This window comes from Capnocytophaga sp. oral taxon 335 str. F0486 (genome assembly GCF_000277665.1).
In the GTDB taxonomy this organism is placed as follows: Bacteria; Bacteroidota; Bacteroidia; order Flavobacteriales; family Flavobacteriaceae; genus Capnocytophaga; species Capnocytophaga ochracea.
Genome location: NZ_AKFR01000010.1, coordinates 57,672 through 107,685 on the forward strand (window position 1 = coordinate 57,672; position 50,014 = coordinate 107,685).

Sequence of the window (50,014 nt, forward strand, 5' to 3'; positions counted from 1 at the left end):
TATCTCGATGTGCTTTACTACACTCACGGCGAACTTTTAAAAGACGATGATAAGCGTTTGGCTACCGATTTTTATCGCAGTTCTCTTTCCAACAATAAGAATAACAATCCGTTAAAAGCAAAAGCTCATACACGTCTCTCTGAATTATTTTTTGACCAAAAAGACTACACGGGAGCTTATCAGCATTTGGATAGTACTCTTACTTATATCCCTGAACATACCTTTGAACATCTTTTTATTCGCAGAAAAAGAGATAACTTGTCCAAGATTGCTGAGTTAGAATATGTCGTTAAGAAAAATGATAGCGTTTTAAAAGTTATGCGCTTGCCAGAGACAGAACGTCGTGCGTATTACCAAAAACATATCGATTCTGTACAGAAAGCAATTGCTCTTCGCACACAAAAGCAACACAATAAAAAGGTTGCCAATACAGGTATGGGGGTAACTATGCCCGATGCTACTACTGAAAAAGGTGGCAAGTTTTATTTCTACAATCCGATGAGTGTAGCTTATGGGAAACAACAGTTTCAACAATATTGGGGAGACCGCAAATTGGAGGATAACTGGCGTTGGTCGAGTATGGGGAATGCTACTGTGGCGAACCTCACTGTCTCAGCTACTACACAACAAATAGCTGAAAAAGAAGTAGAAACTCCCGATACTTATCTTTCTCAACTTCCTAAGACCGAAGCCGAAATCGCTCAACTTAACATCGATAGAAATAAAGCCTTGTACCAGTTGGGCGTGCTCTATCGCTCTAAATTCAGTGAAAATGAATTGGCTATACAACGTTTAGAACGTGTTCTTGCCAACAATCCTTCTCCCGAATTAGAAGTAGTTACACTTTATGAGCTTCAAAAGAATTACACTGATGCTCATAACCCCAAAGCTGAAACCATCAAAGGGCGACTACTTGCTAATTATCCTAATACCGATTATGCAAAACTATTGCAAGGAAGCGAAACCTCACAACAAGAGCGCAATAAACAGGCACAAGTTTTTGTTGATACCCTTATGGCTCAATACAATCGCGGTGAAATTATCGAGACGGCTCACCAGTTGCAAACAGAAGGGGCGCAGTATCGTGAAACTTCAGTAGCACCTGCTATCGCACTGTTGCAAGCCAAAACAACGGCACGTTTAGAGGGGCTTGCTCCTTACCAAGCGCAGTTACAACAGATAGCGACTAACTATCCTGCCACTGCTGAAAGTGAAGAGGCTAAAAATCTATTAGATGAGCTTAAAGATGTAGAAACCGAAGATTTTGTTACTGACGATAAGGCTACGAAATGGAAAGTAGTCATTACAGGTACGGTTTCCGAGACACGTACAACTATAAAAGAACAACTTACCCAGAAATTAAAGGCAATTTCTGAGGTACTTACCCTTTCAGAAGACCTCTATAATGCCGATGAAACTTGGTTGGTAGTTCATAATATCCGCGATGCTTATTCAGCTCAGAGCATTGTTACTGATTTGAAAGAGTTCTTGGAGAAAAACAAACTATCTGCTTTTGTTATAGCCACTGAAAACTACCGATTGGTACAAATTCGCAAAGACAAAGAGAAATTCTTGGAGAAAGAAAAGAATGAAAACTAAGTCAGCTTATAGTATTTGTTGCTTTATGGCTTGTCATTCAGCTTTATTTTAGTATCTTTGCGCCTCATTTAGCAAAAAAACAATATGAAATTAAAACACGCATTCCTTATTATTCTGTTGGTACTTATCATCGACCAATGGAGCAAAATATACATCAAAACACACTTTATCCTCAACGAAGCCGTAACCGTTTTCAGTTGGTTTCAAATCTACTTTGTAGAAAACGAAGGCGCAGCTTGGGGCACTAAAATCCCCGGCGAATACGGCAAACTCATTCTTACCCTCTTTCGCATTGTAGCGGTAATAGGTATCGGTTATTGGCTGGTATCGGCAGTGAGAAAGCAACAACCTAAGATACTTATCATTTGCATTTCTTTGATATTGGCAGGAGCACTGGGCAATATCATCGATTCGGTGTTTTATGGCATAATTTTCGACCATAGTTATGGTAACATTGCTACCCTATTTGCCGAAAATCCTTACGGAACCCTCTTGCACGGCAAAGTGGTGGATATGTTCTACTTCCCTATTATCGATACTACACTTCCCAGCTGGGTACCCTTTTGGGGAGGCGAACGCTTTCGTTTCTTCGAGCCTGTGTTCAATGTGGCTGACTCTGCAATATGTATAGCAGTGGGGCTGATGATTTTATATCACAAAAAGATATTTCCTAAAAACTAAATGAATACAAAAACACTTGAAGACTTAGAGTTCCCCATTGTACTCTCTCATTTGTCTGACCTTTGCCTTACTGAACTCGGCAAGAAATACGCCTTACGTATCAAGCCTTTCGACAATCAGGAGAGCCTGTTATTGGCACTGAATCAAACCAATGAATACCTATCGTCTTTTGATAATAACAACACAATCCCTTCACACTATTGCGAATCTATCACTTCCGAAATTAAACTCCTATCTATTGAAAACGCCTTGTTAGAAGTGTCGAGCATTAGGAAGATTCATCGTATCAGCGAGGTTGTAAACACACAAATTCTCTTTTTTAAGAAGTTCAAAACGCTATACCCTACCCTTTTCGAAACGGCTGATAGTATCGAGTATACTACCGAACTGCTGAACGCTATCGATAAAGTGCTGGACAAGTACGGCGAGATAAAAAACGAAGCCTCTCCTACGCTTGGCAATATACGTCGCGAGCTGAGCGCCTTGAAAGGAAAACTCAACGAAAGTTTCAATCGTGCTCTCGCCGAGTATAACACTGCCGACTATCTCGATGATATCCGCGAGACCGTAATAGAAAACCGTCGCGTGCTGGCAGTGAAAGTAATGTACCGTCGAAAAGTACAAGGCACCGTATGGGGGAGCTCAAAAACGGGTAGCATAGTGTATATAGAACCGCGACAAACCGAAATCTACTCTCGCGAACTCTCCAATCTGCTTTATGACGAAAAAGAGGAAATCCAGCGTATATTAAGAGAACTTACCATCTTCATCAGTCAGTTTGCCGACCTGCTGAAAGGCTATCAGCGATACATCACAGCCGTTGATATTATTTGCGCCAAAGCCAAGTACGCTCACCAAATGAACGCACTTTTGCCAGAAATCACTCAGGAGCGCGAACTATTCCTCCGTGAAGCATATCACCCTTTGCTGTACCTGAACAATGCCAAAAAAGGTGTTACTACCTTCCCTCAAACCATAGAACTGAATGATGAAAATCGTATTATTGTCATCTCGGGACCTAATGCGGGCGGAAAAAGTATTACACTTAAAACCATTGGCTTATTGCAATTAATGTTACAAAGTGGAATGCTCGTTCCGGTACATCATCGTTCTAAAATGTGTTTGTTTGAACGCATTCTTACCGATATCGGCGATAACCAATCTATTGAAAACCACCTTAGCACATACAGCTACCGACTCAAAAATATGAATTACTTCCTCAAGAAGTGCAACCACCGCACCTTGTTTTTGATAGATGAGTTCGGGACAGGTAGTGACCCCGAATTAGGAGGTGCTTTGGCTGAAATATTCTTAGAAGAGTTCTACCACCGAAAGGCTTTTGGGGTGATTACCACCCATTACACCAATTTAAAAATGCTGGCAGATGAATTGCCTCACACCAGCAATGCCAATATGCTTTTCAACGATAAAACCTTAGAGCCCATCTATAAGCTGATAATAGGCGAAGCGGGAAGTTCTTTCACTTTTGAAGTAGCGCAGAAAAACGGTATTCCGTTTAGCCTCATCAATCGGGCTAAGAAAAAAATAGAGAAAGGAAAAGTGCGTTTTGATGCCACTATCGCCAAATTGCAGAAAGAACGCTCCAAAATGGAAAAAACTGCCGAAACCCTGAAAGATGAGGAAACCAAAGCCCGCGAAGAAGCCAAACGTTTAGAAGAACTCAATGATAAAATAAAAAGCAAACTCGTAAATTATCAAGAGCTCTATGACCAAAACCAACGTATGATTACCTTAGGTAGCAAGGTAGATCAGATAGCCGAACGTTATTTCTACGATGGTAAGCGTCGCCCTTTGGTATCCGAATTTCTTAAACTCATTGAAATAGAAAATGCCAAGCGCAAACAAATAAGCAAAGAGGAACGTACCAAGCAAAAAGAGGAGAAAAAAACTACTACCCAAGAAGTTCATAAGCAAATGGAGGCTATCCGCCAGCAACGCAAAGAAGAGAAGAAAGAGCGCATTGCCCAAGAACGCGCCGAAAAGGAAAAGCTACAACGCGCCCTTTCAGTAGGCGACCGTGTGCGCATTAAAGACAGCCGGAGCGTGGGAAGTATCGATAAGATTGAAAAAGGCAAAGCCATAGTAAATTACGGGGCGTTTACTACCTCTGTTTCTTTGGACGAATTGGAGCTCGTACAGAAAATCCGATAAAGTTCAACTTGCCGAAAAGGCACCTTATTAATATTTCAAAAAAGTGATTGTCCAAAAAACAATCACTTTTTAAGTTCTTTATCTTTTTAAAGTGAATAGAAAGTCACTTTTTGACTTGCCGAACTTTATAAAGTCAATAGCGAGCCACTTTTTGAGTAGTTTAACTTTGTAAAGTTACAAAAAAGTGTACTTTTGCGGATTTTTCCCTTCGAAAGGGGAACGGGGTAGGTCTTTTCTGCGTAAATTATTACAATTATAATGCAAACACCCCCCTTGCCCCCCTCAAGGGGGGAATGTTGCGACGAATATTACACTTGAATAGTAGTTTTTACAGTATTAACTTTGCCAAAGTTTGAAACTTTGGCAAAGTTGAATCAAATATAATACAAACACCATATAATAATATTGATTTTTCATATATCAATAAAAAACTTTGAAAATAATTTTGCATATAAAAAAAGAAATTCGTAATTTTGTCGCATAAAAACGAGGATTATCGTTATTAGGATAATCCCTAATTTATAATACTATATTATTTAACAACCTCAAAAAAATATTTTCTACTTATGAAAAAGGAGAAGTTAATCAATTTAGACCTTGCTCGCTTGCATAATGCCGAGTTTAAACAATTTTTAGTGCGATTTTTTGAAGATTTCGGCAAGACTGATTTAAAATTGGAAACAGATGCCGATTTTAAAGTGCTCTTCGAAAAGTTAAAAGGCAAATTCCTTCTTATGAAAAGGGATTGGAAAGAATCCGTTCTAGTGAAGAGACCAAAAAACTCGCCGAGCTTGACCACGCAAGAGATACCGATATGCGTGCCTTGCGTTTGAGTATTCGCCCCTATAAATATGCAAAAACGGACGATAAGAAAAAGGCTTTTGAAACGTTAAAAAGGCTTATAGACCCTTATAAAGATGTTTCAAAAGAAACGTATGAGGAAGAAACCAGCAACCTTACAACCCTTATTACTCAGCTCAAAGCTGAACCTTATGTAAGTGCAGTGAAAACCTTGCAAATTAAGGAGTTTGTAAGTGAGTTGGAAAAATCTAATAAGGCGTTTGATGAACTTTTTTCGCACAGGTCGTTCCAAACCTTGCAAAAAGAAGCCTATCATATACGTCCGCTACGAAAAGAGCTCTCAGATGATTACCGCAATATGGTAAATTACATTGTAACTCTATCGGGAGTGAAACAAGATGAGTTCTACAAAAAGACGTTGGAGGTCATCAATAACAGCAGGAAGTATTACGCCGATGTGATAGCGCGTAGAAAGCCGAATGCCCCTTCTGCTAAAAACAAAGAAAATACAAATGTTATCCCATAAACTATGGAAGTGAACATACACCCCAGCTGGAAGTCGGTATTACAAGAAGAATTTAATAAGCCATATTTCAGTCAGCTCACCGATTTTGTAAAGAAAGAATATGCCGAAAATATCTGTTATCCCAAAGGAAAGCAAATATTTTCGGCTTTCGACCATTGTCCGCTGGACAGGGTGAAAGTAGTTATCATCGGGCAAGACCCCTATCACGGCGAAGGGCAGGCAAACGGTTTGTGCTTTTCGGTACACGATGGCATTGCCCACCCACCTTCACTTATCAATATTTTTAGGGAAATAGGGCAAGATTTAGGTACCTCCTACCCTATCAGTGGCAATTTGGAGCGCTGGGCATCGCAAGGAGTTTTGCTGCTGAACGCCACTCTCACCGTAAGAGCCAACGAAGCTGGTAGCCACCAAAATAAAGGGTGGGAAACTTTTACTGACGCTGTTATTAAAGCAGTTTCAGCACATTGTAACAATATAGTGTTTATGTTGTGGGGTGGTTATGCCAAAAAGAAAACAAGCCTTATCGACCCGGCAAAACATTGCATTCTTACCTCAGGGCATCCCTCTCCTTTGAGTGCAAACAAAGGCTATTGGTTTGGCAACAAACATTTCAGCAAAGCTAATGCCTATCTTACATCCGTAGGGAAGGAAGCCATAAACTGGTAATTAAGATAGGAAAAGTTATGAGCGTTTATTATCTATCATTCAGCATTGAGCAATATTTAGGTTTTCTCCTTTTTGTAGTCATTTTCCTAATTGGTTTTTGGCTATTCTGCCTTTTATGTATGGTTATTCCTTATTGGTTTATCGGGGCGATAAAAGAGCGACTAAAAGAAAGAAAATCAACTAAAAACAATATGCTTTCCCCAAAAAACTAACTACTGATGACATTAAAAGAGAGAATACATAACCTTCCCATTATCAAGCAATTCGTAAGCTTTTTGAAAAGTATTCCTTTAGCTAAGAATGCTTTTTCATTGTATGATTTGCTCGAACTGTATACCGCAGGGATTATTAGAGGTGCACTCACCTATCGGGCGAGCGCTATCTCGTATAGTTTTTTCTTGGCAATCTTTCCCTTTTTGCTGTTCATTTTAAACTTAATCCCTTATATTCCTATCGAAAATTTCCAGGGAGACTTTTGGGCTTTTATTGAAGATATGCTTCCCCCAGGTACGCACGATTTCTTTTCGGATATTTTTTTCGATATCGCCGATAAAAAACGTGGTGGCTTGTTGTCTTCGGTATTTTTTCTCTCTATTTTCTTAATGACCAATGGTATTATGGCAATTTTTGGAGGGTTTGAGTATTCGTACCATCGGCAAATCACACGCACCTATATCAAGCAATATCTCTACGCCCTAATGGTAGCAATTATTTTGGCGCTTCTCGTTCTATTTGCTGTGGTTGTATTCATTTATTACGAAGTGTATTTAGTGCCTTACCTCGATAAAATCAATTTTATTACCGATTACGAAACGCTACTTAAAATATCGAAAATAGTTTTCGTCGCACTGATTACCTACTTTGGTACAGGACTACTGTTTTACTTCGGCACAGTTGAAGGCAAGGAAAGTAAGTTCTTTTCAGCAGGTTCGCTCTTTACAGTGTTATTGTTCGGCGTGACAACCTATTTGTTCGGTATTTATATTGAGAATTTTTCTCGCTACAACCAGCTGTATGGGTCTATCGGGGCATTGCTTATCTTCCTGCTTTATATATGGTTAAATGCCAACATATTGTTATTGGGGTTTGAACTAAATGCTTCGCTTCTGAAACTTAAAAAACACGACTGATGTATTTCGTAGATGTAATCTTGCCGCTTCCGCTTTCTAAACTTTTTACCTATCGTATTAATGAAGACGAAGCACATTTCCTACAAATGGGAATGCGCGTGGCTGTTCCATTTGGTAAATCGAAAGTATACACGGCTATAGTACATCATATACATACTGTTGAGCCTTCTTATGACACTAAAGATATTGAATATATCTTAGATGAAACGCCTATCGTTACTCCCCAGCAAATAGAACATTGGCAATGGATAGCCGATTTCTATATGTGCACTTTAGGGGAAGTGCTAAAATCAGCCTTGCCATCGGCTTTTTTATTAGAAAGTGAAACAATAATTGAAATTGCAGAAAAAGAACTAAGTTCAACACTCTTTACCGATGACGAGTGGCAGGTATACGAAGCCTTACATTACAAAACAGCCCTCAAAGGTAGTGAGGTGAGCAAGATAATCCCCAAAAACAAGGCTCTGAAAGTGATGAAGAGCTTGGTAGAGAAAGGAGCTGCTCGCATTTCCGAAAGAATATTTGAGAAATATGTACCAAAACTCATCAAATACATTCGTTTATCTTCTGAATATCAAACCGAAGAAGGCTTGCAAAGAGCCTTAGAATTTTTGAAGCGGTCGGAAAAGCAAAAGAAGTTGATAATGGCTTATTTTAATTATATCAACAGAGAAATATTGCCTTTAAAAGCAGAAAAATTATTAGAAGAAGCCAGTGTATCGACAACAGTACTAAAATCAGTAATAGAAAAAGGCATTTTTGAAGAATACTACTTACAGAAAGACCGCGTTAGCTTTGCTGATAGTGATGTTTCGACAAAAAAGATACTCAATAAGGTACAAGAAGAAGCTCTTCATCAAATTCAGAAACAGTTTCAGACTAAAAACACAGTTCTTTTACAAGGGGTTACCGCCTCTGGGAAGACTGAAATTTACATTGAACTTATCGACCAATATTTAAAGGCAGGGAAACAGGTACTCTATCTTCTTCCTGAAATCGGCTTGACGGTTCATCTTATCAACCGATTGAAGAATCATTTTGGCAAGAGCCTCTCAGTATATCATTCTAAATATAGTACAAACGAACGGGTGGAAGTTTGGAATAATGTACTAAATAATAATCCCAAAGCGCAATTGGTTGTAGGTGTTCGCTCATCAGTTTACTTGCCTTTCAGGCAATTAGGGCTTGTAATCATTGATGAGGAGCACGATAATTCTTACCGACAGTTTGAACCAGCTCCTCGAATGCAAGCACGGGATACTGCTATTATGTTAGCAAACATTTTCAAAGCTAAAACTTTGCTAGGTTCGGCAACGCCTTCGTTGGAGAGTATGCACAACGTGAAGACTGAAAAGTACGGATTTGTATACTTATCAAAACGCTACGCAGATTTCCTTCCTCCTATTATCGAGCTTATCGATATTAAGGATAAGCACCATCGCAAACGTATGAACGGGCATTTTTCCGACATTCTGATAAATGAGATTACAAATACTTTATCGCAAGGGAGACAGGTGCTTCTCTTTCAAAACAGAAGGGGTTATGCTCCTATCGTGCAGTGTATGCAATGTGGCACGGTGCCCCAATGTCCGCATTGCGATGTAAGTCTCACTTTTCATCAAAGCAGTAATCAGTTGCGATGCCATTATTGCGGTTATGCAATTCCTATGCCCAAAGCCTGTATAGCTTGCGGAAGTGTTGATTTAAGAACAAAAGGTTTCGGAACAGAGCAAATTAGTAAAGAATTAGAAGTGCTTTTTCCAAAAATAGCTATAGACAGAATGGATCAGGATACTACTAATGGTAAATACGGATATGAAAAAATATTATCCAAGTTCGAGCAGCAAGAAACGCAAATATTAGTAGGTACTCAAATGATCACGAAAGGATTAGATTTTGAAAATATAGGTCTAGTAGGCGTAATGAATGCCGATGCTCTTATTCATTCTCCTGACTACCGAGCTTACGAAAGAAGTTTTCAGCTATTATTGCAAGTATCAGGGCGTGCGGGAAGAAGTGCCCAACAGGGAAAAGTATTGATACAAACCTATAACCCACAGCACCCCGTAATTCAGCAAGTATTACAAAATGATTTCAGAGGAATGTATCAAAGTCAGATAGAGGAACGCCAATCCTTTTTATACCCCCCTTTTGTACAAATGATAAAAATAACTCTCAAACACAGTAATTTTAACCAAGTAAATGAAAGTGCTGAGTGGTTTGCTAATACACTTCGTGAAGTTTTTGCTTCTCAAAGAGGGATAGACGTCTTAGGTCCTGAATTCCCTCCTATTTCTCGTATTAGAAATGAATATCTGAAAGATATTTTGGTGAAAGTACACCCCTCCGAAGTCTCTTTACGTCACACTAAAGAGCATATCAGGCGTATTGAAACTAGTTTTCAAGCTATCAGCAACTTTCGTGCTATTCGGGTAAGTTATTTGGTGGAATAATTACTATTTATTTGAGATATGAATGTTCTTTCTAAAAATATCCACATAAAAATAAGAGGCTATCTGAATTGGATAGCCTCTTGTTCTTTTTAAAAATCTTTTTATTTGTTGTAAACGCTTTCTTTTTTGAAGTGTTTAGCTAACAAATAATAAACAACTGCACGGTGCTTATTTCTGTTTGATTTACCGTATTTTTCTAACACAGCTTCAATAGCTTTGTCTAACTCAGGACCGTCTTTCAAACCTAATTTTTTGATTAAGAAGTTTTGTTTTACACGGTCTAACTCTGCTTGGTCAGAGCCTGATACTTTAGAAGCATCAGCGTTGTAGATAGAAGGACCTAAGCCCACAGTTACTTTTGTTAAGAACGCTACATCTGGGTTCTTTTCACCACATTTTTCTTTCAAATCTTGGGTGTACACAGCAATTAATTCATCACGTTTGCTCATAATTTTTTATATTTAAAATTATTAATGCGGTAAAGGTAGTCATTTTTTCAATACCTCAAAATATTTTAACAAAACTTTATCATTTATTTTTCTTGGTGTATGGATTTCTAACAGCTTAGGTTTCTCTGATACTTCGAAGAAATTACTTAAATCTTTCTGTAAATCAGATAGATTAGTTGCTAACTGATAGCTAATGCCATACATTTTACAAAAATGTTCTGCGGTAAGCCTATGAGGTGTCTCAAAGAAGTATTCAAAGTTAGGGTCAGCTTTATCACCGGGTAGTATTCTGAAAATGCCTCCTCCTTGATTATTGAGGAGAATCACTCTAAAGTCTTGTGGAATATATTTGTTCCAAAGAGCATTGCTGTCGTAAAAGAAACTCAAATCACCTGTAATGAACACTGTGGGCGATGCGCTTCCTACAGCAGCCCCAATAGCAGTGCTCATACTACCGTCGATACCGCTAGTACCTCGGTTGCAAAACACCTTCCAAGAAGGGTGTGCTTTTATCAGTTGAGCATACCTAATTGCAGAACTATTGCTTATCTGTATAATATAATCATTAGGAATATTACTGAATACCTCACTGTACACTTTAAAATCGGAGAAAGGCGCTTGGCTGATATACTCTAAATGTATTTGTTGTATCTCGTTTTTCACCTCTAACCACTGCTGTTGATAAGTAGAAGAAACATTAACCAAATTAGGGGTTACTTCCCTCAAAAAAGTATTGATATCCGCTTTAAAATGAGCTGTTAAACAGAAATATGAATCATAACCTTTGTGCAAATCTACATTATAGTGATAAGTAGGTTTATAACTACGTAAGAACTGTTTTATCTTTTTGGAAACTACCAAGCCTCCAAAAGTAAGTAATAAATCAGGGCGTAAGGCTTCTTTTAGAGTAGGGTTTCTTTCGGTATAAGTGAGTAATTTATCTATATAAGGAATAAAATCGGAATGGTGCAAGTTAGATGTAGTTTCTGTCAATACCAATACCGAAGGGTCTTTAGCAAGCCATTCTACATATTGTGCTTCTACACTATTAGGAGCCAATACTCCTACTAATACCATTTTTTTAGCTGAATCGTTCCAATGTTTCACGAAATCAGAGGCTCTTCTCTCATTAATAATAGGTTTCTGTGGTTTTGTAGCTATATTCTTAAAAGAATAGTGCTCTTCCGTAGTGAGGTATAAGGGTTCTTCAAAAGGTACATTGATGTGCACCGGCAATTGCTCCTCTATAGCTGTATTCAGTGCCCTGTTTAGCTCGTAAAAATTGCTTTTATCGCTATGTGCTTCATCGGATAGATTGGCATTGTAGGCACTGTGGTTTGCCAGTACATTCACCTGACGTATGGTTTGCCCGTCGCCTATATCTATTTTGCTTGAGGGACGGTCGGATGAGATGACCACCAATGGTATATTGCTGTAAAAAGCCTCTGAAAAAGCGGGATAGTAATTCAGCAAGGCAGAGCCCGATGTACACACCACTGCCACAGGTTGCTGTAATTGCTGAGCAATGCCCAAGGCAAAAAAAGCAGCACAACGCTCATCTACGATGCTGTAACAGTTAAAATAAGGGTCGTTGGCAAAGCCAATAGTCAGAGGGGCATTACGCGACCCTGGTGAAATAACAATGTGCTTTACTTGTTTGGCTTTACAGGCTTCTATTACGTATTGTGCTAATTTTATTTGAGGTCTTTTCATCTATTTGGTGCGCTTATTTTTATGCTGATAATACTCGTATAAGGCTACCTGTGAGCGCAAAGCTGGGGTAGTATGAGGGCGGTAGGTATTGTCTTGTGCCTGGTTAATTATACGTGCCTTCACATTGTCTGCCCAACTTATTTCGAAGGTATCTATCAACTCTTGCTGTATTGCTTTGTCGTAAATAGGGCAACCTACTTCTACTCTGAATAAAATATTGCGCGTCATCCAGTCGGCTGAAGAAATATACACTTTAGGGTTACCTCCGTTACCAAAGATAAACAAACGTGGATGCTCCAAGAACTTATCAACTATACTTATTACCTCTATATTCTCACTCATTCCTTCAATACCAGGCACTAAACAGCAAATACCACGTACAATCATTTGTATTTTTACTCCTGCACGGCTGGCTTCGTATAGCTTGTCTATCATCTTGTAGCTAGTGATGTTATTCATCTTCAGCTTGATATACGCCTCTTTGCCTGCCTTAGCATTCTTGATTTCTTCGTCTATCAGGTGTTTGAGTTGCTTTTTAGTATAGTGTGGAGACACTATTAGATGCTTGAATTTTTGCACATTATAGTTGGTATCAAAGAAGTTGAACACTTTGTTCACTTCTTTGAGTATCTCCTGATTGGCAGTAAACAGCGTATAATCAGTATAGATTTTAGCAGTAGTTTCATTGAAATTACCAGTGCTGATAAATCCATAACGTTTTAGTTCTTTTCCTTCTTTACGTTCAATCACACATATTTTACTGTGTACTTTCAGTCCGCGTACGCCGAAGATGACTTTTACACCTTCTGCTTTTAGCTGTTCAGCATATCGTATATTCGATTCTTCATCAAAACGAGCTTGCAATTCTATCTGTACGGTTACTTGTTTGCCATTTTTCACCGCATTAATAAGTGAATTTACTACTTGTGAGTTCTTCGCCAAACGATAAATGGTTATTTTCACCGATTTTACTTTAGGGTCAAGGGCAGCTTCCCTCAAAAACCATATAATGTTAGAAAAAGTATGGTAAGGAGTGTATTGCAAATAGTCTTTTTCGGCAATTTTCTTTAGCAAACTCTCTTCTGAGGTGAGTCCTTGTACAGGTAGTGGCTGTATAGAGGCATATGTCAAATCCTTGCGTCCTAAGCTGGGGAAGTTCATAAAGTCGCGACGGTTATGGTAGCGCCCTCCTGGGATTACGCTGTCCGTTTTCATAATACCCATTTTCTCTAATAAAAATTGCAAGGTATCCTTGTCTATCATCTTGTCGTACACAAAGCGCACCGGCTCGCCTTTGCGTCTGTCTTCTATACTGGTCGAGAGTTTCTCGATAAAGCTCTTGCTCAAATCATCGTCTATGTCCAACTCGGCATCACGGGTGATTTTAATCATATTTGTCGTAAGCGATTCGTAATTGAAAATATTAAATATCTTGTGCAAGCAAAAGCGTATCACATCATCAAGCATAATAATATAATGCTTATCTCCTATTTGAGGCAACTCTATAAAACGGTCGAGGGTAGCAGGCAACTCAATAAGGGCGTACTGTATTTTTTCTTTATAAACACGTGATGAAAAGAACTTTTGTACTCCTGAGGCTTTTTCGTCTTCTTCTTTTAGGGTCATTTTTACTGCCAAATACGCCACATCGTCTTTCAGTTGTGGGAACTTCTCTAAATCGTTAAGGATAATAGTAAAGAGGGCGGGGCGTACTTTGTCGTAGAAATAGGTATTTACAAAGGCTTCGTGCTCGGGTAATAACGTCTTTTCATCTACTATAAATATCTGCTCTTTCTCCAATTCCTTGGTAATAGTGGAAATAATTTTCAAACTCTCATCTTGTAGCTGTATTACCTCTTTGGTAATTTCTTCCAAGAGCTCTTTGGCGTGTACCCCCAGTTCTTTATCTGAGGTTTCGTTCATCGCCACTCGTTTTACAGTAGCGTAACGCACTTTAAAGAACTCATCTAAGTTGTTCGAGAAGATACCCGCAAAACGCAAACGTTCCAATAGGGGCACTCGCTCATCGGCTGCCTCTTGAAGTACGCGTGCATTGAATTTTAGCCAACTCAATTCGCGGTTGATATATTGATTTTTCACCTTCATTTTACTTCATTTTGAGCCATTTCCACACCTCTCTATAGCTAGCTTTTTTGCCGTACATCAAGATACCAATACGGTATATCTTAGATGCTAATTTAATGACCGCAAAGAAAGTGAGATACAAAATAACGAGAGAAATCAGTACTTCCCACCACGCTACCCCAAACGGTATGCGCATCAACATTACTACGGGCGAAGTGAGAGGTATGTATGAAAATACTACCGAAATCGTACCGTGAGGCTCTTCAATTACCGAGAACATACCTACATAAAAGGCTAATATTAGCGGTAATAATATAGGCATTAGGAACTGTTGTGTGTCTGTTTCGTTGTCTACCATTGCGCCAATCATCGCATAAAGCGAACTGTATAGCAAATAACCTCCTATGAAGAACAATAGGAACACCACAAAGGTTTCCGCAAAAGGGAAATGGTACAAGGTAGCCACTATATTGTTGATTTCCGATACGTTACCCGCTCCTTGTACCGCTTGTGCAGAGGTATTTACTTCAAAAAAGGAGGGTGCTAATGCCAACAGTACACCTCCTATAACTATCCATATCGCAAACTGGGTAAGACCTGCTAATGAAGTACCCAATATCTTGCCTAACATTAGTTCAAAAGGCTTAACTGATGAGATAATGATTTCCACAATACGATTGGTTTTCTCCTCTATCACACTGCGCATTATCATATTACCATAGATGATGATAAACATAAAAATAAGATACCCCGCTATGCCTCCAATGGTTATTTTCATTACGTTATCCAACTCCGAGGTCTTCTCTCCCGTAAAATTCTCCATTTGTATGCTTATATGCGTTTTAGCAGCATCTATCTCTTTTTTGTCAATCCCTTTTTTAGTAAGGTTATGCTGAAAGAGTGTCCGCTCCATAGCATTAGTAAGCTCACTGGTAAGAGATAACGAAGGCGACTCTTCACTATAAAAAGCAATATTTTGGTCGCCTTTATCAGGGATATACAACAATCCGTATTTGCTTTTTGCCAACACTTCGGCTTTGGCATCTTTGAGTGAAACATTGCTGAGATATTCGTACTGAATAGTCTCGGTATTCTCAAAAGTGTTGGTATAGAGTCCACTTTCGTCTACAATCACAATATCCTTAGCCTTGCTCTTATTGTTTACGTTGGTCAAAAAACCAATCACAAGCGCAAAGATAACCACTATCAGCGGACTTACAAACGTCATTATTACAAACGACCTATTACGTATTTTATTCAAGTACTCTCTTCGAGTAATAATTCCTAAGTATTTCATCTTAATTTGTCAATTTATGTGCTATCTAAAAGTCTATTTTGTCGCTACAGCTCCTCCTCTTGGGGGGTAAAAATCTATATTCAATAAAGAACCTTCCCTCTCTTTATTCATTTACTCCGTTATAGCGGACAACCTTTCAGACATCTTATACTATTCTTTCAATTTATTAATGGTCGATATAAAAATCTCATCTACTGAGGGAATAGACTCTACAAAATGTGTTACTTCGGCACGTGTAGTGAGGTATTGCAACAAATCGTTAGCCGTTTGTCCCTCTTTCTTCTGGATATGTAATTTTAACTCGTCATATAGCGTTTTAAAATTTGTCTCACTCACTTCAAATTGGCTTTTAAGTTCAGCTAAGAGAGCTGTTTTCTGCTCTTCAGCAACTTTTAAACCTACTTCATACAAGTTGTTTTTATAAGCCCTCTTAATGTCGATGAGCTTACCATCTAATATCTTACGTGATTTATTGATTAGCGCAATATGGTCGCACAACTCTTCAACCGATTCCATTCGGTGAGTAGAGAAGATAATCGTTGCTCCTTGCTCCCGTAAGTATAGAATTTCGTCCTTGATAATATTCGCATTAATGGGGTCGAAACCGCTAAAAGGCTCGTCGAATATCAGCAGTTTAGGGTTGTGAAGTACAGTTACCAAAAATTGAATTTTCTGTGCCATACCTTTGGAGAGCTCTTGTACTTTTTTGTGCCACCAATCGCCAATATCAAGGCGGTTGAACCAAAATTTAAGTCGCTCCTTAGCTTCTTCCTTGCTCAATCCTTTCAGTTGTGCTAAATACAAAGCCTGCTCACCTACCTTCATCGTTTTGTACAAACCACGCTCTTCGGGTAAATAGCCTATTTGTGCCGTATGCTTAGGTTGTAACAGTTCTCCGTCGAAGAACACCTTACCCGCATCGGGCAATACAATTTGGTTGATAATACGTATCAGTGAGGTTTTTCCCGCCCCATTAGGTCCCAGCAGACCAAAGATACTCCCCTTAGGGATATGTAACGACACATCGTCTAAAGCCGTATAGTTGCCGTATTGTTTACTGATATTTTCTATTCTAAGCATTTATTTAATGGTTACTGATAAATGATTAACAGTTAATTCTAAAGTGCAAAGATATAGCAATTCAAACTCAAAAGCAAATATTTGTCATTGGTTTGTATTCAGTAACTTTGCTAATGGTTGTTCTATACTGCAAAGTTTTTTTGCGTTTTCCTCGCAATATACCCGATTTTAACACTTTTTTTTCAATAAAAAGAAGAGTGTTTTTTATGAGTTGATATACAGCATACTAAGGGCTTATCTTCGCCTTAGCTTCGGTTTAGGTTCGCCTTACCTTCGCTCTTCCTTCGGTTAAGATGGCTCAAAAGTAAAAGATAAAAATTAAACCAATATATTGTTTATCAATATTTTGTATTTTTGAGATTCAAAATAAGACCTTTTGGTATAAATTTAAAAAATCTGCGGTATTTAATATTCTTTAACAGAAAAATCTCAGCACATTTTAGCTCATTACCCCAAGCCCTAATCTGCCCTATTCTATTCACTCAATCATCATTATTAGTATTATTGGCATTTCTAGTATTAACTTCGGTATTATTGATATTATTGGCATTAACCGGGTATTAATTTTATAAATAACTTGCCGTTTTAAATAAAAATCGTACTTTTGCATCTCAAAAATAAATACTAATGATTGCTTTAAATTTTATATGGAATTCTAATGAGATTCTTGCCTCTTTAAACCTACCTTTTATAGGTACTTTTTCACTTCGCTATTACAGCTTGATGTTTATTGTGGCTTTTAGTTTGGGGTGGTTTCTCACTAAAAAAATATACCTCAACGAAGGCAAAACAGTACAACAGCTGGACACCTTGTTCGTTTATACTGCTATAGCTACCTTAGTAGGCGCACGTTTAGGCGATTGTTTATTTTACAATTGGGATTATTTCAAAGACCACTTGCTCGAAATCTTTTTACCTATTAAAGAGAAACCCGGTGGCGGTTGGGAACTTACAGGCTTTTCGGGTTTAGCAAGTCACGGAGCTGCCGTAGGTATTATTATCGCAATGATACTGTATGTGCGTAAGTATAAAGATATTAGTCTATCGTGGATATTAGACCGCGTGGTGATTCCTATCACTATCGGAGGTATGTTTGTGCGTTTTGGTAACTTTTTCAATTCCGAAATCAACGGAAAAATAGTAAGCAATACTTATCCGTTAGGGGTGAAATTTGTACAAGGCGGAGCTATCTCTCCCCGTCGAGCAATGGCTATTACTGAACAAACCGACCCTCAAACTGCTTATAAACTCATTGCTCACGACCCTCGTTATGCTGATATTTTAGCTTCTATTCCTTACCAACACCCTGCACAGTTATACGAAGCCTTTGGCTATTTTTGTTTGTTTTGGGTATTGTGGTACGTGTATTGGAAAACTGACAAAAAAGACCAACCTTACTTCATCTTTGGACTATTTTTAGTACTCTTGTGGAGTATTCGTTTTGCAGTGGAATTTGTAAAAGAAAGTCAAGGAGGTTTCGAAAGCTCTCTCGGCTTGCTCTCTACTGGTCAGTGGCTCAGTATTCCATTTATCTTAGCAGGTTTCTACTTGTTATTCAGAAATCGCATCGAAACACGTAAGTATTAATATTAATTTTGTGAACATTTTAGAACTTAATTAGAGTTAAAATTTAAATTTTATAATTAGAATGCAATTTTTTAGAAAACACTTTGTAACTGTAGCATTAGTATTGGTAGCCTTAGCAGCTATTGCCCTTATTTTACCTCGTTTCTTCTCTAATGAGAGTAATAGAGTGCAAGAAATAGAAATCACTCCTCAGGATATTGATTTTACTCGAGACGGTGAAGTCTCTATCTTTAAGAACGACTCTCTTATCCAAACTATTGAAGTTGAATTTGCTAAAAACGATGAGGAGCGTGCCTTAGGACTAATGTACCGCTCTTCAATGGACGAACATCAAGGAATGTGGTTTATTTTTCCAGAAGAAGCTCCTCGTTCTTTCTATATGAGAAATACTGAAATACCTTTGGATATCATCTATTTAGATAAAGATAAAAAAGTGGTAAGTATAGCTAAAAACGCTCGCCCTTACGACGAAACCTCTTTACCCTCAGAGAAACCTGCTATGTATGTATTAGAAATCAATGGAGGATTGTCCGATAAATGGGGAATTGAAAAAGGCGATAGAATGGAAGTAAAATAAGTATCCCTATTTGCAAATATGGAAGAACAAGTAATATTAGTGAACGAACACGATACTCCCATAGGCTTAATGGGGAAGCTTGAAGCACACCAAAAAGCGTTATTACATAGGGCTTTCTCGGTATTTATACTCAACGATAAAGGAGAGATTATGCTACAACAAAGAGCTGCGAGCAAATATCATTCGCCTAACTTGTGGACGAATACTTGTTGCAGTCACCCACGTCAGGGCGAGACAACTATTGAAGCAGGCAAGCGTCGGTTACGAGAAGAAATGGGTTTTGTTACTGAACTTACCGATATATTGAGTTTTATCTACAAAGCCCCTTTTGATAACGGGCTTACAGAGCACGAACTCGACCATATTCTCATAGGATACTATAACGCCTCCCCTACTATCAACCCTGAAGAAGTAGCCGATTGGCGTTGGGAACTTCCAGAAAAGATAAAAGAAGATATTGCTAAGCACCCGCATCGGTATACTGAATGGTTTAAGATTATTTTCGATAAATTCTTACATCAAGTACTAAAAGGATAAACAAAATAGGCTATTTGATTTTTCAAATAGCCTATTTTGTTATTTATAATCATTAATTTATCCCTTCTTTGCAAAAAACTCTTCTATACCTTTATCTCTTTTTTCTTACTTCTATATTTAAAATAATAAGCTAACATCTTGTAATAAAGTTTAGCTGCCAAGAAAGCTGTAGGCTTAGCCTGCGGACTATCCATTAGTTCTACAATGTCAAACGCTACCACATTACATTTTTTAAACACTTTACGTAAGAGTTTAAGAGTAGGATACCATTGCAATCCTCCTGGTTCAGGAGTGCCTGTTGAAGGTGCGATAGCAGGATCGAAAGCATCTAAATCTATCGTTATATATACATTCCCCGATACCTTGTCGAGTACATCTTCAACCCATTCTTTGTTTTTAGCTATTTCGTGAGCAAAAAATACTCGTCCTTTTGGTAAATATTGCTTTTCCTCTACATCCATCGAGCGAATACCTACTTGTACCAATTTGTGTTTTTGGTTAGCTTCAAATACGGCACAAGCGTGATTAGAGGTTGAACCGTGATACTCAGGACGCAAATCAGTATGGGCATCAAGTTGCAATACTGTGAGTTTTTCATACTTTTCACCTACGGCACGTATAGAACCAATAGACACTGAGTGTTCCCCACCAAAAAGAGTAAATAGCTTATCTTCGTGCTTCAATAGTTCTTGGGTCTTTTCATAAACCGCTTGTGTCATTGCCTCTGGCGAACTGTTTTCGCTTACTTCACCTGCTAAAAACACTCCGTTGAGATAAGGTTCGGTATCTGTTTCAATATCGTATAATTCCATATTTTCTGAGGCATCTAAAAACAATTCAGGTCCTTTATCGGCTCCTTTACCCCAAGTAGATGTACCATCATAAGGTACTGTTACCAGTATTACTTTCGAGTTTTCCAGCGTTGCATTTTCTGTTGGAATACCTGCATATGTTCTTTTCATTATCTGATTTATTTAATAAATAGGGCACAAAGATAATAAAAAAATCCTAAGTTTAAACACTTAGGATTTTTTTAACGCACAACACTACTAAGATTATAGGTCTATCGCAATCGGTCTGCTGATTTTACGAGCTTCTCGTCCCGTCTGATAGCCTTGTTGGCTAAAAACAAAAAAACGATAGAAAGCACGGGTACGAAAACCCCAACACCTTTCTCCGAAAGCAAGCCTTCTCCAGATGAGTTTAGCATTCGATATACAAATATTCCTAGTAAAGTAAAATTTATAAGGACGTTCAGCCAGTTAAGCCACTGCTGAACACTTCTTTTCTTATATTTAAATATGGTGTATAGAGCCAATATTGCTGTTATCCCTAATAAGATACTCCTAAGCCAATCTATACTGAAAAGCATCGGGACGGCTACGGTAGCTACAATCACTACCAACAGCATATAAATAGTTTGTATTCTCTGAATCATTCTTTTTTGTTTTGAACGTGCAAATATAGTACTTTTTCTAAAACCTGAAAAATATTTTACTTTAATTTATCAAAACCATTACCATAAACCCCCATTACGTTAGTCTTCGTTACAAAGGCAGCAGGATCTATTGTTCGCACCAAACGGAAGATAGAAGTAGCCTCTGTGCGGCGAGCTATTACAATCACTATTTTTTGTGAGGATTTAGAATACCAACCTATCCCATCGATAATAGTACAACCGCGTTTGAGTTCACTATTGATGTGGTTCGCTATCTCATCATAGTGTTTAGAGAAGATAAACAACTGCACCGACTGTCTTGCTCCATTGATAACAATTTCTACCATCTGCCACATCAGAGGTAAGAGGATAAGTCCATAAATAGTCTTTTCGAGTGAATTGTCTTGGCGTTCCAAAATGAAGAAAGACGATAGCACAATACACACGTCCACCACCAAAAGAATACGCGCTATACTGATGCTGTAATACTTAGTGATAACAAAGCCTATTATATCAGTGCCTCCTGTACTTCCGTTAGCTGAATAAACCAATCCTAAACCCGTACCGCATAGCAATCCTCCCATAATTACATTTAAGAAGTCGTCTCTCAAAGGAGGGTGTTCTATAAAGTAAGGCATTAAATACTCTTTCCCAGCCCAAATTAATCCCGATAGAATAGTTATAGAGATGAGTGTTCGGTAGGTGAATTGCTTACTCATTGCTTTAAAGCCTATCACCAAAAGTATAAAGTTGATAATCCAATAGGTAATAGCCAAGTCGGCTCCTAACTTATAATTTAGGATAAGACAGATACCTGCCAAACCTCCCGTTACTATCCCATTAGGCATTATAAAGCCTGTAATTCCTATCGCATATGATATAAGCCCTAAGATGATAATAAGATAATCCTTTATGTAAAAAGACTTTAAGTATTTAATAGTCTTGCTATCTGCTATTGCCATAACACTACTTTAATTTTACAATGATTCTTTAGTCGTTTATTTTTTTAGGCGCAAAAGTACTATTTTTAATTGAATGTGCAAACCAAAACCGAAAAAGTATTTTTATTATTGCAAACTCTCTTTTATACGTCTTATAGCTTCTCGCAAATCTTTCTCAGAAGCGGCATACGAAAAGCGAATACAATTAGCATCACCAAAAGCTTCACCTGTAACAGTAGCTACCATTGCTTCTTCTAACAGATACAAAGAGAAGTCGGTTGCGTTATGGATATTGCGACCTCTTAGGGTTTTGCCAAAGAAAGACGATACATCGGGGAACACATAAAAGGCACCTTCGGGGACGTTGAGTTTAAACCCATCAATCTCACTTAGGAGTTGTAATACTAAATCTCTACGCTTTTTAAACTCGTCTACCATATATTGTATTTTGCTTTTAGGTGTTTTCAGAGCAGCGATAGAAGCGCGTTGAGCTATGGCATTAGCACCGCTGGTTATTTGTCCTTGTACTTTGGTACAAGCTTTAGCAATCCATTCAGGGGCACCCATATAACCTATGCGCCAGCCGGTCATTGCAAAGGCTTTGGACATTCCATTTACGGTGATGGTACGTTCATAGAGTCCGTCGATTTCGGCTACACTAGTTACTCTCTCATTGGTGAAGTTGATATACTCATAAATCTCATCAGAGAGAATAAAGATGTTAGGGTGTTTTCTAAGCACTACGGCTAGAGCTTCTAATTCTTCTTTGCTGTATATAGAACCACTGGGGTTACAAGGGGTATTAAACCATACCATTTTAGTTTTAGGAGTAATAGCTGCTTCCAACTGAGCTGGAGTTATTTTGAAGTCGTTCTCAATGGTTGTGTGAACCTCTATGGGAACGCCTCCTGCCATTTTAGCTATTTCCTTATAACTTACCCAATAAGGAGCAGGAAATACCACCTCGTCACCAGGATTGAGCATCGCCAAGGCTACATTTGCCAAGCATTGTTTAGCTCCCGTAGATACTACTATTTGTGAAGGCTTGTAATGAAGGTTATTGTCGCGTCTGAACTTTTCGCAAATCGCCTCTCTCAATTCCAAATAACCATCGATAGGAGTATATTTGCTGTAGTTCTGTTGTACTGCCTTGATAGCTGCTTCTTTTATAAAATCAGGGATATCGAAATCGGGTTCGCCTAAGCTAAGACCAATGATGTCCTTGCCTTCGGCTTTTAGTTCACGTGTTTTGGCTGCCATTCCTAAGGTAGCCGATACTTCCATAGCGTTGATACGGTCAGATAAATACTGTTTCATACTGTTTTAAAAAGTTTATTTTAGTTGTAATTCTACCCATACAGGTAAGTGGTCGGAAGGATAGAGACCATCGATGCGGGTTTCTATAATTTTATATTGTTTTACTTTTATAGACTTCTGAACAAAGATAAAATCTATATGTCCTTTTAAAGGTTCATCGGTTTTAAAAGCATTGAAAGTACCCATATTAGGTGTTTTATTAGTGGGTGATAACTGGGTGTCGTACAACTGAGATGCTATTTTTTGCACGGCAGGGTGCTCAGTAGGAAGATTGAAATCACCCATTAAGATGACTTTCCCGCCTTTAGCAATCTCCTTGATTTTTTGCAATACCAAGTCGGCACTTTGTACCTGAGCTACTTTGCCTTCGTGGTCGAAATGGAGATTGAACACCCAAAATATCGTCTTTTTATCTTTGAGTTTTACCCAAGAGCAGATGCGGTTACAGCAGGTAGCGTCCCAGCCTAAGGAAGGCACCTCAGGAGTTTGAGAAAGCCAAAAGTTCCCTTTGTCGAGCAAGGTAAAACGACCTTTTTTGAAGAAAATAGCCGAATGTTCACCCGCTTCTTTGCCGTCGTCACGCCCTACACCTTCACGCTGATAAGTAGGGAAACGTTCTTCCAAAAATTCAAGTTGGTGTGGTAAGGCTTCTTGTACTCCAAAGATATCGGGGTTTGCCTCTGTAAGCACTGTAAATACCTTTTCTTTCCTATTGCCATCAGTCCAAGCGTTTACACCATCTTGAGGAACTTCGCAACGAATGTTATAGGTCATTACGGTTAGGTCTTGCGCTATGGAAAAAGTAGGCAAGACAGATAAAATAAATAATAATGGTTTCATAATATTGCTATTTTAAAATTATTCTTTTCGGTAAATAGGGTAAATAGGTGCATTTTTACCTTCTTCTTTCCCTAAAACACTATCAAAAAAGTTCCAATTAAAGAAAGAATCAGGTGCTTGAGGTTCTAAGGTTTCTAACAGATAGTGTTTAGCGGGTTGCGCTACCTCAATAAGATAATCGCCTTTGTAAAGTTGTACTTTTTCTTTCTGAGGACTCACTTGTGTTTGGTGATGCAAATAATGCCCCTCAAACGGATAGGTATAAGTTTTAAAATTCTCAATGCGGTAAGATGTTACATTCATCAGCGTATCTTTCTCTATTTCTGTTATTGCTACACCGTTAGCTTTTAGGCGGTCAATTACTCTTTGCCATACTCTAGGAACGATATAACTTTGAGGAATACTAACACTCTGCACGGGTTTAAAATGATTGTAAAGGGGTTTTTCTTCTACTTTTGTATATTGAGTAGAATCTATTTCCCATTCCAACGAATATTCTTTTTGTGCATTATCAGCCTCTGTTTGTTTGATTTTTACTTGCTTGATATACTGATTGTCAGCATCGGCTATTTCTACAAGGTTTTTCATCATCTCATAGTTAGCTTCTACGCGTTGTTTGTAGGGTTTTTGCCCATTAGTATTAATGCGGATACTCATACAGTTCCACAAGCTGACATAACCAGTGGCATATCGAGGAATATCGGGGTGTGAGGATAAGGTTAATTGCTTAAAAGGGGTTCTCAAACTATCGCTTTGGAAAGGGAGTTGCCTTTTTTCTAACTGCTGAGAGAGACGTGGCAATAAAGCATCACGTACATAACCTCCTGTAAAAACGCCTAACTTCTCAATTTGTGAAGTAGAATAGCTTAACACATAAGAAACATTAGCTACATCAGTTACGTGATTATCAATAAAGATATCTGGCTGTACTTCTTGTAAGATTTTAGCAAACGACAAGGTATTTTCTACATCAGCTTTTACAAAATCGCAGTTTAAATTGTAGTTTGCTTCACTGTTTTTCTTACCTGTAAGCATTCCGCCTATATTGTACACTGGGATAGTTACTACTATCACATTTTTGGAAAGCTTAATTTCATTCTGCGCCAAATTACGAAAGAGCAACATAGTAGCGTCCACTCCATCAGGTTCGTTGCCGTGAATAGCACTATTGATAAAAACAATGGTTCTATCTTTGTGATACTTGGAGAGATTAAACTCGGCATCGGGACTGTAGATTACCAGGTGCAACGGCTGACCATTATCGGTTTGCCCCATTGTTTTAAAGGAAATAGAAGCAAACTCTTTCGATAAATCTTTGTAGTAGTCTATTACTTCCTCATATGATGAGCTCTTGGTACCATCAGTTTGCTCAAAGGGTGTTTGGTAGTTTTCTCTTGGAGAGAAGAAAGGTGTATCACAACCCGCAAAAGCCACAGCTAATATTATATACGCAATATATTTCACTTCTATTTTTAACATATTATTCTTTTAATATTTATTTTTTAGCAATTGATTGACCTTATACCTTTGTCGAACAAACTTACCTTATAGCCTAAGGCTTTGGCATCATTGGCACTATAAGCTACACAAAAATCACCTGCTAAGCCACAAAATACGAGTTCTGTAATGCCTTTGTCTTGCAAAAAGCCGTGTAATCCTGTGTTGTTCTGTTTATTATTATCAAAAAAAGCACTGTAGCTATCCACTTCGGGGTTCATTCCTTTGCGAAAGATGGCTGTAATGGGGCGAATATCTAAATCTTTATGCAGTTCAGCTCCGAAAGTACCTTGCACACAGTGGTCTGGCCACAGTATTTGGTCGATACCTCCGAGCTGTATTACTTCAAAAGGCTTTTTACCTGCGTGCTGACTTGCAAAACTTTTATGAGTAGCAGGGTGCCAATCTTGTGTTGCAACAATAAGGTCATACCCTTGTGTCATTTCGGCATTGATAAAGGGAATTATTTGGTCGCCTTGGGGTACAGGTAATGTACCGGTAGGCATAAAATCGTTTTGAACATCTACAATTACAAGTGCTTTCATAGTAACTCTTTTCTAAACTAATGATTAATGATTAATGGTTAATGGTTAATGATTAATGATTAATGGTGAGTTAGGAGGGATTATACGAAATCTTATGTGATAAACGGTGTGAGCCACACTAGCAAATAAGCAATGAACGAACAAATGACGAACAAATGACGAACAAAAGACGAACAAAAGACGAACAAAAGACGAACAATGAACGAACAAATGACGAACAAATGACGAACAAATGACGGTGCGAGCCGCACGGGCAAATGAACAATGAACGAACAAATGACGGTGCGAGCCACACGGGCAAATGAACAATGAACGAAGAAAAGGTATAGTAAAGTTATTGTTATATTGGAAATAAAAAGTACTTTACCTCGCTTCTTCTACATTCCTATCAATCTTCTCTACCTTTGGCTTTTGTGGCAAAGGTACAGCTTTTTTCAATATTATTGCTATCTTTGCCAAAAAAATATTTTACCAATGCACTTTTTATCAGAAGATTTAGAAAATTACGCTTGCGAACATACTGACAACGAACCCCCTTTACTGCAAGAACTCAGTAGGCGCACTCATCTTACTGTACTGCAACCGAGAATGATTAGTGGTCATTTACAAGGGCGTTTCCTCAGTTTGCTCTCTAAATTGATACAGCCTAAAACTATTTTAGAAATAGGCACTTACACGGGCTACGCAACCCTCTGTTTGGCAGAAGGGTTGGCAGTTGATGGTGTTTTGCATACTATCGACATCAAAGAGGAACTCACTGACCTGCAAAGGGAGTTTTTTGACCGGAGTGGCTATGGGGCGCAAATTGTGCAACACTTAGGCAAGGCAGCCGATATTATCCCTACTCTCAGCACTACTTTCGACCTTGTTTTCATAGATGCTGACAAACAGAATTACGCTCATTATTTTGATTTGGTGATAGAGAAAATGAACTCAGGAGGTGTTATCCTCTCTGACAATGTGTTGTGGAGTGGTAAAGTAGTGCAAGAAGTAAAGCCTTCGGATAAACATACCCAAGCCTTAATGGCTTACAACGAAAAACTAAAAGAAGACCCTCGTATAGAGACAGTGCTACTCCCCATACGGGACGGTATTACCATATCGAGAGTAAAATAGAGTGATTAAAAAATTAATCCTCATTTTTATATTGTTATTTGTTAATTATTTTATACCTTTGTGCCTGTTTTAAAAAGCAATTCATTGGATGAGAATATTCTTAGCAACCATATTTCTGATACTTAGTAGTCCTCTTCTGCGTGCGCAAGATACTACCCACAAAAAGGATTTAAAAGTGGGATTGGTACTCAGCGGTGGAGGTGCGAAAGGGTTAGCACATATAGGGGTACTAAAAGTGTTGGAAGAAGCAGGGGTGCGCATCGATTACATCGGGGGTACGAGTATGGGGGCTATGGTAGGAGCTTTGTATGCGGCGGGTTATTCAGCCAATGAGTTGGACTCTATCTTCCGTCAGTTAGACTTTGATAAACTCTTGCAAGACAAGACTTCACGCCGTGCTAAATCATTACACGAGCGCTATATATACGACCGTTATGCAGTAGCATTGCCTTTCAATAACTTCAAAGTAGGGTTGCCTCGTGCGGTATCAAAAGGACAAAACATCTACAATGAGTTTGTGAAACTACTCTATCCGGTGAATGAAATCTATGATTTTTCGCAGTTACCCATTCCTTTCTTGTGTGTAGCAACGGATATAGAAACAGGTAAAGGCGTAGTACTTGAAAACGGTTTCTTGCCTCAAGCGATACAAGCAAGCGGTTCGTTTCCTTCACTATTCGATTTGGTAGAAATAGATGGTAAATGGCTTACCGATGGCGGTATTGCCGATAATTATCCGGTAGACGAAGTTAAGAAAAAAGGAATGGATATTATCATAGGGGTAGATGTACAGAGTCCGCTAGCAAAACGAGAGGAGATTAACTCTTTTTTGAGTATTTTTTCGCAGATTACTACCTTCCCAATGATAGATAATATGCCAAAAAAAATAAAAGAGACCGATGTATACATCAAACCTAATATAGAGGGATTCAACGTTATTTCGTTTGATAAAGGAGAGACAATCATCAACAATGGCAAAATAGCAGCGGAACATTTTCTACCAAGATTGCGTGAGATTGCAGCTCAACAAAAACATACAGAGGAAAGAGAACGAATACAAAAGATAGATTCCTTTTACTTAAAAGACGTCCATTTTCATAACAACGAGCACTTTTCACGTAGTTATTTGCGCGGTAAACTACACTTGAAATATCTAAACCGTAAGATTTCGTTCGAGCAACTGAACGACGGAATAGACAACTTGATGGCTACTAACAATTTCCATTCTATCAATCACCAGATTAGGCACACATTTGAAGGGGAACATATAGACTTTTATTTAAGAGAGAATCCGCAACGCACCTTTTTGAAATTTGGGATACATTATGACAATCTGCTAAAAACAGGGTTCTTGATGAACTATACTCGGAACTATTTCTTACAAAGCAGTGATTTTCTTTCACTCGACCTTATTGTAGGAGATAACATACGCTATCAGTTTGATTATTTTGTGGATAAGGGATTTTACATCAGTTATGGATTGCGGTCTAAGTTTGTGCAATTCGACCGAAAGCTGAACACAAAACGCTTATCTAACTACCGAATAGAGCAGTCGGAACTCAACCGAATGGACGTAGAGGCTTACGACTGGGTAAATCAGCTGTATTTGCAAACACTTTCGGGTAATGGTTTTGTATTTGGCTTAGGAGTAGAGCACCGCAAAATACAGTTTGATACTGAGCAAGTACATTCAATAAGTTCAGCTACTTCGTATTCGGAAAAGAGTCATATAGGCAGTTTGTATTCTTATCTTAAATACGACAGCTTTAACAATAGCTTTTTCCCCAGTAGAGGGGTGTACTTCAATACACAGTTCAATTTTTATGCACTTGCCTCAAACTACTCAGATTTTAACAAATTTACAACGGGTAAAGTAGAGTTATCATTTGCTTTTCCTATCTTGCCAAGATTGAGCGCACGAGTAGGATTAGAAGGCGGTGTTACGATAGGAGGCTCTAATGTATACTCATTAGACTTCTTTTTAGGAGGGTATAACAAGAATGTATTTACGAACTATTCACCTTTTTACGGCTATGATTTTTTGAGTATTGGTGCTAAAAACTACTTAAAATCGGAATTGGTAATAGATATCCAACCCTTTAAGAAACAACACTTGCTATTATTAGCGAATATTGCTAAAGCAGACAACAATCTTTTTGAGAGTTTCGAATGGAAGAAATACCCAGACTATTCGGGGTATGGGATAGGATATAGCATTGAGAGTTTTTTAGGTCCTATAGAACTGAAGTGCACTTACTCACCTGAAATACGACAAGCGATATGGCTGTTTAATATAGGGTACTGGTTCTGATTAGGTAAAAGGTAAAAGCGATAGCGACTAAATACTAACAACTGATAACTGATGACTAAAAACTAATAATTAATAAATATAATGAAAATAACAGAGTTAGAACCAAAACAGTTATGGGCGAACTTTGCGAGCTTGAATGCCGTGCCTCGTCCATCAAAAAAAGAAGAGAAAGTCATTGCTTTTATGGTGGCTTTCGGCAAAAGTTTAGGGCTTGATACCTACCAAGACGAAACGGGCAATGTAATCATTAAAAAGCCCGCTACGGTAGGAATGGAAAACCGCAAAACAGTAGTGTTACAATCACACCTTGATATGGTACACCAAAAGAACAATGATACGGTATTCGACTTTAGTACGGAAGGTATCAAAATGTTAGTAGATGGCGACTGGGTACGTGCTGATGGTACAACTTTGGGAGCCGATAACGGTATTGGGGTTGCGAGTATTATGACTATCTTACAAAGTAAGGATATCCCCCACCCTGCTCTTGAAGCACTCTTTACTATTGATGAAGAAACAGGAATGACAGGAGCCAAAGGACTTAAAGGCGGATTGCTCTCTGGTGATTTTCTTCTCAACTTAGATACTGAGGAAGACGACGAAATTGATATAGGATGTGCCGGTGGTGTAGATGTATCGGCGTTTAGAGAGTACGACATGGTAGATACGCCTGATAATTCAGTAGGCTATACACTTACCATAAAAGGATTGCACGGCGGACATAGTGGTACGGATATCCATAAGGGTTATGCTAATGCCAACAAACTTATGAACCGTATATTATTCACTTGTACTGAGAAATTTGGTTTGCATATTGCAAGTGTAGATGGAGGCGGTTTGCGCAATGCTATTCCGAGAGAAAGCGTAGCGGTGGTAACTATTAATAAAAACGACGAAGTGGCTTTTAAAAAAGAAGTAGCTACGCTTACCCAAGCACTCCAACACGAGTATTCAGTAACTGAACCGACTCTTACAGTATTACTTGAACCTACTGCGGTACCTGAGAAAGTAATGGAAGAAGAAGAACAAGAAGATGTATTACGCGCTCTTTACGCAGCTTTCAATGGGGTGTACAAAATGAGTCAGACGATTGCTGACCTTGTAGAAACCAGCAATAACGTAGCAAGGGTACAAATTAAAGACGGCGAAACAAACGTGTACTGCCTCACTCGTTCGGCTTCAAAAACTTCTAAATATGATTTGGCTGATACGATTCGCAGTAGTTTTGAGTTAGCTGGATTTGAAGTAGAATACACTGGTAGTTACCCGGGTTGGGAACCCAAAGTAGATGCTGAAATCTTGAGGATTGTAAAAGCACAATACAAAACGCTCTTCGGTGAAACACCTAATGTAGTAGCTTGCCACGCAGGCTTAGAATGTGGCATTTTAGGAACCCATTACCCCGAAATGGAAATGGTGAGCTTTGGTCCTACTATCAAAGGAGCACACTCGCCTGCTGAAAGGGTAAATATAGCTTCTGTACAGAAGTTTTGGAAGTTCTTACTAGCGATATTGCAACATATTCCTAACAAATAAGAACAAATATACAGTTACTTACATAAAAAAGGGAAAGCTATCAATTAGATAGCTTTCCCTTTTTTTAATATTATAAACTTTTTATATTACTTATTTAAGGCTTCCGACCATATCCTCAGGGCGTACCCATTTATCGAAGTCTTCCGGAGTTACATAGCCTAAACGCACAGCTTCTTCTTTAAGAGTAGTGCCATTGCGGTGAGCCGTTTGCGCTATTTCGGCTGCTTTGTAATAGCCAATCTTAGTGTTAAGAGCTGTAACAAGCATTAACGAGTTATCTACTAATTCCTTAATGCGTTTGTAATTAGGTTCAATACCACTTGCACAGTGTTCTTCAAATGACACACAAACATCTCCTATCAACTCAGCTGATTTAAGAAAGTTAGAAGCCATCAATGGTTTAAATACATTTAATTCATAATGACCTTGTGTACCTCCTACTGAAATAGCTACATCATTACCCATTACTTGAGCTGCCACCATTGTCATAGCTTCACATTGAGTAGGATTTACTTTACCGGGCATAATAGAGCTACCAGGTTCGTTAGCAGGAATGATGATTTCGCCTATACCTGAGCGAGGTCCTGAAGCCATCATACGAATATCGTTTGCAATCTTATTGAGCGATACGGCTAATTGTTTAAGAGCTCCGTGGCTTTCGACAATTGCATCGTGAGAAGCCAAAGCTTCAAACTTATTAGGAGCGGTTACAAAAGGTAGACCGGTGAATTTAGCAATGTATTCAGCTACTTTCACGTCGTAACCTTTAGGGGTATTGAGCCCTGTACCTACGGCTGTACCTCCTAAGGCTAATTCTGAAAGGTGAGCTAATGTGTTTTTAAGAGCACGCAAACCGTGGTCGAGTTGAGATACGTAGCCAGAAAGTTCTTGTCCCAAAGTAAGTGGTGTAGCGTCCATAAGGTGCGTACGACCTATTTTTACTACATTTTTAAAGGCTTCAGATTTAGCAGCGAGAGTATCGCGTAGTTTCTGAACACCAGGAATAGTTTTCTCAACTACCATTTTATAGCAAGCGATGTGCATACCGGTAGGAAAAGTATCATTAGACGATTGTGATTTGTTTACATCGTCATTGGCTTTTAGTACGGGGTCGCCTTCACCTATTTTTTTACCAGCCAACACTTGAGCACGATTGGCAATCACTTCGTTCACGTTCATATTAGATTGTGTACCTGAACCGGTTTGCCAAATTACTAATGGGAATTGGTCATTGAGTTTGCCTTCGAGAATTTCATCGCAAACTTGAGCGATAGCATCGCGTTTTTCGGCTGAAAGCACTCCTAAATCGAAGTTTGCATAAGCGGCAGCTTTTTTAAGATAAGCAAAACCACGGATAATTTCAATCGGCATAGAAGCGGGTGCACCGATTTTAAAGTTGTTGCGTGAACGCTCTGTTTGTGCTCCCCAATATTTATCGGCTGGCACTTTCACTTCACCCAAAGTGTCTTTTTCAATTCTATAACTCATTTTGTTTGTATTAGTTAAAATAATCTTCTTTTAAAAACGCTACAAAGGTACGTTGTATTTTCTAAATATTAAAATTTTTCTGAGATTTTTTGATACCATTACTGTATTCTATTTATTTATTAAAGACAGGCAGGTGCGAGCCACACGGGCAGGTGCGAGTCGCACAGACAGTTGTAGCACGACGGGCATTTTTGGGTGAAGTGAATTAATGATAAAATAAAATTAGGAGAGGAATATACAAAACTTATAGGAAACTTATAGGATAATCGAACAATAAGTGGCTTTTCAGTGGGTCTACAGTGGGTCTACAGTGGGTCTACAGTGGGTCTACAGTGGGTCTACAGTGGCTCTACAGTGGGTCTACAGTGGCTCTACAGTGGGTCTACAGTGGGTCTAGAACGAACAAAAGACGAACGATGGATAAATCTAAGTTAAAGCTAAAAGATAGATAAAAAGAAGGTTATTAGTGGATTTTAACTTTGCCAAAGTTTGAAACTTGGGCAAAGTTCATACAAAAAGCGGTGCAAGGTACAAGGACAGATAGTGAAAAGACGAGTGAGAAGCCCCCGAACCCCCGAAGGGGGACAAGCCTTAAAGAAAAATTGGTAAAGACTATCGGTCTGAAAGACAAGACTTATTTGAAGATAGAGCGAAACTGAATCAAGCCTAAGGAAAATGCGAGCCACAAGAGCAGATAATGAAATGACGAACAAATGACGAACAAATGACGGTGCGATCCGCACGGGCAAATGAACAAATGACGAACAAATGACGAACAAATGACGAACAAATGACGAACAAATGACGGTGCGAGCCGCACGGGCAAATGAACAAATGACGAACAAATGACGAACAAATGACGAACAAATGACGAACAAATGACGAACAAATGACGAACAAATGATGAAGGAAAGATGAGGCTATGATAATTGTAAGAAAGTGTTTTTATCGTATTATGATGTAGGTGAAATCAATCTTTTAGTTATATTAAAATATTGGTAAATCAATTAATTAACAAATTGGGAGATTTTTTTTTCATCGTTCGCAATTATTTTAGTACTTTTGCACAAATTTTTTAGATTATGAATTTCGATGTAAAGGAGATTGTCTCCGCTACTATGGTGCTCTTTGCGGTAGTTGATATTATCGGAAGTGTGCCTATCATTATTAATCTGCGCAAAAAAGCAGGACGTATACAATCTGAGAAAACAGCTATTGTAGCCGGTATTTTGCTTATTCTGTTTTTATTTATAGGCAAGCAATTACTCAATTTGTTTGGAGTAACAGTTGAGGCATTTGCTGTAGCTGGGGCATTTATTCTCTTTTTTCTCGCCTTAGAGATGATTTTAGGTATCACCCTCTACAAAGGCACTACGCCTGAGACTGCCTCTATTGTCCCTTTGGCTTTCCCTATGGTGGCAGGAGCAGGGGCTCTCACTACTGTACTCTCCCTTAGGGCAAAGTTTTATGTAGAGAATATTATAGTGGCAATCCTCATTAATATGATTATTGTGTACGTAGTGCTTAAATCTTCGGAGAAAATAGAGAAGTTTTTAGGCAAACAGGGCATTACCGTAATTCACAACCTTTTTGGAGTTATACTTTTAGCGATTGCAGTAAACTTGTTTACTACTAATATTAGGGCGATGTTATTTGGTCAATGATGAATGACAAATAACAGTACGAACCTCACCGACAAATAAAAAATTACGAAAAAGCTACTAACCTCAAAGAATTATACCTAACAATTAAACAAAATGATAAACAAAGAAGATAATTTCTTTCTCTTAGCGGGACCTTGTGCTATAGAAGGGGAAGATATGGCGATGAAAATTGCTGAACATATAGTGAATATCACCCATAAACTGAATATATCCTACATTTTTAAAGGGAGTTTTAAGAAAGCCAATAGGAGTCGCGTAGATTCGTTTACGGGCATAGGCGATGAAAAGGCACTAAAAATACTCCAAAAAGTAGGGCAAACCTTTAATGTTCCTACTGTTACTGATATTCATCAGGTGAGCGATGCGGCGATGGCTGCCGAATATGTAGATGTACTGCAAATACCAGCTTTCCTGGTGCGCCAGACTGATTTAGTGGTGGCAGCAGCCGAAACGGGCAAGGTAGTGAACCTGAAAAAAGGTCAGTTTATGAGTCCTGAGAGTATGCAATTTGCCGTGCAAAAAGTATTTGATAGTGGCAATGAAAAAGCGTTGATAACTGACCGTGGCACGATGTTCGGTTATCAAGACTTGATAGTAGATTTTCGCGGAATTCCGACGATGCGCAAGTTTGCTCCCGTAGTAATGGACGTTACGCACTCGCTACAACAGCCTAACCAAAGTAGTGGGGTAACAGGCGGTCGCCCAGATATGATTGAAACCATTGCCCGCGCTGCTATTGTGAACAATGCCGATGGACTTTTTATCGAAACCCATTTTGACCCTGCTAACGCCAAAAGTGATGGGGCAAATATGCTACATCTCGACCTCCTTGAAGGTCTTTTAACGCGTTTGGTTGCCATTCGCAAAACAATTAACGAATTTTAATGAACTATACTGAAGCGCTTTCTAATCCTATTTTTAAACTCATAAGCGATATTTCGGCTGAGATATCCGTTGAAAGTTACGTGATTGGGGGCTTTGTACGCGATTATTTATTAGAGAAAAAACTTCCCAAAGACATCGATGTAGTATCAATCGGTAGTGGTATTTCGTTGGCTGAAAAAGTAGCTGAGCGATTGCCTAGTGCTCCTAAAGTATCGATATTTAAAAACTTTGGTACAGCAATGATTAAAGCCGATGGCTTAGATATTGAGTTTGTAGGGGCACGCCGTGAAAGTTATGAGGCAAACTCACGCAAGCCTTATGTAGAGAGTGGCACGCTACAAGACGACCAAAATCGTAGGGATTTCACTATCAACGCAATGGCTTTCTCTCTGAACAGAGATACTTTTGGCGAGCTTATCGACCCTTTTGACGGCTTAGGCGACTTAAAACGAAAGCTCATTCGTACCCCCTTAGACCCTGATATTACTTATTCAGACGACCCTTTGCGTATGATGCGTGCTATTAGGTTTGCTACCCAACTGAACTTTAAGATTGAAAAGCAGTCGCTAAAAGCTATTACTGATAATAAGGAACGGCTAAAAATCATCTCGAACGAGCGTATTGTAGAGGAACTGAACAAGATACTCGCTTCGCCTAAACCTTCTATTGGACTGAAATTGCTGTACGAAACGGGCTTGCTGCACTATATCCTCCCAGAACTCATTGCCTTGCAAGGGGTGGAGGAACACGACGGACAACGCCATAAAGATAACTTTTGGCATACCTTAGAAGTGGTGGATAATATATCAGAAAACACCGATAACCTTTGGTTACGCTGGGCTGCACTCTTACACGACATTGGCAAAGCACCTACCAAACGCTTCGACAAGAAGATAGGTTGGACATTTCACGGACACGAGTTTGTGGGGAGCAAGATGGTATATCACCTCTTCAAACGTTTGCGAATGCCTCTGAACGACAAGATGAAATACGTACAGAAAATCGTAAAGATGAGTTCGCGCCCTATTATCATCGCTGATGATATTGTTACTGATTCGGCTGTACGCCGTTTGGTATTTGATGCTGGAGAGGAGTTTGAAGACCTAATGACCCTCTGCGAAGCTGATATTACTACCAAAAACCCTAAGAAATTCAAAAAATATCACGACAATTTCCAGATAGTACGCCAAAAGGTAGTGGAAGTAGAAGAAAAAGACCACATTCGCAATTTCCAACCTCCGGTAAGCGGTGAAGAGATAATGCGGACGTTCAACTTACCTCCTTCACAACCGGTAGGAATGCTAAAAGAAGCGATAAAAGAAGCGATTTTAGAGGGGAAAATCCCTAATGAATACGAGGCTGCCAAAGCCTTTATGATGGAGAAAGCAAAGAAGATGAAGTTGATTTAGAGGTACGAGGTGCGAGCCGCACAGGCAGTGTGAGCCACACAGGCAGTGCGAGCCGTACAGGCGATTAATTTAGTAATGAGATTATGGTTTTTCATATTATTGCTGATGAGTCCGCTTTTGATGAGGGGGCAAGAAATGACGCGTATCAGAGGAAAAGTATTCTACAACAATGCGCCTTTGGAAGGGGTGCATATTCAAAACATAGACAACCAGCACTATACTACTACCGATGCTGAGGGGTCTTTTTCGATAGACGCTACCAAAGGACAGAGCTTAAAAGCTACGTATGTAGGCAAGAAAACACTTTACCATAGCCTTACACAAGTGGATTTACAGCGATTGGTTGTTTTGAAAATGACTGATATTACTATTGCATTAGAAGAAGTGAGTGTTACTGAAAAACCTAAGATTACTGCTCAGAGTTTGGGTATTTTACAACATACTCCAAAAGAACGCACTTGGGAAGAGAAACGGAAGTACGCTAATACAGATATTCTTCAAATAGACAAATTCTCCCTCTACAAACTACTAGTAGGAAATGTGAGTTTTAATTTCAATGCAATTATCAACCACCTGAACGGAAAGGCAAAGATTATAAAGCAACAAGTTATCAATGAAAAGAACCTAAGGGTGGCACATTACATCGTAAATGAGATGGGCAACTACCTCAAAAATGAACATCACCTAACGGAAGAAGAAATAGGCACCTTAGCTTTCTATGTAATGGAAAAACCCGAAGCACATCGGCTTGTAGAGCGAAAAGACAACAAGCAATTAGAATTTATGTTATACGAATGGTGGAATGAATTAACTAATTTACAGAAAGAAGAAACAAAAAAAAATGTTAATAATTAATTGTTATTTAATAATTAATTTGTACCTTTGCTAACGAAAAACAACGCTGATAAAATATATAACAAGAGTCAGCCTCTATATAAAATTAATTTTATGAAAAGTATTGAAACAGCAAAAATGTGGCTTTCTGACACTTTTGATGCAGAAACCCGCAACAAGGTTCAAGCCCTCATCGACGGAAATCCCGATGAGCTCAACGAAGCCTTTCACAAGAACTTAGAGTTCGGTACTGGTGGTATGCGTGGTATTATGGGAATTGGTACTAACCGAATCAACAAATACACGTTAGGCAAAAACACCCAAGGATTGAGCAACTACCTCAAAAAATGCTTCCCTAACCAAGAGATTAAAGTGGCTATCGCTCACGACTGTCGCAATAACTCTAAGAAGTTTGCCAAAATAGTAGCCGATGTGTTTGCTGCTAATGGCATAAAAGTATTCCTCTTCTCTGACCTCCGCCCTACCCCAGAGCTTTCGTTTACAGTACGCTACTTAGGCTGCCAAGCAGGTATCGTGCTTACCGCTTCTCACAATCCACCTGAATACAACGGTTATAAAGTGTATTGGCAAGACGGCGGACAAACCGTACCACCTGAAGATGGTGATATTATGAAAGCTATTGAAGCCCTTGACTTCAAAGACATCAAATTCAACGCCGATGAGAGTCTTATTCACTACATCGACAAAGAACTTGACAATGCTTTTGCCGAAGCATCTATCAAACACGGAGACTTCAATGCTCCTGAGAAAGACAAGCTAAAAATTGTATTTACTTCTTTGCACGGAACGTCTATCACTATGGTTCCCGATGTGCTCAAACGCGCTGGCTTTACCAATGTACACATCGTAGAGGAACAAGCTGTACCTGATGGCAATTTTCCTACGGTAAAATCACCTAACCCCGAAGAGCCGGAAGCTCTTACGTTGGCACTCAAAAAAGCAGACGCAATAGGAGCTGATATCGTAATAGGTACCGACCCCGATTGCGACCGTATAGGTATAGCCGTTCGCGACCTTCACGGCAAAATGGTGCTACTTAACGGTAACCAAACAATGGTAATGATGACCGACTTTCTCTTGGCACAACAAAGCAAAAAAGGCTTTAAAGGCAATGAGTTTGTAGCTTCTACTATTGTTTCGACTCCTATGGTTCACGCAATTGCTAATGCTTACAAAGTGCAATACAAAGAAGGACTCACGGGCTTTAAATGGATTGCCAAGATGATAAAAGACTTCCCTAAGCTCACTTTCATAGGCGGTGGAGAGGAAAGCTTCGGTTATATGGTTGGTGATTTCGTACGCGATAAAGATGCCGTAACTGCGACCCTATTGGCTTGTGAGATTGCTGCATTTGCTAAAGCTAAAGGCAGTTCGTTCTACAAAGAATTGCTACACGCTTATACTAAATACGGATTCTACAAAGAGTACCTCATTTCCTTAGTGAAAAAAGGTATTTCGGGCTCAGAAGAGATTGCTAAGATGATGAAAAACTTGCGCGAAAATCCGTTGAAGGAAATTAACGGAGAAAAAGTAACGCTGATTTGCGATTACCAATCGTCTAAGGCATTCCACCCACTTACTGGCAAAGTAGAAGAAATAGACGTTCCTAAATCGAATGTGCTCATCTACCACACCGATAAGGGTACCCGCGTAGCAGCACGCCCCAGCGGTACAGAGCCTAAGATTAAGTTTTATTTCAGTGTAAATACATCTTTGAGCAGTGTAGACGCTTTTGAAGCAACTCAAAAGGTTTTGGACGGAAAAATCCAAAAGATAGTAGAAGAGTTGAAATTAAAATAGTGAACCACTCTATATACTCTATATAGAGTCCGCAAATAGACAGTACCTCTGCATTCAACAATTGAATGCAGAGGTACTTTTTTTGAAGAAAGAAATATATAAAACAGAAAACAGAGCCCCTCTTACAAGGAACTCCGTTTTCATCTTCAATAAAGCTAAAAATCTTTATCTTTATTTGTAACCAGGTGTTTGAGTAACGAGTGTATCTCTACTGATAATATCAGAATTGATAGGCCAAAGTAGCTTATGTGCTTCTGTATTTTGGTTCAGTATAGGCTCTACATTGCCCGCCACTGTACCATAGCTTGCCTCTTTTGAAAATACAAGAGGTTTACCAGAGGCATCTTGTAGACGGCGAACATCAAACCAGCGTTTAGATTCGGCTACAAACTCTTTATCACGTTCTTTCAAGATAGCTAACTCACCATCAGCAAAGTTAGTATGTGTATACGCATTAGCTGAAGTATAATTTGAACCATAAGCCCTCTGTCTAATTTGGTTGATATAAGTAGAGGGGTCAGAGCCTTGCTTATTAGCTATCTCAGCATACATCAACAGTACATCGGCATAGCGGTATACAGGTATATCATCAGAGAAAACACGAGTGTTCGCTGAGTTTATAAAGCCTATATATTTGATGAGAGCTATCCCTCTCCCTTGTGTTTTAGCTGCATTAGAGTAAAACGATAGGAATGTAGTAGCTCTACGGGTATCAGTAGCATCAAAAGCCTGAAACAATTCAAATTTATACTCATTGAATAAGAACCCTGACTGAATCTTTAAGGGGTCATTATTAGGAAAAGCTTTCCCAGTTTCATCGTATTTATTGATAAAATTAGGTGGGTAATACATAAATGAGTTGAACGGAGTACTTGCTTCATTTTCTAAAAAAGCCATTGCAAATATAATCTCATTATTTTGCTTTTTATTGTAAGCAAATACATCAGCATAGTTAGGTAAAAGGCTAAATTTACCTGAACTAGCTACCTTGTCTAATGCTTCTTTTGCAGCGTCTAAATCAGATGCAGAAGGAACTTGGTCACCGGTAGTGACTTTGGCTGACCAAAGATAAATCTCAGCTTTAAGCATTAAGGTAGCATAATATGACCAATGTATTCTATCAAAATTATTCACTCTGTTAGAATCTGTAAAATATTTTTCAGAGTTATTAATATCGGTCTTTATAAAATCTAAAGTAGCTTTTGGAGTACTGCGAGGCGTAAATAATTCTTTACCACTACTAGGCGTCTTGTCTAATATTTCAGTTCCAGTTTTAATGGGTACACCCCCATAGGTTCTATAAAGCCAAAAATAGTACCACGCACGCATTCCGTACATTTGCCCTAAATAATAATTCTTATTGGTTTCACTTAAATAATTGGCTTCTTGAATATTCTTAATAGCATTGTTAATATTAAAAATCTTTCCATAAAAGTCAAACCAAGAACTGTTATTAGGATTTTGAGCAGAAAAGTTCTGTATTTTTATATCGGAATAATATATATTCTGCTCTAATGATGACGTACCACCGGGCACCATAGTACCTCCACGTGCTTCACCCATTATCCAATAGTTAAAATCATTACTCCTAAATTGGTTATGCACTCCCTCGATAGCTCCTACTACTTGAGCTTCATTTTTCCAGAAGTTACCACTACCATTATAGTCCTCTGGAACAAGGTCTAAATCATTACAAGAGACTGTAAGTAATAGCCCTGCGATAATTGTTATATATTTTAAAACTTTCATATGTTGCATTTTTTAAAAGGTTAGATTTAATCCTAAGATAATAGTCCTTGGCAATGGATAGCCTGAGTTTGATTGTCCCAAAGCCTCAGGAGAATAAGTTTCGGCTTTAGTAAGGTAACCTAAGTTCTGACCTATCAAAGATAGCTCTAAATTATCAAGTCCCATTTTACTAACTATATCTTTTTGGAAATTATAACTAAGAGCTATCTCACGGAAGGCTAAGTAACTTCCTTCATAAATAAACATTGTTGAACTACGGTAGTAATTACGTTTACCAAGCTGGTCAGCCCAATAATATTTAGGATATTTAGCAGTAGGATTATCGGGTGTCCAAGTATCATTTACCTGTTTAACAGTGTTAAAAGTACCTTGCATATTACCTAAGTACCAAGGTAATGAGTTACCTATTGAGATACGCTGTTTGAAGTTGAGCGCATAGTCCATACGAGCAGAAAGTCGAATATTTTTATAACTTAAGGTAGTATTGATACCTCCTGTCCATTTAGGGTAAATATTACCAGCTTTCACTAAGTCATAATTATCAATTTTACCATCTCCATTCACATCTCTCCAAATTACATCTCCAGGCTGGATAGGAAGTCCTTTTTCTTTTTCAGCATCGCTTAGTCTTGCCCAAGCGGCAGGCCCGTATAGTTTTTTAGGCCCGGTTTCATCAACTAAATTATTAGCCAAGCGTCTTACTTGTTCTTCATTTTGGTATATACCTAACGCTTCGTGAGCATACATATCACCAGGCTCTTGTCCTTCTTGATAACCTCCTACCCATTCTTTTTTACCTGTGGTAGGGTTATATGCCTCAATAGCATTTTGTCTATTATTAGGGTAACCGTTATGAGGCAGTTTTACTACTGTATTTTTGTTATAAGCAGCATTTATTGCTAAACTCCAATGCAAATCATTCTTATCAATAATCCGGAAGTTGGTTTCCATCTCCACCCCTCTGTTTCTGAAAGAACCATTGTTAGTATTGATAGCAGAAGCACCTGATGAGTGTGGAAGTGTCATTGACTGTATCTTATCACTTGTCAAACGATCGTACAATGTAAAATTAGCATTGATACGGTTTTGGATAAAACCTAAATCTAATCCAACTTCAAAGGTACGCGTTTTCTCCCAACGAAGTCCTTTATTAGGAAAAGTACCTATGGCATAGCCTACTGCCCCATTGTACTTATTAGTGCCATAAGAACCTTGTAAGGTATAATCACCTATAAATTTATCTGGCACATTACCATTCAAACCAAAACTGGTTCTGAGTTTTGCAAACGAAAGTACTCGTTTTATATTGTCAGGAATAAACTCTTCACGGGTGATAATCCAACCCAGAGAGGCTGCAGGGAAGTTACCCCAACGGTTATTAATCAATCGAGAATATCCATCACGGCGAATAGTAAATGAAAACAAATACTTATCAGCATAGTCATAGTTTAAACGTCCAAAATATGATTTGATTCTATTGCCATAATGATATGAATCTATCCCACGTTTACCTTCTTTGTTAGAAGTCAAACCTAAGTCTTGGAATTCATCGGTAGGTGCTTCTGAGCCTGAAGCACTAAGCCCGCGTGTATAGCTGTCGTAGTACTCATAACCTGCCATAGCATCAAAGTGATGAGATTTTATATCAAACTTGTAGTTTAAGATACTATTATAAGTTTGGCGTATAGTTCTTTTAAAGCTAGCTGAAGTACTTCTAGTTCTACTCCAGTTATTAGCAGCTTTACCTGGTGAGGTTTGGTGGTCTTTATTAAAGCTTTCATAATATTCTTCATCAAACATCACTTGTCCACTCACTGTTAATGAAAGTCCTTTGTACAAATCAGCTCTAAGACTTTGTCCGAAATTAATTTTATTTGTATTATTATCACGAAGAAATATATTTTCATAAAAACGTGGGTTACCGTCAGCACCACCACGTCCCATTACTATCTGCCCATTTACTTTTTCTTTTTGAGTAGGGGGAGCTGAAAGCATACGTCCAAAATAGGCATCATCTGCAGAAGTATTCACATTTTTATACCAAGTAGCATAGGCTATTGAGAAGTTGCTGGTGGAAGTAAGCCAAGGTTTTAACTTATACTCAGCGTTCAAAGTACCAGTGAGTCGCTTATACCAACTCTTGATAGGCAAACCTTCTTGGTTATAATAGCCCAAACCAGCATAATATTTTCCTTTGTCATTACCTCCTGTCATTGATAACGAATAGTCTCTAGTAAGAGCAAAAGGACGGAAAGCTGCCTTTTTGAAATCAAAATCATAAAAAATAAGTTCTTTACCTGTAATAGGATCCGTCATCGTTTGCCATCCTTCTGAAAGAAGTTTTTGTTTTTGAGAAGGTGAAAGGCTTTCTGAGAACATAGTAGACCAATATGAATTGGCACTTTCATTAGGATTTAATACCGTATCATCGGTCATACTTTTGAAGTGTTTATTACCTGTACCGTAAGGCTGTGCACCACTTAAACTCGCTTCGTTAGTAAATCCTTTCCAATCACCTGAAGCATTTTGCCATACACGGGCACTATTACGTACCGCCGTACGTTGCCAATAAAGATAATCACGTGCATTGAGAAACTCTACTTGGTTATTCATATAAGCAAATCCGTGCTTCAATTTTACATTCAGTGACGAAACACCTGCTCTACCTCTTTTAGTAGTTACCAATACTACCCCATTACTGGCTCTTGCTCCATAAATAGCAGTAGCACCAGCATCTTTTAATATATCCATTGATTCAATATCATCGGGGTTGATGTCATTCAATCCCCCTCTGATTTGTCCATCTATGATAACAAGGGGTGAGCCTGAACCATCAAGATTAGTACCTCCACGAAGTACTAAGGTAGGAGCTGCTCCTGGACTTCCTGAAGTCTGTGCTACCCTGAGTCCTGCCACTGCTCCTGAAAGAGCTTGAGCAGGGTTAGAAAAAGAACCGGTTGATAATACTTCTGTTTTCACTGAAGCAATAGAACTCGTTACTTTTGCTTTCTTTTGTGTACCTCCATAAGCAGTAAGCACTACTTCTTCCAATACATTCGCTTCTTCCTTTAACGACACATTAATAGGGCGACTACCTGTTACTCTTCTCTCTTGGGTAGTATACCCTACAAAGCTAAATACAAGAATATCACCCTCCTTTGCAGTGAGGGTATAGTTCCCTTCAAAGTCGGTCTGGGCACCGTGTGTGGTACCTTTCACAACTACAGCAGCGCCTGGCAACGGCATTTCATCAGAAGAAACCGTCCCTTTCACTATTATCTCTTGCGCCCAACCTATTGTGGTAAAAAACAACAAGAAGAATACATTAAATAAATACTTTTGCTTCATTACTTTAAATTTTTACTGATTGATTTTATAAATACAATGGGGTGGTAGGTTAATTACATTTTATATATACTACATTTGGTTACATTTTTTAAAGAAATCAATGCTTTCCAATTCTTTCTTAATGACTACTTCCTCTTCATCAGTAATGTTTTGGAAAGGCGTACGATTGATACCTAAGTCTAAACCAAGCAACTTCATTATACGCTTGCCGCAAACTATGTTGCCACGATATTTAGCAATTACATTTATCACGTCTTGGGCGTAGTTTTGCAACTCAGCAGCTTTGGCAATATTGCCTTTGTGATATTCATCTATGATACCTACCAATACCTTGCCTATATAGCTACCAGTACCGCTAATGCCACCACGAGCACCCCCCATTACAAGAGCATTGAGGATAGTCTCATCTAAGCCGTAAAGCATATCGTATTTACCATTGTTGTACAACATACATTGGTTGTACTCATAAAGTGGTTCGTAGGTGTATTTGATACCCGCTAAGTTAGGAATACGTCCGTCAGCTGCTTTAAGGAACGGCAACATAGGAAGGTACACCCCATTGAGCACAGGGATATGGTAAAAATAGAAAGGCAGATTAGGTGCTCCACAAGCTATTTCTTCGCAGTATTTCACCAGCTCCTCTATCCTACCCGCTTTGGGGAAAGGTGAAGCCATTGCCCCTATACCGAAAGCTCCAATTTCTTGGGCGTGCTGTGCCATTTTATGGCTATCTTTTATGCAGGTAGCTCCACAGTGTACAATCACTTTGAAGCCTTTGGGAGCTACTGATACCCACTTTTCGGCTATCTTCATACGTTCTTCAACTGTCATCATATAGCCTTCACCTGACGAACCGTTGATAAATACCCCTATCAATCCATTTTTTTGCAAGAGTTTTGCATACTGATCAATAGGGTCTAAATTTACTTCTCCTTTCTTGTCAAAAGGTGTAAAGGGCGCTACTATTAGCCCATTAATTTTTTCAAATGTCATTTTATTTAGTTATTTATTTATTCCTCTCCCTCTCCTTTCTTCCCCTCCCAAAAAGGAAGGGGAAGGGGAACCTCAAAAGCAATAATAAGGAGAGTGTTTATTAATAATTCTATTTCAATTAGCTCCTTCTTGGGAAGAGTTGGGGAGGATTATTCTCCACACAATTCTCTCTTAGGTTTTAAGAATAGCAACATCAGTACAATGGCTATTAAGATAATCACCGAGAGTTTGCTAAAATCAGCTCCTAAGTTGCCCGCATCGGTAGAAGTACCGAGCATTAAGGTAACAGCATAGCCCGAAAATACGCCTCCCATATTCATAATGCCATAAGCCGTAGCGCGTTGCTGTTGCGGAATAATTTGGCATAAGATAGGCATATTGTTGGTATCGAACATTCCGTAGCCAACGCCAAAGAGCAAGGTTGCCCCTATCATTGCCACGTACGACTCACCAAAGCCTATGAGTATCAAGGCAGGAATCGTGATCCCTAAGCCAATAGTACTAGTATAGATGCGCGCTTTGATATTTGTCTGTACCCAGCGGTCGGATAATGTACCTCCTATGAGCACTCCCAAGAAAGAAGATATAGCTATAGAAATTGTTGCTATGGGGCCTGCGGTAGCCATTGGTACATTTAAGTTAGTAGCAAAGAGCGTAGGCAACCAGTTCTTAGTTCCCCAACCTGGAAAGCTCGATGCCATAAAGTAGAACAAGAGTATCCAGAAAGAGAAAGTGCCGAACACAAGAGCAAGCGACGACAATAATGAGTTTTTCGGTGCTGGTGTTGCTTGTGTAGTTGCTTGTGGTTTGCGCTCTATGTCAAAGAGAGTAAATACCAAAAAGAAAGCATACACTATCCCTACCATACCAAACCAGTGAAACACAGTATGCCAAGTATAGTTAGAGGCAATGGTAGCTCCAAAGCCTCCTAAGGCTTGTCCTGCATAGAGTCCCGACATATGAATACCTATAGCCAAAGAGCGTGTTTTTGAAGTATGGTAATCGGCTATCATAGAAAGAGCAGTAGCTAAGTAAAGCGCCTCACTGAGTCCCATTAAGGCGCGCAGCCAATACACCTGATTAAAGGTTGTCGCATAACCCATACCATAAGTTACTGCCGACCATACAAACAGGCTTCCTACAATCATCCACTTGCGGTTCACGCGGTCGGCAATAATACCAGCCACAGGGCTCATCAATCCGTAGATAAGAAGGAACACTCCCATCAGCCTACCAAAGTTTTCTCCCACAGCAAGCTCTTTGATATCCATTTTCATCGACTCCTGCATCGTGGAGAGCATTTGTCGATCTAAATAATTGAGTAGTGCCACCACCCATAGCAATGCCACTACTATCCAAGGGTATATTTTACTGTTTTTCATAGTATCAATTGTTATATTGGTTTGTTAAAAAACCTCCCTACGGTCAGGAAATCTAACAGATCAACAAAAGTTTGTTTGATTTTGTTTTTTTTGATTGATTTCTGAGGCGTAGCCTCTCCCTTAAGTAAGTATATACTATTTTACCACAACTTTGAAAGTTTTATTGCTACGTACACCGGGTTTTAGTTCTCCTTGTACGAGGTAGAACTCATCTGGAGAGCCTACTAAGGTAGCGCCTGCTCGAGCGAAATCAGTTTGTGTATCGAGCACCAACCACTCTTGCGTGTGAGTATCGAACAGATAACACTCTTTATTGAAACGATAGTACTCAATGGGCTGTGTCATATAATGCGACATATAATCGTAGTTTTTCTGCTTGCGTGTCTCATCAGTGAGGGTAGTATCTCGACCTATATGATAGAGGTCGGTGATGGTTTTTAAGAAAAGTGTCGCATTTACACCTCCAAAGCAAGCAATATAGCGGTTATCAATAGCCAAAGCTGTAGCTCCTGTGAGCGAAAATAGTACTTTATCAGGACTTTCTTGTGTAGCTACTTTTTGCCATTGTTGTTGTTGCACACTATACCTCCACACAGTAGTAGAGAGGGTAGGCACGCGGGTAGTATCCCCCCCGAAAAAGCCTCCTAACAAGAATAAGTGTGTATCACCCTCTTGTTCCATCGCTACTAATACAGGTTGTACACTGGGCTCTTCGGGAAAATCAGGCAAGCGATGCCACTCTTTATCAGTAGCAGTATCGATATAATACACTTTGTTAGAGGGCTTTCCCGAAGCACTACCTCCCGCTACAAACACCTTGCTACCTATGCTCGCACCTGCAAAGTTGTCGAGTGGTTCAGGCAAAGAGGGGAAAGAAGTAAGCGTAATGCCTTTTTCTTTTGAATACTGCACCTTATAGCAATTGGCTAAAGAGTGTGTAGCCGTCTGTCCTCCTATCCACAGATAGCCAGTAGGAATCGCTACCGATACCCCATAAGCCGCTGCTTCAGGAAGTTTGCCTACTGTTTGCCATTGGTTTTGTGTTTTATTGAAGTGAAGTATTTCATCGTAAAACACTTTCTTTCCGCCTTCAAACCCGAGTTTATCAGGGAAGTTACACCCTCCTGCTACCAATAATTCACCGTTGAGCAGGGCAGCATAAGAAGCCGAAACGCCTTTCTGCAAATCGCCTTCCAAGCCTTGGGTGGTAAGTGTTGTAATATTAATTTTCATAGGTTGTTTTTTTTGGGTTTCTGTACAAGCCGTCAATATTATTAGAGATAAAACGAATAGTGCAGACTTTGCCAAAGGTGCGAGCCGCACGGGCAGGAAACTTTGGCAAAGTAGCTTAGACTTTGTCAAAGTTTTTCTGTTCATTATTTGTCTTTTATCATTAACCATTAACAACTAACCATTAATCATTGCAATTGTTTTCCACACTTGATATAAGCCACGTGGTACGTGAAAACAGCCCTTCCATTTACCGCCTTTGAGGTCTAAGAGCACTTCGCCTTGGCGGTTGAGGTACCCCCACCATTCGCGATGTTTAGGGTCTTTAAAATGTTCCCAAGTGTAATGATGCACTTTCTCAAACCACTGCAAGCACTCTTTATTACCAGTGAGTTGATATCCTTTTATCAGCGAGATAAGCGTTTCTATATGTACCCACCACAGTTTCTGATCCCATTCTAATTGTTGGGGCGGACAGCCTTTTCTATCCATAAAGTAGTAAATACCGCCATACTGTTTATCCCAACCGTAGTCAATCATTTTTAGAGTAGTTTGCACCGCCTTTTCGATGAGCTCAGGACGATTGAGACGTTTGCCTAAGTCCATTATAAACCACATTGCCTCAATGGCGTGACCGGGGGTAAGCTGACGACCTTCAAAAGTATCAGATAGCGAACCGTCTGCATTTACATTTTCTACTACGATGCCACCCAGTTCAGGGCGTAAAAATACGTCCATTACTTCGTGAATACAAGTATCCATCGTTTTCTCGATAAAAGCCTCGTCCAATAAGGGTTCTATCTCCAATGCCAAATTACAGAGAATCATAGGCAAGGCAAAGTTTTTAAGCGAACGAGTGCCTGGGTAGGCTTTGTTCCATTTTCCCTTAGGATTATCTTGTTTGGAAAGGATAATATCAAAAGTGCGTTTGGCTATATCGGCATATTCCTGATTGCCTGTGGCAATGCTCAACTGACCGAAAGCCATCGTAGCAAAGGTATAAGAGAAAATATTATAAGGTTCCACAAGAGGGTTACCTTGTCGGTCTAATGAAAAATACCAGTTTAGGTTTCCGTCGTGTCCGTATTTTTTGAGGAACTCTGCTCCTTGTATAGCGCAATCCAACCATTCTTGCCGTTTTTCTACACGGTTATAAAGCATTGCAAAGAGCCATACTTCACGCCCTTGTAACCAAATAAACTTATCGGTATCAAATACATTTCCTTGGCGGTCAAGACAAGTAAAATAACCACCATATTCTTTGTCTTGCGATTTCTCTAGCCAAAACGGAATCACGTTTTGTAACAATTCATCGCGATATTGTTTTTCTAATTGTTTAAAATCCATTATTAAAATAGTATCTTAGTTTTAATTGTGATTTAGTTTTTATTCTTCTTTAATCGACGGGGCAAAATAACAAATAAAAAATGATATGACCAAATATTTAATAAAGTTTTTTTATATATAAATTTTATGAAATGTTGATTTTAGGTATAACATACTGATTTACATATATATTTGAATTAAACAGAAAGTATTATATTTTCGTATTATTTCGAAAAAACAACTATAAACAATCTTTTTATTTTCTATTTCATTCAAAAATCTATCATAAAGAATAATTTAAAATATTTTATTTTACAAATTCTACATAGCATAAAAACTACAATAATAAAACTTTTAATTAATAACAGCCTATTAATTTATTTGAAATAGAAAATAAAGCGCATAATAATAAAATAGAAGAGTCATATTAATATGTATAAAGCAAAGCATATAGCTTCATACTGTATTTTATTTCCAAGAATAAATCCATCATTTTCCTATTGCAATAGAGTCTCTCTCTTTTCTGTTACACATTATATATTAGTCATTTACAAACCACTCCCTATATTTCAACACTTATATTACTTCTCAAAACCTATTCTCTTTCATTGTTCCATTATCTACCCGTATCGCTCACACCGTTATTTGTATGAACATTGCCAAAATTTCAAACCTTTGGCAATGTTAAAATCCACTAATAACCTTCTTCTTATCTCTCTCTTAGATTTAGCTTACCTTCTTTTTTCCTTCGTCATTTGTTCGTCTTTACGTCGCTTTATTTCCTCCTTTGGAGCAGGTTAGGGAGAGGTTTTGTTCGTCTTTTCTATATCTGTCCGTGTAACTCACACTGTCTTTTATTCATTATAGACCCACTGTAGACCCACTGTAGACCCACTGTAGACCCACTGTAGACCCACTGTAGACCCACTGTAGACCCACTGTAGACCCACTGTAGACCCACTGTAGACCCACTGTAGACCCACTGTAG

General features: G+C 38.8%; 36 protein-coding genes and 1 pseudogene (1 of these 37 running past the window's edge). 18 read left to right on the forward strand and 19 right to left on the reverse strand.

The window, feature by feature from the left end; all coding sequences use genetic code 11:
- The 7 genes and pseudogenes from HMPREF1320_RS01475 to priA form a co-directional block, all read left to right on the forward strand.
- On the forward strand, positions 1-1,599 hold the 3' portion of the coding sequence (locus HMPREF1320_RS01475; protein WP_009751481.1) for a tetratricopeptide repeat protein. The gene continues 912 nt to the left of window position 1, outside the view; 1,599 of the gene's 2,511 nt are visible here — the last part of the coding sequence; its start codon lies beyond the left edge, outside the window; its stop codon occupies positions 1,597-1,599.
- Between the two features lie 84 nt (positions 1,600-1,683).
- Positions 1,684-2,280 carry a lipoprotein signal peptidase gene (locus HMPREF1320_RS01480; RefSeq protein WP_009413660.1) on the forward strand — a complete coding sequence of 199 codons (597 nt, stop codon included), beginning with the start codon at positions 1,684-1,686 and terminating at the stop codon, positions 2,278-2,280.
- A complete protein-coding gene (locus tag HMPREF1320_RS01485; RefSeq protein ID WP_009417195.1) occupies positions 2,281-4,452 on the forward strand; it encodes an endonuclease MutS2 in 2,172 nt (723 codons plus the stop codon).
- 566 nt (positions 4,453-5,018) lie between these two features.
- Positions 5,019-5,779: pseudogene (locus HMPREF1320_RS01490) on the forward strand (DUF6261 family protein).
- A gap of 3 nt (positions 5,780-5,782) precedes the next feature.
- Positions 5,783-6,448 carry a uracil-DNA glycosylase gene (gene ung, locus HMPREF1320_RS01495; protein WP_009417200.1) on the forward strand — a complete coding sequence of 222 codons (666 nt, stop codon included), beginning with the start codon at positions 5,783-5,785 and terminating at the stop codon, positions 6,446-6,448.
- Positions 6,449-6,666: 218 nt separating this feature from the next.
- Entirely contained in the window at positions 6,667-7,578 is a 912-nt protein-coding gene (locus tag HMPREF1320_RS01500; RefSeq protein ID WP_009751440.1) for a YihY/virulence factor BrkB family protein, read from the forward strand.
- Positions 7,578-10,031 (forward strand): primosomal protein N', encoded by a 2,454-nt coding sequence (priA, locus tag HMPREF1320_RS01505; RefSeq protein ID WP_009751437.1) that lies wholly within the window; start codon positions 7,578-7,580, stop codon positions 10,029-10,031. The genes HMPREF1320_RS01500 and priA overlap by 1 nt, the downstream gene beginning before the upstream one ends.
- A 101-nt stretch (positions 10,032-10,132) precedes the next feature.
- Here the strand turns inward: priA and HMPREF1320_RS01510 are convergent, their stop codons facing one another.
- The 5 genes from HMPREF1320_RS01510 to HMPREF1320_RS01530 all read right to left on the reverse strand — a co-directional run bounded on the left by HMPREF1320_RS01510 (position 10,133) and on the right by HMPREF1320_RS01530 (position 16,655).
- Entirely contained in the window at positions 10,133-10,480 is a 348-nt protein-coding gene (locus tag HMPREF1320_RS01510) for a DUF2853 family protein (RefSeq protein WP_009419954.1), read from the reverse strand.
- A 39-nt stretch (positions 10,481-10,519) separates the two neighbouring features.
- The gene (gene menD / locus HMPREF1320_RS01515) at positions 10,520-12,193 is read right to left on the reverse strand and encodes a 2-succinyl-5-enolpyruvyl-6-hydroxy-3-cyclohexene-1-carboxylic-acid synthase (RefSeq protein WP_009417201.1); all 1,674 of its coding nucleotides are present in this window, start codon (positions 12,191-12,193) and stop codon (positions 10,520-10,522) included.
- Positions 12,194-14,299, reverse strand: coding sequence for a polyphosphate kinase 1 (gene ppk1, locus HMPREF1320_RS01520; RefSeq protein ID WP_009751470.1), 2,106 nt, complete (start codon positions 14,297-14,299; stop codon positions 12,194-12,196).
- Position 14,300: 1 nt separating this feature from the next.
- Positions 14,301-15,575, reverse strand: coding sequence for an ABC transporter permease (locus tag HMPREF1320_RS01525; protein WP_009751451.1), 1,275 nt, complete (start codon positions 15,573-15,575; stop codon positions 14,301-14,303).
- A gap of 150 nt (positions 15,576-15,725) precedes the next feature.
- Positions 15,726-16,655: an ABC transporter ATP-binding protein gene (locus HMPREF1320_RS01530; protein ID WP_009751438.1), complete on the reverse strand. Its 930-nt coding sequence runs from the start codon at positions 16,653-16,655 to the stop codon at positions 15,726-15,728.
- 627 nt (positions 16,656-17,282) lie between these two features.
- On the opposite strand from HMPREF1320_RS01530, the gene lgt reads away from it, so the two are divergent.
- The 3 genes from lgt to idi all read left to right on the forward strand — a co-directional run bounded on the left by lgt (position 17,283) and on the right by idi (position 19,356).
- The gene (gene lgt, locus HMPREF1320_RS01535; RefSeq protein ID WP_002672317.1) at positions 17,283-18,242 is read left to right on the forward strand and encodes a prolipoprotein diacylglyceryl transferase; all 960 of its coding nucleotides are present in this window, start codon (positions 17,283-17,285) and stop codon (positions 18,240-18,242) included.
- A 61-nt stretch (positions 18,243-18,303) separates the two neighbouring features.
- Complete coding sequence (locus HMPREF1320_RS01540; protein WP_009419960.1) at positions 18,304-18,819, forward strand: DUF192 domain-containing protein; 516 nt, start codon at positions 18,304-18,306, stop codon at positions 18,817-18,819.
- Between the two features lie 18 nt (positions 18,820-18,837).
- Positions 18,838-19,356 carry an isopentenyl-diphosphate Delta-isomerase gene (gene idi, locus HMPREF1320_RS01545; protein ID WP_009751480.1) on the forward strand — a complete coding sequence of 173 codons (519 nt, stop codon included), beginning with the start codon at positions 18,838-18,840 and terminating at the stop codon, positions 19,354-19,356.
- Between the two features lie 83 nt (positions 19,357-19,439).
- On the opposite strand, the gene speB is transcribed toward idi, so the two are convergent.
- The 7 genes from speB to pncA form a co-directional block, all read right to left on the reverse strand.
- Positions 19,440-20,318, reverse strand: a complete 879-nt coding sequence (gene speB / locus HMPREF1320_RS01550; protein ID WP_009751434.1) for an agmatinase — start codon at positions 20,316-20,318, stop codon at positions 19,440-19,442.
- A 101-nt stretch (positions 20,319-20,419) separates the two neighbouring features.
- A complete protein-coding gene (locus HMPREF1320_RS01555) occupies positions 20,420-20,794 on the reverse strand; it encodes a DUF4293 domain-containing protein (protein WP_002672326.1) in 375 nt (124 codons plus the stop codon).
- Between the two features lie 56 nt (positions 20,795-20,850).
- Positions 20,851-21,756 (reverse strand): YitT family protein, encoded by a 906-nt coding sequence (locus HMPREF1320_RS01560; RefSeq protein WP_009411114.1) that lies wholly within the window; start codon positions 21,754-21,756, stop codon positions 20,851-20,853.
- A 105-nt stretch (positions 21,757-21,861) separates the two neighbouring features.
- Positions 21,862-23,052, reverse strand: a complete 1,191-nt coding sequence (locus HMPREF1320_RS01565) for a pyridoxal phosphate-dependent aminotransferase (protein ID WP_009751465.1) — start codon at positions 23,050-23,052, stop codon at positions 21,862-21,864.
- A gap of 15 nt (positions 23,053-23,067) precedes the next feature.
- The gene (locus HMPREF1320_RS01570; RefSeq protein ID WP_009751429.1) at positions 23,068-23,892 is read right to left on the reverse strand and encodes an endonuclease/exonuclease/phosphatase family protein; all 825 of its coding nucleotides are present in this window, start codon (positions 23,890-23,892) and stop codon (positions 23,068-23,070) included.
- An 18-nt stretch (positions 23,893-23,910) separates the two neighbouring features.
- Positions 23,911-25,371 carry a M14 family zinc carboxypeptidase gene (locus tag HMPREF1320_RS01575; protein ID WP_009751445.1) on the reverse strand — a complete coding sequence of 487 codons (1,461 nt, stop codon included), beginning with the start codon at positions 25,369-25,371 and terminating at the stop codon, positions 23,911-23,913.
- A gap of 23 nt (positions 25,372-25,394) precedes the next feature.
- Positions 25,395-25,934, reverse strand: coding sequence for a bifunctional nicotinamidase/pyrazinamidase (pncA, locus tag HMPREF1320_RS01580; protein ID WP_009751466.1), 540 nt, complete (start codon positions 25,932-25,934; stop codon positions 25,395-25,397).
- Between the two features lie 474 nt (positions 25,935-26,408).
- On the opposite strand from pncA, the gene HMPREF1320_RS01585 reads away from it, so the two are divergent.
- The 3 genes from HMPREF1320_RS01585 to HMPREF1320_RS01595 all read left to right on the forward strand — a co-directional run bounded on the left by HMPREF1320_RS01585 (position 26,409) and on the right by HMPREF1320_RS01595 (position 30,897).
- Positions 26,409-27,050 carry an O-methyltransferase gene (locus HMPREF1320_RS01585; RefSeq protein WP_034553806.1) on the forward strand — a complete coding sequence of 214 codons (642 nt, stop codon included), beginning with the start codon at positions 26,409-26,411 and terminating at the stop codon, positions 27,048-27,050.
- 88 nt (positions 27,051-27,138) lie between these two features.
- Positions 27,139-29,361, forward strand: a complete 2,223-nt coding sequence (locus HMPREF1320_RS01590) for a patatin-like phospholipase family protein (RefSeq protein WP_009417203.1) — start codon at positions 27,139-27,141, stop codon at positions 29,359-29,361.
- Between the two features lie 81 nt (positions 29,362-29,442).
- Entirely contained in the window at positions 29,443-30,897 is a 1,455-nt protein-coding gene (locus HMPREF1320_RS01595) for an aminoacyl-histidine dipeptidase (RefSeq protein WP_009751428.1), read from the forward strand.
- A gap of 90 nt (positions 30,898-30,987) precedes the next feature.
- Here HMPREF1320_RS01595 and fumC read toward each other — a convergent pair whose 3' ends face one another.
- Positions 30,988-32,385, reverse strand: coding sequence for a class II fumarate hydratase (fumC, locus tag HMPREF1320_RS01600; RefSeq protein WP_009751439.1), 1,398 nt, complete (start codon positions 32,383-32,385; stop codon positions 30,988-30,990).
- Between the two features lie 1,082 nt (positions 32,386-33,467).
- Here fumC and HMPREF1320_RS01610 point away from each other — a divergent pair.
- The 5 genes from HMPREF1320_RS01610 (at position 33,468) to HMPREF1320_RS01630 (ending at position 38,998) form a co-directional block, all read left to right on the forward strand.
- Positions 33,468-34,049, forward strand: a complete 582-nt coding sequence (locus HMPREF1320_RS01610) for a MarC family protein (protein WP_009751479.1) — start codon at positions 33,468-33,470, stop codon at positions 34,047-34,049.
- A 93-nt stretch (positions 34,050-34,142) separates the two neighbouring features.
- Positions 34,143-34,934, forward strand: coding sequence for a 3-deoxy-8-phosphooctulonate synthase (kdsA, locus tag HMPREF1320_RS01615; protein ID WP_002672353.1), 792 nt, complete (start codon positions 34,143-34,145; stop codon positions 34,932-34,934).
- Positions 34,934-36,343, forward strand: a complete 1,410-nt coding sequence (locus HMPREF1320_RS01620) for a CCA tRNA nucleotidyltransferase (protein ID WP_009751446.1) — start codon at positions 34,934-34,936, stop codon at positions 36,341-36,343. Before kdsA ends, HMPREF1320_RS01620 begins: the two co-directional genes overlap by 1 nt.
- Before the next feature lie 75 nt (positions 36,344-36,418).
- Positions 36,419-37,198, forward strand: coding sequence for a carboxypeptidase-like regulatory domain-containing protein (locus HMPREF1320_RS01625; RefSeq protein ID WP_232207521.1), 780 nt, complete (start codon positions 36,419-36,421; stop codon positions 37,196-37,198).
- Between the two features lie 93 nt (positions 37,199-37,291).
- Positions 37,292-38,998 (forward strand): phospho-sugar mutase, encoded by a 1,707-nt coding sequence (locus HMPREF1320_RS01630; RefSeq protein WP_034553814.1) that lies wholly within the window; start codon positions 37,292-37,294, stop codon positions 38,996-38,998.
- Positions 38,999-39,169: 171 nt separating this feature from the next.
- Here the strand turns inward: HMPREF1320_RS01630 and HMPREF1320_RS01635 are convergent, their stop codons facing one another.
- The 6 genes from HMPREF1320_RS01635 to HMPREF1320_RS01660 all read right to left on the reverse strand — a co-directional run bounded on the left by HMPREF1320_RS01635 (position 39,170) and on the right by HMPREF1320_RS01660 (position 49,047).
- Entirely contained in the window at positions 39,170-40,747 is a 1,578-nt protein-coding gene (locus HMPREF1320_RS01635) for a RagB/SusD family nutrient uptake outer membrane protein (RefSeq protein ID WP_009751484.1), read from the reverse strand.
- Between the two features lie 12 nt (positions 40,748-40,759).
- Entirely contained in the window at positions 40,760-44,095 is a 3,336-nt protein-coding gene (locus tag HMPREF1320_RS01640) for a SusC/RagA family TonB-linked outer membrane protein (protein ID WP_009751463.1), read from the reverse strand.
- A gap of 69 nt (positions 44,096-44,164) precedes the next feature.
- Positions 44,165-45,088, reverse strand: a complete 924-nt coding sequence (locus HMPREF1320_RS01645) for a dihydrodipicolinate synthase family protein (RefSeq protein WP_009751441.1) — start codon at positions 45,086-45,088, stop codon at positions 44,165-44,167.
- 149 nt (positions 45,089-45,237) lie between these two features.
- A complete protein-coding gene (locus HMPREF1320_RS01650) occupies positions 45,238-46,470 on the reverse strand; it encodes an MFS transporter (protein WP_009751435.1) in 1,233 nt (410 codons plus the stop codon).
- 135 nt (positions 46,471-46,605) lie between these two features.
- Positions 46,606-47,871, reverse strand: a complete 1,266-nt coding sequence (locus HMPREF1320_RS01655; RefSeq protein ID WP_034553811.1) for a cyclically-permuted mutarotase family protein — start codon at positions 47,869-47,871, stop codon at positions 46,606-46,608.
- Positions 47,872-47,877: 6 nt separating this feature from the next.
- Entirely contained in the window at positions 47,878-49,047 is a 1,170-nt protein-coding gene (locus HMPREF1320_RS01660) for an AGE family epimerase/isomerase (RefSeq protein ID WP_002672367.1), read from the reverse strand.
- Positions 49,048-50,014 lie beyond the last annotated feature (967 nt).

Coding starts and splice junctions, on each gene's coding strand:
- HMPREF1320_RS01585 (WP_034553806.1), top strand. CDS start 26,409: ATGCACTTTTTATCAGAAGATTTAGAAAATTACGCTTGCGAACATACT.
- HMPREF1320_RS01645 (WP_009751441.1), bottom strand. CDS start 45,088: ATGACATTTGAAAAAATTAATGGGCTAATAGTAGCGCCCTTTACACCT.
- HMPREF1320_RS01635 (WP_009751484.1), bottom strand. CDS start 40,747: ATGAAAGTTTTAAAATATATAACAATTATCGCAGGGCTATTACTTACA.
- ppk1 (WP_009751470.1), bottom strand. CDS start 14,299: ATGAAGGTGAAAAATCAATATATCAACCGCGAATTGAGTTGGCTAAAA.
- HMPREF1320_RS01595 (WP_009751428.1), top strand. CDS start 29,443: ATGAAAATAACAGAGTTAGAACCAAAACAGTTATGGGCGAACTTTGCG.
- HMPREF1320_RS01560 (WP_009411114.1), bottom strand. CDS start 21,756: ATGGCAATAGCAGATAGCAAGACTATTAAATACTTAAAGTCTTTTTAC.
- ung (WP_009417200.1), top strand. CDS start 5,783: ATGGAAGTGAACATACACCCCAGCTGGAAGTCGGTATTACAAGAAGAA.
- HMPREF1320_RS01555 (WP_002672326.1), bottom strand. CDS start 20,794: ATGATTCAGAGAATACAAACTATTTATATGCTGTTGGTAGTGATTGTA.
- HMPREF1320_RS01640 (WP_009751463.1), bottom strand. CDS start 44,095: ATGAAGCAAAAGTATTTATTTAATGTATTCTTCTTGTTGTTTTTTACC.
- speB (WP_009751434.1), bottom strand. CDS start 20,318: ATGAAAAGAACATATGCAGGTATTCCAACAGAAAATGCAACGCTGGAA.
- HMPREF1320_RS01620 (WP_009751446.1), top strand. CDS start 34,934: ATGAACTATACTGAAGCGCTTTCTAATCCTATTTTTAAACTCATAAGC.
- HMPREF1320_RS01575 (WP_009751445.1), bottom strand. CDS start 25,371: ATGTTAAAAATAGAAGTGAAATATATTGCGTATATAATATTAGCTGTG.
- HMPREF1320_RS01540 (WP_009419960.1), top strand. CDS start 18,304: ATGCAATTTTTTAGAAAACACTTTGTAACTGTAGCATTAGTATTGGTA.
- HMPREF1320_RS01510 (WP_009419954.1), bottom strand. CDS start 10,480: ATGAGCAAACGTGATGAATTAATTGCTGTGTACACCCAAGATTTGAAA.
- HMPREF1320_RS01625 (WP_232207521.1), top strand. CDS start 36,419: ATGAGATTATGGTTTTTCATATTATTGCTGATGAGTCCGCTTTTGATG.
- HMPREF1320_RS01525 (WP_009751451.1), bottom strand. CDS start 15,575: ATGAAATACTTAGGAATTATTACTCGAAGAGAGTACTTGAATAAAATA.
- HMPREF1320_RS01565 (WP_009751465.1), bottom strand. CDS start 23,052: ATGAAACAGTATTTATCTGACCGTATCAACGCTATGGAAGTATCGGCT.
- HMPREF1320_RS01590 (WP_009417203.1), top strand. CDS start 27,139: ATGAGAATATTCTTAGCAACCATATTTCTGATACTTAGTAGTCCTCTT.
- menD (WP_009417201.1), bottom strand. CDS start 12,193: ATGAAAAGACCTCAAATAAAATTAGCACAATACGTAATAGAAGCCTGT.
- HMPREF1320_RS01655 (WP_034553811.1), bottom strand. CDS start 47,871: ATGGTTAATGATAAAAGACAAATAATGAACAGAAAAACTTTGACAAAG.
- kdsA (WP_002672353.1), top strand. CDS start 34,143: ATGATAAACAAAGAAGATAATTTCTTTCTCTTAGCGGGACCTTGTGCT.
- HMPREF1320_RS01570 (WP_009751429.1), bottom strand. CDS start 23,892: ATGAAACCATTATTATTTATTTTATCTGTCTTGCCTACTTTTTCCATA.
- HMPREF1320_RS01610 (WP_009751479.1), top strand. CDS start 33,468: ATGAATTTCGATGTAAAGGAGATTGTCTCCGCTACTATGGTGCTCTTT.
- idi (WP_009751480.1), top strand. CDS start 18,838: ATGGAAGAACAAGTAATATTAGTGAACGAACACGATACTCCCATAGGC.
- HMPREF1320_RS01630 (WP_034553814.1), top strand. CDS start 37,292: ATGAAAAGTATTGAAACAGCAAAAATGTGGCTTTCTGACACTTTTGAT.
- HMPREF1320_RS01485 (WP_009417195.1), top strand. CDS start 2,281: ATGAATACAAAAACACTTGAAGACTTAGAGTTCCCCATTGTACTCTCT.
- HMPREF1320_RS01500 (WP_009751440.1), top strand. CDS start 6,667: ATGACATTAAAAGAGAGAATACATAACCTTCCCATTATCAAGCAATTC.
- priA (WP_009751437.1), top strand. CDS start 7,578: ATGTATTTCGTAGATGTAATCTTGCCGCTTCCGCTTTCTAAACTTTTT.
- HMPREF1320_RS01530 (WP_009751438.1), bottom strand. CDS start 16,655: ATGCTTAGAATAGAAAATATCAGTAAACAATACGGCAACTATACGGCT.
- pncA (WP_009751466.1), bottom strand. CDS start 25,934: ATGAAAGCACTTGTAATTGTAGATGTTCAAAACGATTTTATGCCTACC.
- lgt (WP_002672317.1), top strand. CDS start 17,283: ATGATTGCTTTAAATTTTATATGGAATTCTAATGAGATTCTTGCCTCT.
- HMPREF1320_RS01650 (WP_009751435.1), bottom strand. CDS start 46,470: ATGAAAAACAGTAAAATATACCCTTGGATAGTAGTGGCATTGCTATGG.
- fumC (WP_009751439.1), bottom strand. CDS start 32,385: ATGAGTTATAGAATTGAAAAAGACACTTTGGGTGAAGTGAAAGTGCCA.
- HMPREF1320_RS01660 (WP_002672367.1), bottom strand. CDS start 49,047: ATGGATTTTAAACAATTAGAAAAACAATATCGCGATGAATTGTTACAA.
- HMPREF1320_RS01480 (WP_009413660.1), top strand. CDS start 1,684: ATGAAATTAAAACACGCATTCCTTATTATTCTGTTGGTACTTATCATC.